The organism is Pseudomonas iridis (assembly GCF_017980685.1).
Classification (GTDB): domain Bacteria; phylum Pseudomonadota; class Gammaproteobacteria; order Pseudomonadales; family Pseudomonadaceae; genus Aquipseudomonas; species Aquipseudomonas iridis.
This window is the reverse complement of record NZ_JACXXO010000013.1, coordinates 1-55,727: the sequence shown is the minus strand read 5'-3', so window position 1 is coordinate 55,727 and position 55,727 is coordinate 1. Positions and strand designations below refer to the sequence as shown.

Sequence of the window (55,727 nt, the reverse complement as noted above, 5' to 3'; positions counted from 1 at the left end):
CGCACTGACCGCCAAATCCACTGCCGATGATCAACACTTGATAAGTCTGCATGGGCCTCCTTCTTATAGTCGTTTTTCCGTTTTGCTCCCTTCATGTATAGCCAAAGATTTGCACTGTGGGAGCCCAAATCCATGGAAAGCATGCGTCTTTCGGGCCGCTGACCGGTGATGGCTATTTAACGTTACCCTGTTAGACTTTGAGCACATCTGTCCTGCACTTTGCAGGTTCCGTCGTGGTCGAGGCCCTTATGGGAAATACGGGACGAAAGGGACTTTCATTGGCAAGGAGGCTGTACACCTCGAGAGTCCTCGGGGTGCTGCTTGGGCTTTTGTGTGTGTCTGTGTCGATGTACTCGCTCGATCCGCCGTTATGGGTCTGGGTTCTGATGTTGTCCAATGGCCTGGTCTGGCCCCATCTGGCCTATCAGCTGGCGCGCCGCGCTCGGGTGCCTTTTCATGCCGAACATCGCAACCTGTTGGTTGACGCCTTTTTCGGCGGCTTCTGGGTTGCTGCCATGCATTTCAATCCATTACCCGCTGCCACGACCATCTCGATGATGGCAATGAACAACGTCGCCATCGGTGGGGCGCGTTTTCTGCTGGCCGGCTCTGCGGCGCAGTTGCTTGGGGTTGGCGTAGGGTTGGTGGTGTTTGCCCCGGCGTTCATTCCGCAAACCACGCCGGCGCAGATGTACGCCTGTTTCCCGCTACTGCTGTTGTACCCGCTGGCGTTGGGCTGGATCTGCTTTCGGCAGGCCTACACGCTGGGCGTGCATAAACGTGAATTGCTGGCGCTGAGCCGCACCGACAGCCTCACTGGCCTGCTCAATCACGGTGCGTGGAAGGATCAACTGGAAATCGCCTTTCAGCGTTGCATACGGCAGAAGCAGGGCGCGGCCATTGCGTTGATCGACATCGACCATTTCAAGGCAATCAACGACACCTACGGACATGTGGCCGGCGATATCGTGTTGCGACAATTGAGCAAGATGCTCAAGCAGAATCTGCGTGCGACCCACGTTGCCGGGCGTTATGGCGGCGATGAGTTCTGCGTGATTCTCCCGGAGTTGCCGCTGTTCAATGCCGCCCAGGCCATGGAAGCGTTGCGCGAGCGTTTCGCGACATTGGGTTATGAGCAGAATCCGGCGTTGAAGGTCAGTTTGAGTATTGGCCTGGCGGCGTACGATCCGGCGCACCCCGATGCGACCCGTTGGCTCAGTGATGCGGATCAGGCGCTGTATGAGGCCAAGGCGAGTGGACGGAACCGGGTGATCTGCCATTGCGACAGTTTGCCCAAGCAGCCGTTGCTGGACTCGGTCTGAGATAAATCCCCCCGCGGGTACCACAGCGGATTTGCGGTGTGGCCGCCCCTCACCCTAACCCTCTCCCGGAGGGAGAGGGGACTGATCGCGTTGTTTGTGGCTAATGCGCCAAGGTGCAAGATCTACTTGAATTCAATAGCCCAACCCACAAAGAACTCAGCGACATGGCGGCCTGCGCGATGCATCGGTTTGTGGTCGTGCGCGATTTGGCGGACATCTTGTCCAGCCTCAACCTCAAAGGTATTTCAGACTTTGACCTGACGCGGGTCACCAGCGCGGTGCATCTGTTGATGCGCGAGGGGTGTGCCATTCTGGATGTGATTCAGGCGCGGGCGGCGCAGCGGGAGGAGGCTTACAAAACCCCGGTTTAGCGGTGTAGCGGCAGATGCCTTCGCGAGCAGGCTCGCTCCCACAGTGGATTTGTAGTGAGCACAAAATTTGTGTTCGACACAGATCAAATGTGGGAGCGAGCCTGCTCGCGAAGAGGCCAGTGCGGCCAGCGCATCACTCCTTGACGCTCATATATTCCTTGGCCCAGAGAATGTATTCCTCCGGCTGGGTATAGGTGTGCGTCAGCTCGGTGGCGCTCAAGTCCGAAGCCTGGGTAAAGATCTGCCGCTGTTCACGCAAGCTGTCGTAAGTCGCCTTGATCGCCGCGAAGTAGGCGCCGTGGCCGTCGATGGTCACGCGCACACCCAGTTCGGCCAGACGCTTGTCGTCGCGCAGCGCCGGGTTGCCGTAGGTGACCAGCATCAGTGGCACGGTCAGGTGTTCGGCTATCTGTTCAAGCTGATCAAAATCCTGCACCCCGACCATGCAGATGCCATCGGCGCCCGCGCCCTGGTACTGGCGGGTGCGGCTGATGATTTCCTGAATCGGCAGGATCCCGGCGTTGGTGCGGGCGATGATTGCCATTTCTGTATCAACACGGGCTTCAAGCGCCGCGCGAATTTTGCCAACGCCTTCGGCCACGGTAATCAGGTCGGTGGATTTGCGCCCGAATTGCGCGGGCAGCAAGGTGTCTTCGATGGTCAGGGCGGCGACGCCGGCACGTTCCAGTTCGACGATGGTGCGCATTACGTTGAGGGCGTTGCCATAGCCGTGGTCGGCATCGGCAATCACCGGTAATTGGGCGACGCGACCGATGCGGGTGGCTTGTTCGGCGAACTCGCTGAGGGTGATAAGGGCAAAGTCCGGTGCGCCCAGCACCTGCAACGAGGCCACGGAGCCACCGAGAATCCCCACTTCAAAACCCAGGTCAGCGGCAATCCGGGCGGACATCGGGTCGAACACCGAAGCCGTGTGGTAGCAGGTGTCGGAGGCCAGCAGCTGACGGAAATTACGACGCAAATCTTGATGAGAAAGCCGGGTCATACGAGTTCCACCAATACCAAAGGAATGGAACGGCTTGAGCAAAGGTGTCAACGCCGAAGAATGAAAAGGCTATCACGCGAATGCGTCAAGGATCATGACGAATTTTCGGGGTTGCTGCTAACAGTGGTTCCAGTGCTGAAAGGATTCACTTCGGTGACGGGGTTTGTCGGTGGCTTTTGCGGGCATTGGCAAGCCTTCAGGCCGCAGCGGCCTGCTGCTGTTGGTTGGGCAGCATCACCGCTCGCACCGAATTCCCCGGCTGCAGTTGCAGGCGTTTGGCCGTGAGACGGTCGATGACCAGGCTGCTGCCGACCCGGCGCGCCCGAGCAACGGTGATACGACAGTTTTCCAGGCGCCGGTTGTGGATCAGCCACAGCGGTGCCTGTTCGTCCGGGCTGCCAAGGCTCAAGGACAACTCCAGGCTGTCGCGTACCGTGCGGATGTTGCGGATCGGCGCTTCAATCACCGGCCCACCGTCGAAAATATCGATGTAGCCCTTATGGGCGAAACCCTCGGCCTGAAGGATTTTCAGCGCCGGCTCAGTGTTCGGGTGCGCCTGGCCGATGGCCGCTTGCGCCTGTTCGGTGAGCAGGCAGGTGTACAGCGGTTGGCGCGGCATCAGCTCGGCGATGAACGACTTGTTGCCCAGCCCCGACAGGTGATCGGCATGGCAGAAATCCATCTGGAAGAAGTGCCGGCCAAGGCTGTCCCAGAACGGCGAGCAACCCGTTTCATCGGCGCTGCCCCGTAGTTCGGCGATCATCTTCTCGCCAAACAGATGCGGAAACTCGGCAACGAACAACAGGCGCCCCAGTGACAGCAAGCGGCCGTTGCTGCCGTGACGATGGTCATGGCTCAGGAACAACGAGCACAGTTCCGATTGCCCGGTCAGTTCGTTGTTGAGGAACAATGTCGGGATCTGCCGTTGAATGCCCAGATTCGGCGCCGAGCTCACGGTCAACCCGACCCGATAGTTGTACCAGGGTTCGCGCAGGCCGACCGCCCCGGCCAATGCGCTGACACCGACCACACGCATGTCATCGTCTTCGAGCACGAACAGATAATCGGCGTCGGCACGCTCGACCTGCTCGGCGAACGCGCGTTGCGCCCAGCGCACCCGGTGGGACAGGCGATCTTCATTGACCGGCAGGGTGGTGAACCCCGGGCCGGCCTGTTCTACCAGCGTCATCAAGGCTCGCAGGTCGCTGACTTTAACCGGGCGGACAATCATGCTGTAACTCCTTCTGCGCGCCTGCTCGGGCACTGTCGTTGGGTGCAGAACCGGGCGTGGTTCACAGGGCAATCAGCCGAATCGGGCTGCCATTGGTCACGTTCAGCGCCGCACACATTGCAGGGGTGAGGGACAGGGGTTGATCGGGTTGGTAATCCAGTTCGGCGACGATGGCGCGGAAACCGTGCAGCGCGTCATTGCTCAACAGGTAACGGCCACGGGCATCAATGTGTGGATGTTGCTGCACCGGCGCGATCTGGCTGCGGACGATCGAGTGGATGTTCGTCGTGCGCGCATACAGCGTCGGGCCGGCGTCGAACAGGTCGATGTAGCTGTTGGTTTCAAAGCCTTCACGCTCAAGAATGTCGAAGGCTTCCTGGCCGTCCGGATGAACACGGCCAATGCAGTCCTGAGCGGCTTGCGGCAGCATCGGTACATAGATCGGGTATTGCGGAAACAATTCGGCGAGAAACGCGCGGCTCTGCATTCCGCACAGCCGCTCGGCTTCGACGTAAGGCAGGTCGAAGAAATGCTTGCCCAGGGCGTCCCAGAACGGCGACTGCCCGTTTTCGTCGCTGTAGCCGACGATTTCGGTGATCACTGCTTCGGCGAAGCGTTGCGCGTGAGCGGCGATGAACAGCAATCGTGCCCGCGAGAGCAATTCGGAAAATGGCGTTCGCACCAGCGCGGCGTCGATATGGAAACCGCGCAGCAGCGTGTGGTCGTTCAGGTCGTGACACAACGACAGCGCCGGCACGCCGTGCTCGATGTTCAATTCCCGCGAGGCACTGGTGAAGTGACGGTTGCGCAGGCTGTAGAAGGGTTCGTCGAAGCCGGCGGTGGCGAGAATCTCCGAGCAGCCGACCAGACGATGACTGTCGAGGTCTTCCAGCACGAAGAAGTAGTTCTCTGGGCCGTGGGCCTTGGCGTCACTGGCAAACGAGGCACAAGAGCCGGCGATTTTCTCGCGCAATCGCTCACTGTCGTCCGGCAGGGAGGTTACCCCCACCAGACTGTCACGGGCCAATTGTTGGAGCTGGGTCAGGTCAGTCTGCTCGACTGGGCGTAAGACCAGCATGGATGTACTCCTGTATCAAAAGGTTCGGCAAATTTGCCGAACCTGACTATCACTGTCGGTTTCCACGCGTTAAATCGGCAGTCGCCTGATTTGTTGTCAGACGCCGCTCTTTTTTTTGTCAGCCGTTGCTCGGGTCAGGCAGCGCGGTCGTGGCGCTGAACTTGTTGAGGAAGAACAGGTACACCAGGCCCAGAGCGATCCAGATCAGGCCGAGTTTCTGCGCATCGACACCCATGTTGACCATGATCGCCGCGACGATGATGAAGCCGATCATCGGGCAGATCAGGTGGCGCACAACCTGACCGGACTTTTGCCGACGCCAGTAGTAGTTGATCACTGTCAGGTGCAGCAGCATGAAACCGCTGAGCGCGCCGAAGTTGACCAGCGAGGTCAGGGTGTCGACCGAGTTGATGAACAGGTAGCAGATCAGCAGCGACAGCACCGCCACCAGATAAATGCTCATGTACGGCGTGTTGTGTTTCGGGTGAACCCTGGCCAGTATTTTTGGCAGCTTGCCGTCACGGGCCATGCCGAACAGCAGGCGCGACACCGCAGATTGCGAAGTGACCGCCACAGCGATACCCCAGGACAGCGCCGTGGTGACAGCCGTGAGGGTCGCCAGCCAGCTACCGGCGGCGAGTTCGGCGATTTCATAGAACGCGGTGTCGGCGGACTTGAAGCCCAGACCGGCGGCCAGATCGGTAGCGATCCAGGTTTGAACGACGAAAATCGTACCCATCACCACCAGCGTTATCAACGCAGCTTTGCCAACACTGCGACCCGGATCGCCCTTGATTTCTTCGGCGAGGGTGGAAATCGCATCGAAGCCCAGGAACGACAGCACGGCAATCGACACGGCTTGCATCAGCAGGGCGAAGTTAAAGGTTTGCGGGTTGTACAGCGGCGCCAACGTCAGCTCGCCGTTGCCGCCACCGTTGTGCAGGGCGGTCCAGGCGTAGAACAGGAAGATGCCCAGCACGACCAGTTGCGCCAGCAGGAAGACGATGTTCATCCGTGCGGTAAACGTGATACCGCGCAAGTTGACGAAGGTAGCGCTGACAAGGAATGCCAGAATGAAGCCGACTTTCGGAATGTCCGGGTACAAGTGGTTGAGCGCCATCGCCGCGTACACGTACAGCAGCGGTGGGATCAGCAGGTAGTCAAGCAGCATCAGCCACCCGGCGATGAAGCCGACGTGTTGATTGAGGCCGCGTTGTGCGTAGGAATACACCGAGCCTGCAACCGGGAAAGCGCGGGCCATGCTGCCGTAGCTCAACGCGGTAAACACCATGGCCACCATGCCGATGATGTACGCCAGCGGCACCATCCCCGGTGCCTCGGCGTTGACGTAGCCATACACGCCGAACGGGGCGATGGGGATCATGAAGATCATCCCGTATACCACCAGGTCGGTGAGCGTCAGGCTACGTTTCAACTCTTGCTTGTAGCCGAATTCTTCAATTTCCATGAAGCGCAACTCCTTGTAAGCCAATCAGTCGTTTTTTAGTTGTTATATCGGTCCATCGTTTACAGCTTCAGCAGTGCTTTCGTTACAGCAACGGCGCGAGGTATCCGGCCCAGCGCGAAACCGCTTCGGGGCTGCGCAGCAAGTCGTTGCGCACCTCGATCAACACCGAATCCAGGCCGCGGGCATCTCCGTGTACCGGTACTGTCATGTCGCCCAGCGGGTCAATCCTGTACGGCTGATTGCCTGCAACTGTCAGCGGATGTTTTTCCAGGTCGTCGAGCAGGCGCTGGGCATAGGCCCTGGCCTGGCCAAACAGCACACCAACTTCCATGGCGCGCGGCTGGCCGTAATACACCGGCGTAAAGCTGTGAATCCCGACTATGCGCACCGGTTGACCCTTGGCAATGCGCGCGTCGATCAGTGTTTGCAAGCGCGTGTGAAACGGCTTGAACAGCGTCTGCCGGCGGTACTCGCGCGTGGCTTCGTCCAGCTCACGATTGCCCGGCACCTGATAGATCTCGCTCTGCACCGGAATGCTGTCGGGGGCATGCCGTGGCCGATTGAGGTCGATCAGTAGCCGCGAATAGTTAGCGCTCAACAGCGTCGCGCCGAGTGTTGCCGACAATTGCTCGGCCAGTTCCAGCGCGCCAATGTCCCAGGCGATGTGCTCGCGGGCGGCTGCATCGTCCAGGCCCAGATTATTCAGGGCCTCGGGGATGTAGCGACTGGCGTGCTCGCACACCAGAATCAATGGATGCGTCGAGTCGGCGCGGCTCAGGTTGTAGACCGGTCTGGTAAACAACCCCAGCTCGGCGGATTCAGTACACGCGTGCATAGTGCTCACAAAGTTCAGCGATCGAGAGCTGTTCCGTCAGCGCCAGTTCCTCGGTTTTAAGGGCGTAATAACTGTCGAGCAACGGTTTGGGCAGCCATTCGTTGAGGGCTGCACTGTCGCGCAGGCAATCCAGTGCCTGAGCCAGCGAGGCAGGCAGGGCGACGATGCCCCGCGCCTGACGTTGCTCGTCATTGAGTGAATCGGGGATTTCATTGGTGATTGCGTTCAGCGCCAGACGCTGTTCGATGCCCAGCCGTCCCGCGATCAGCAGCGCGGCCATCGCCAGATGCGGCGAGGCGGTGGCGTCCATGGCGCGAAATTCCAGGTTGAACTGCTTCGCCACGGCTTTGCTGCCCAGCGTCGAGGTCGGGCAGATGCGCAACGCCGCTTCGCGGTTCTGTTGTCCCAGGCAGGCGTAAGAGGCGCTCCAGTGATTTGGCTGCAAGCGCTCGTACGAGAGCGGTGTCGGTGCGGTGATTGCACACAGCGCCGGCAAGTAATGCAGGATGCCCGCCGCCCAATGCTGGCCGAGGCTCGACAGACCATTGCTGGTGCCTGCGTCGTAGAGCATCGGCTGGCCGTCCAGATCAAGCAGGCTGACGTGCAGGTGCACACCGTTGCACATCGCATCAGCGGCGGTCTTCGGTGCGAAGCTCAGGTCCAGGCCCATTTGCCGGGCGATCTCACGGGCAATTTCGCGTACGTTCACCGCGCGGTCTGCGGCCGCGACCCCCAGCGCCGGTCGGCAAGTGATTTCGAATTGATGCTTGCCGTATTCGGGCAGAAACATCTCCGGCTCGACGCCGCCGGCACGCAGAGCGCTGAGCAGCCAGCCGCCAAATTCAGCGCCCTGACGCTGGGCTTCAAGCGAAAACGCCGGGGGTTCAGCCGGATCTGCATGCAGGTTGAATTCATGCTCGAACGCGGCGTTGACCTGCAAGCCCAACTCGTCGCGGTAACGCTCGATCTCATCGCGCAGCAGCGTGCGTGGGCAGGCGCCGAATGGTCGACCGTCGGTTTCGCGAAGATCGCCGTGGATGAAGTCCAGCGGCGGGGCGTTCACATCCGGCCCGTTGCTCACGGTAACGCGGCTGCCCAGATCCGGGATCAAACGCAGATCGCCATAAGCGCCCCACGGGCTGGTCGAAGCAATGGAGTCCTGCGGGGTCAGGGCGCTGTTGGCCGGCACCCAGCCACAACCGGGGGCCTGATAATGCTCAAGTTCGTCGGTGGGGAATGAGCGTCCACGGGTAATGCCGATCAGGTCAGTGGTGACGATAGTGGTCATCGGCAACGGCGTCAGACGGGCGCTCATGGCTGCATCTCCTGCAACCGGCCGAGCACGGTGTCGGTGTCGGTGATCCAGCAGTAACCCTTGATCGCGTTCAGGCACGCCTGATGGCGTTCGGCAGTGTGGGTGGCGCAGGCGTCCTCGACCAGAGTCACCAGATAGCCACGGTCGGCAGCGTCGCGCACGGCCATGTCCACGCACTGGTCGGTAACGATGCCGGCGATGATCAAATGGCGGGTTGCGAGGTTGCGCAGCACATAATCGATGTTGGTCGAGTTGAAGACCCCGGACGAGGTTTTCGGCAAATAGATTTCGTTTTCTGCGGGCGTCAGTTCGGCGATGATCTGTGCCTGCGGGCTGCCTTTGGGTACGTTCAGATTCGACAGTTTGTGGTCCAGCGAGCGGTCGCGGCCATCGGCGGTAAGACTCTCGATGACGGTGTGCAGCACGTTCTGTTGCGCCGCGCGAAAGCCATTCAGCAGACGTTGTTGATTGGGCACGACCTGCGTACGCACACGGCTGCGAAAATACTCGCCATCCGGCTCAGTGAGGTGCGGGTCGAACTGCGGATCGAGCCAGGCACGCTGCATGTCCACCAGCAACAAGGCCGTGTGGTCGGTGACAAAGGGCAGGTCTCGCGGCGAGCGGTGTGGAAGGGTGAACATCCTTATTTATCCTCCAGAAGGTGCGTATTGAAGTCGTTGCGCAGGGCGTCGATGCCTTCCAGGCGATCGGCCAGATTCGTGGTGCGCAGGGTCAGGCTGGCGATCAGTGCTTCGACTTGCGCCAGCGCCGGCACCATGGTGTCGAACGGCGAGGCTGACTCTACGGGCGCGCTGATAATCAGGTCGGCCAGTTCGCGCAGTGGCGAGGCGTAGATGTCGGTGAAGAGCACCACGCGTGCGTTGTTGTTTTTCGCCGCGCTGGCCACGCGCAGGGCCTGGGACTGGTAACGGCGATAGTCAAACAGCAACACCACATCCTGGCGTTGCAGATCGAACAGGCGATCAGGCAGTTGCGCGTTGTCTTCCAATGCAAAGCAGCCGGTGCGCAACAGGCGCAAGTGATTGAGCAGGTAGCTCGCCAGCAGGCTGCTGAAGCGTCCGCCGAAGCAGTGCACCTGATGCCGGGTATCGAGCAGCCAGTCCGTGAGGATGCGTACGTCTTCAGGCTGAGTCAGCGATTGCGTTTCAATCAGCAGGCGATGGCTGTCGGCCAGATAATGACCCCAGGCGTCGTCCTTGTTTTGCTGGGCACGGGGTTGCAGCAGGGTGCGTGGTGAGCGCAGGCGATGATCCATGTCGCTCAGGAGCGCATCCTGGAACTCGGCGTAACCGCCGAAACCGAGTTTTTTCACCAGTCGCACGATGGTCGGGTCGCTGACGCCGGCGTGTTCGGCCAGTCGTGCCATCGGTCCCAGACCGTTGCGTGGGTATTGATCAAGCAGGGCGCGAACGACTTTGCGTTCTGACGGTGTCAGATCGAGGCCGGGATCGGTGATCAGGTCTCTGAGAGGGGGCATCCTGGCTCCTGCTGGATGAGTGTGTCGAATTCGCTTCACAATCCGTTAAAACAGTATTTATGTAACTGATGTTACATGTCTAGTGAATTTTTCAGTGTGTTGAAAAGGCTCCGGAATGGGGCAAGATGCCCGTGTAACAAGGGCTACACGGAAGGCGACAGGCTTTGTAGTCCATTGCTCATGAAGATGTGAGACATTGCCGATTTTTTGGCATACCCGAGTGATAGGGCGATGCACCGGACAGCCCTGAGGCCCTTGATGTACGGCACAATTGCCCACTGATCGGCCTTGCGCCGTTGTTTCTCATGACTCTCGACAGAGTGATTGATCGTGCAGACCACCCGTTTAACCCTGATTTGCCATGCGCGAACCGTCGCACAAAAACTGGCGCGATTTCCTACGAATGAGCCTGTTGAAAATATCGGCCTGGCTTCTGACGTGTTGGCTGCGCGACTCGACGTCCCGCGGCGCCTGATCTGTGCGCCTGAACTGCGTACACGTCAGACCGCCGCGTGGTTAGGTGCCGACGCACATATCGATCAAGCGCTGCGCGATTGCGATTGGGGGTTGTGGCGCGGGCAGGCGATCAAGGATCTGCAACATTCGCAAACCGCGGCGCTACAGGCATGGCTGGAAGATCCAGACGCCACGCCCCATGGCGGTGAATCGATCGCGCAAGTGTGCGAGCGAGTGTCGAAGTGGCTGGTCAGTCTGCAAACCACGCCGGGCCATGTGGTGGCGGTTACGCATCCGTTCATCATCCGTGCTGCGTTGATCCAGACCCTGCGCGGCACGGCTTTTCATGACATTGATGTCGAGCCATTGTCAGTGGTCGAACTGCGCTTCACCGGGCGCTGGCGGCTACGCTTGCCTGGTCTCGACATTGAAGGAGCACGCTGATGAAGCAGCTGCTGGTGATCGGCATCGGCGCCGGTAATCCGGACTACATCACGATGCAAGCGGTGAAAGCGCTGAATCGGGTGGGTGTGTTCTTTTTGCTGGATAAGGGCCAGAGCAAGGACAAACTGATCGATCTGCGTCGCGAGATTTGTGAGCGCTATATCACCGATCGTGCGTATCGCTTCGCCGAGGCCGACAGCCCGGAACGCGAGCGCGGCGACGTGGACTATACCGCCAGCGTCGATGATCTGAACCGCGCCAAGCAGCAAACCTTCGAACGGCTGATCAACGACGAATTGTCTGACGGCGAGTGCGGAGGTTTTCTGGTGTGGGGCGATCCGGCGTTGTACGACAGCACCGTTCGCATCCTGCAGGCGATTCTGGCGTCGGGTCGCTGTGCCTTCGAGTTTGAAGTGATTCCCGGGATTACCAGCGTTCAGGCTTTGGCCGCGCAACACAAAGTGCCGTTGAACACGATAGGCCGCTCCATTGAAATCACCACGGGCCGGCGCCTGGCAGCAGGGCAGGTGAGTGATGCCGACAGTCTGGTCGTGATGCTCGATGCCGAAGATTCCTACCACCACGTGGCTGATCCGCAGACAGAGATTTACTGGGGGGCTTACCTGGGCACGCCGGATGAGATCTTGATCAGCGGCAAACTCGGCGATGTGGCGGATGAAATCGAGCGCGTGCGCAAGGCTGCGCGGTTGGAGCATGGGTGGATCATGGATACGTATTTGCTGCGCAAGCCTTAGATTTTTGCGGCTGGACCGGTCTCATCGCGAGCAGGCTCGCTCCCACAGGGTTTTATGTTGGGGAGACAGCGAGCGGATGTCGTGGATCCGCCCGCTGTCAGTAGTGCTCTTTTACGCGCGTTCCAGCGCCAGGGCCACGCCCTGTCCGCCGCCGATGCACAGGGTCGCGAGACCTTTTTTCGCATCACGCTTGATCATTTCATGCAGCAGGGTCACCAGCACCCGGCAACCCGACGCACCGATCGGGTGACCCAGCGCGATGGCGCCGCCGTTGACGTTGACCTTGTCCAGATCCCATTGCAGATCCTTGGCCACGGCCAGCGATTGTGCGGCGAAGGCTTCGTTGGCTTCGATCAGGTCAAGTTGCTCGATTGACCAGCCTGCCTTGTCCAGGCAGCGACGGGTGGCCGACACCGGGCCGATGCCCATGATCGCCGGGTCAACGCCCGCGTTGGCGTATGCCGCGATGGTCGCCAGTACTGGCAGGCCCAGGGCTTTGGCTTTCTCGGCGCTCATCAGGATCACCGCCGCGGCGCCGTCGTTGAGCGACGATGCGTTGCCAGCAGTGACGCTGCCGTCCTTTTTGAACGCCGGGCGCAGTTTGGCCAGCGATTCAGCGGTGGTCTCGCCACGCGGTTGTTCGTCGACCTTGAAGGCGACCGGATCGCCTTTGCGCTGCGGAATCAGGATCGGTGTGATTTCATCGACAAAACGCCCGGCCTCGATGGCGGCAGCGGCTTTGTGCTGGGAGGCGGCAGCGAAGGCGTCCTGCTGTTCGCGGCTGATCTCATATTTGTCGACGAGGTTTTCCGCGGTGATGCCCATGTGGTAATCGTTGAACGCATCCCACAGGCCATCGCTGATCATGGTGTCGACGATTTGCGCGTGACCCATGCGCAGACCGGTGCGTGCGCCCGGCATTACGTAGTTGGACAGGCTCATGTTTTCCTGGCCGCCGGCGATAATCACGTCGGCGTCACCGCAACGGATGGCTTGCGCGCCAAGGTGCAAAGCCTTGAGACCCGAGCCGCAGACCTTGTTCAGGGTCATGGCCGGCACCGCGTGGGGCAGGCCAGCCTTGATGGCGGCCTGACGCGCCGGGTTCTGGCCGGCGCCGGCGGTCAGTACCTGGCCCATGATCACTTCATCGACCTGCGCACCGTCCAGACCGGTCTGTTCGAGCAACTGGCGAATCACCGCTGCGCCCAGATCAACCGCGGATACGCTGGCCAGGGAACCCTGGAAACTGCCGATCGCGGTACGCGTAGCGGCAACAATGACGACGTCTTGCATTTTCAAATTCCTCACTGGGCAGCGAACTGCATTTCCGGTACGTGATCAGGCACGATCAGTTTACCGGCGGTTTTGGCCACGATCTCTTCTACACTGACACCCGGCGCGCGCTCTTTGAGAATGAACGCACCGTTCTCGATTTCCAGATAGGCCAGGTCGGTCAGCACACGCTTGATGCACCCGGCGCCGGTCAGCGGCAGGCTGCACCGGGCTAACAGTTTGGACTCACCGTCCTTGGACGCGTGGGTCATGATCACGATGATGTTTTCTGCGCCGGCTACCAGGTCCATGGCACCGCCCATGCCCTTGACCAGTTTGCCGGGGATCATCCACGAGGCGATATTGCCTTCGACGTCCACCTCAAATGCACCCAGCACGGTGAGGTCGACATGGCCGCCGCGGATCATCGCGAAAGACTCGGCCGAGGAAAAAATCGAAGCGCCGATACGTGCGGTCACGGTTTGCTTGCCGGCATTGATCATGTCGGCATCGATGGTTTCTTCGGTAGGAAAAGGACCCATGCCGAGCAGGCCGTTTTCCGATTGCAGCATGACTTCCATGCCTTCGGGGATGTAGTTGGCGACCAGGGTCGGAATGCCGATGCCGAGGTTGACGTAGTAGCCGTCCTGCATTTCGCGGGCGACGCGCTGAGCCATTTGTTCGCGGGTAAGTGCCATGTTGTTGTTCTCCGTAGGCCTGAATTATTTGCGGATGGTGCGCTGTTCGATGCGTTTTTCGAACGTGCCGCAAATGACCCGGTCGACGTAGATGCCGGGAGTGTGGATGTGCGCCGGGTCCAGTTCGCCGGGCTCGACGATCTCTTCGACTTCAACCACGGTGATCTTGCCGGCGGTGGCGGCCAGCGGGTTGAAGTTCTGCGCGGTGTGGCGGTAGATGACATTACCGAAGTGGTCGGCTTTCCAGCCTTTGACGATGGCGAAGTCGCCGGTGATGGACTCTTCCATCAGGTACTTGCGACCGTTGAATTCGCGCACTTCCTTGCCATCGGCCACCGGAGTGCCGACGCCAGTAGCGGTGAAGAAGGCTGGAATGCCAGCCCCGCCTGCACGCATTTTCTCGGCAAGGGTGCCTTGCGGGGTCAGGATGACTTCGATTTCGCCTTTGAGCAGCTGCTCTTCGAACAGCTTGTTTTCGCCGACGTACGAGGCGACGACTTTGCTGATCTGGCGATCGGTCAGCAGCACGCCGAGGCCAAAACCGTCGACGCCACAGTTGTTGGACACGACGGTGAGGTCGCGGGTGCCCTTGCGCTTGATCTCGGCGATCAGGTTTTCCGGAATCCCACACAGACCGAAGCCGCCAGCGATAACGGTCATGCCGTCTTCAAGCCCGGCGAGGGCTTCCTCGTAGGAACTCACGCGCTTGTCGAAACCTGCCATATGCACCTCTTTTATTATTTGCGGGCGGCTGGCTAGCCGAATGGTTGGAGTGTCTCGCTGAAGGATATATTTGTTAAGTTGATTTTTAGGGTTGATTGATAGATAAAACTCAATAATAGCCAAATTCACTGAATCGACGATTTGCCTGATGACCGAAATAGCCGAATCGACGAAATCCTGTAGGAGCTGCCGAAGGCTGCGATCTTTTGATTTTATTTTTCAAGATCAAAAGATCGCAGCCTTCGGCAGCTCCTACATTAAGGACGTACAGCGCCCATGACCATCAAACAAATCCGTGCCTTTCTTGCTGTGGCCCAGAGCCTGAGTTTCGCCGTGGCCTGCGAGCGGTTGCACCTGTCGCAATCAGCGCTGAGCCTGACCATCAAAGCGCTGGAAGAGGGCTTGGGCGGACGGCTGTTCAGCCGCAACACGCGCAATGTGGCACTGACCGCAGAAGGTGAATCCCTGCTGCCGCTGGCCCGACGCCTGATCGCCGACTGGGATAACGCCGAAGACGAAATGCGCCAGCGCTTCAGCCTGCAACGCGGGCGGGTGACGCTGGCGGCGATGCCGTCGTTTGCCGGCAACCTGCTGCCGCCGATCCTCAAGACCTTTCGTGCGCGCTATCCCAACGTCAACGTGACGGTCAACGATGTGATCAACGAGCAAGTGCTGGAGATGGTGCGCGACCGCCAGGTGGAACTGGGGGTGGCATTCGAACCGATGCAGAACACCTCGATGACATTCACACCGCTTTATATGGACCGGTTCGTCGCGGTGGTGCCACAGGATTCACCGCTGGCCGCGCGCACCGAGATCGACTGGAAAACGTTGTTACAGGAGCCTTTCATCACGCTACAGCGGCCGTCCACGGTGCGGGTGATGCTCGAAGAGCACTTGCAGGCGCGGGGCATGAAGTTGCCGGTGGAATTTGAAAGCCATCAATTGGCGACCGTGGGGCGGATGGTTGCCAGTGGACTGGGCGTGAGCGCTGTGCCGGCGCTGTGTGCCGAGCAGATGCAGGAATTGGGTGCGCGGTGCCTGACGTTGAATGACTCGGTGGAGCGGGCTATTGGCGTGTTGACTGAACCGGGCAATGAACTGTCCGCGGCGGCGCAGGCGCTCTTCGACATCCTCAGGGCTGAGCACTCTGTCATCGGTCAGCCCATTTGCAATGCACGCTGACCGCTAAACGAATGACCGGGATGGTTGATGGGCAAATATAAACACCTGTCTCAAATGTTAATTGCACCCCGCTCACAACTCACCGAAGCTATCCTCCATCAGCTTTCCCGCCGTCGAGATGGACCTCTATTCAATGCAGACCCCCAGCGTCACCAAACCCCTCTGGCAAACCTACTTGCTGTTTCTGGCGCCGATGGTGCTGTCCAATTTCCTGCAGTCCATGTCGGGCACGGTCAACAGCATTTACATCGGCCAGATGCTTGGCACTCAGGCGCTGGCGGCGGTGTCGGGGATGTTTCCTGTGGTGTTCTTCTTTATCGCGTTGGTGATCGGCCTCGGCGCGGGTGCGGGAGTGTTGATCGGCCAGGCCTGGGGGGCGCGTGAGCCGCACATGGTCAAGGCGATTGCCGGGGCGACGCTGTTGCTGGGTTTATTGATTGGTTTGCTTGCGGCGGTGTTGGGCAGTGTGTTTGCGCGGCAGGCGTTGACGGGTTTGGGGACGCCCGCGGATGTCCTGGACGATGCGGTGGCGTACGCCCACGTGATGATGTGGATTCTGCCGTCGCTGCTGGTGTTTGTGCTGTTCACGCAGTTGCTGCGCGGGGTCAGCGATACGGTGTCGCCGTTGCTGGCACTGGTGGTGTCGACCTGTGTCGGGCTGGCGCTGACGCCGGCATTCATTCGTGGCTGGTTCGGCTTGCCGCAACTGGGTATTCAGAGTGCAGCGTATGCGGGGCTTGCGGGTAACCTGGCGGCGATGGCGTGGCTGGCGTGGCGGCTGATTCGCAAGAACCACCCACTGGCGCCGGATCGGGAGTTTTTTGCGGCGTTGCGGCTCGACAGGGTGATCCTTGGCAAAGTCCTGCGTATCGGTTTGCCGACCGGCGTGCAGATGATTGTGTTGTCGCTATCGGAGTTGGTGATCCTGGCCTTGGTCAACCAGCACGGCTCGCAAGCGACGGCGGCGTACGGCGCGGTGACGCAGATCGTCAACTATGTGCAGTTCCCGGCGTTGTCGATTGCGATCACCGCTTCGATCCTCGGCGCACAGGCCATCGGCGCGGGGCAACTGGAACGGATGGGGCCGATCTTGCGCACCGGTCTGTTGATCAACGTGTGTTTAACCGGCGGCTTGATCGTGCTGGGTTATCTGTTGTCGCACTGGTTGCTCGGCTTGTTCCTGACCGAGGACCCGACTCGGGCAATGGCCGAGCATCTGTTGCACATCATGCTCTGGAGCCTGTTGTTGTTCGGCTTCCAGGCGATCATCGGCGGCATCATGCGCGCCAGTGGCACGGTGCTGGTGCCGGTGGTGATCGCCATTGTCTGCGTGGTGGGCGTGCAGTTGCCGGCGGCCTATTGGCTGGACGGGCAGTTTGGTTTGCAAGGTGTCTGGATGGCGTTCCCGGTGGCTTATCTGGGAATGCTGGTGTTGCAGACGCTGTATTACAAACTGGTCTGGCAGCATCAGAAAATCGAACGCCTTGTTTAGCCCGTGTAGGAGCTGCCGCAGGCTTCTACAGGGTAGGCAGATCAGCTGGCGCAACTGCCTGATGTTTGCCTAAGTCAATCGAGGCCCTCGACGGCGAGCGTTGTCTGGAGAAGCCCATGTCAATCCGATTGCTGCTCGCTGCCGCGTTTTACCTGTGGGCCATCCCCGCGGACACCGTGGTGTCCAAAGACATCGCCATCAAGTTCAAAGTGGTGGCGCCACAGCAGTGACGCCAGCCCGACACCTCAATGACTGCCGAACAACTGACGGATCAGGTTCGGGGTGCTGCCGGTCCAGCGTTTGAACGAACGTCGAAAGTTGGCGGCATCGGTAAAGCTCAGGTATTCGGCGACTTCGTCGTTGCTCATGCCCTTGACCTGATACAGGTACAGCGCCACGTGTTTGCGCACCAGATCCACCTGTTGCTGGAACCCGCTGTCGTGTTTTTGCAGCTTGCGCTTAAGGGTCGCCGGGCTCATGGCAAACGCCTGCGCAGCCTGTTCCAGGCTCGGTGGCTGACGGACGTGGTCCTGCAGATGACGGTAAAGGCAATCGGTGAAGCTGGCGGCAAACCCTAATTGCTCAATCTGCCGCGTGGCTTCCTGGCGGGCGACCTGACCGGCCGTGGCGGAGGCGCCGGGCCACGGTCGGGCGAGAAATTCGCGCGGGATGCGCATCAGGTCCAGCGGTCGCTTGAACTGTGTGTGCTCGCCCAGATGCACCCAGTACTGCTCGACATAACGCGGCTCGGCGTGGCTGAAGCTGCACTCCCACGGCAGGCGCTGGCCGCTGAGCCACTGACTCATGGCGATCAGCGAAGTCATGCCGGCTTCCAGCAGAAAACGCCATTGCTCGCCAGCGCCGCAACTGTCCAGCCAGTAAACGTAGGCAAAACTGTCATCGAGCAGCAGACGCGGTGTCATCAACGGGCTGAGCAAGGCCTGTTGCTGCACCAGCGTGTCGAGCGCCTGATGCAGATTTTGAGCGTGACGCAAGGCATGGCTGGCCGCGCCGTAATGGCCGGGCAGCAAGCGTTGGCCGAAAAGGAAACTGCTGTCATCGGCGTCGAGCAAGCGCCGACTGTTGCCGATCAGAGCGAGAAACTGCTGCGGACTGAGGCGAGTCTGGCCGGCCAGAATGTCTTCATGAAACAACCCGGTGCCGCGCAGGAGTCGGTGGCTGTCGATGTCACGCGACAGCGCCAGGTCGATCAGCGTCGCCGGTTGGTAATGCCCAGGGATGAAACGGCTGTCGCTTTCGTACCAGTTGGTTTTGACGGTCATGGTCGGCCTCAGGCGCTTTTGGCCAAGGGCGACTTGGCGCGTGCCAGTGCCAGGTTCAAGCGTTTAAGCAGCGCTTCTGGCGTCTCATCGAGGGCCATGACAGCCGCGGTACTGGCCGCCAGTTGCAGGCGCTCGCCGTGTTGACGGGTTTTGTGCGCAAGCGCTTGCACGGCGACCTGCAGTTCATGCGCGAGCAGTTGCGCCTGACGTTCGCCCGTATTGGGCAGCAGCACCACAAAGCGGTCGCCGGCCAGGCGACAGAGCAGATCCTGACGGCGCAGATTGAGCAGCAGCAAATGGCTGAGGGCCTGCAACACGGCATCGCCTTCGGCATGCCCGTAGGCCTGATTGATCGCGGCGAAGTTATCCAGATCCAGCACCAGCAAGGACAGCGGTTGTTGCTGGGCGATGCTCTCGCCGAGGCTGGCGGCCAGTTGCCGTTTCAGATAATCGGCGCCGCCCAGCGGGGTGAGTTTGTCGAACAGCCGGTGCTCGCGGAACAATCGCTCGCGTTTCTCCATCTGCGCGCTGATCGCCAGTTGTTCGCGGTGCCAGTGATAGATGCCGATGGTCAGCAGCACCATGCCCACCGGCATCGGTCCCGACTCCAGCCAGTGATCCCAGGTGATGCTGTCGGGCAGGCGGATGAATTCGTCGAGGCTGTCGATCCACCAGGAAAAGAAGATGCAACTCAGCCCCAGCGCCAGGTAATTGGTGACCCGCCCGGCCGGGCGGCTTTTCAGCACCAGGCCCAACCAGACCAGCGCCAGCAGCGCCGAGCCACCTTCGCCGATGATGTCCAGCCAGACCCATTCGCTGACCGCTTTAAGCTCGCCGCACGCCAGGTGCAAGAGCAAACCGAAGTTCGCCGCCAGCAGCAGTGCGACGAGTTTCCAACGATGGGGTTTGAGCACTGAGAACATGGCCGCGATCCTTTGGCGAAGAAGCAATGCGCGCCAGCACAGCAGATGTTTGTGACAGCCGGGTGACGGCCGGGGGAGGTCGAATCAGCTCACCGGCCAGTGCAATATTTCTTCAAGAACACCACGTCCCCTGTAGGAGTGAGCCTGCTCGCGGTAGCGTCAAGTCAGCCAATATTAATGGTGACTGGAAAAACGCGATCGCGAGCAGGCTCACTCCTACAAGTGCCGTGGTGGGTGGAAGAGGTCATTTCAGCTCATTTGCACATACAAACCGCAGCGAATGCCCGGTTTACACGGCTCGCCGTCAACCCTGTCACAGAAGCGTCATCCGCCGCCCCTAGCTTGCCCTTCCAGTTGCCGGGTCACTTGCCTGGCCTGACCGGATTCTTTGGGGGAGGACACACATGTACCAGCGCAGCAGTTATCCGCGCAGCGGCACCGTCGGGCTCTTCAGTTTCACCCTGACCGCTTTGGCCATGGCGGTGGCCAGTGAGCCGCTGCACGCGGCCGATGCCAGTGCCAATGTCGAACACGTCGAAGTGGTTGGTCAGGCGGCGAGTATCGACTCGGCGCTCAAGGAGCAGCGTCGATCCGACAGCATCAAAAGCGTGGTACACGCCGACGGCATGGCGCAGTTGCCCGATGAAAACGTCGCCGAAGCGGCGCAGCGCATGCCGGGTGTCAGCGTCGAACGCGATCAGGGCGAGGGGCGTTTTGTCAGCGTGCGCGGCCTCGGGCCGGATCTGAACAGCGTGACCATCAACGGTACGCTGGTGCCGTCGCCGGAAAGCGAACGCCGTGCCGTGGCGCTCGACGTGTTGCCTTCGGAGCTGGTGCAGTCGCTGTCGGTCATCAAGACCCTGACCCCAGACATGGATGCCAACTCGCTGGGCGGTACGGTCGATGTCAAAAGCCTGTCGGCGTTCGATCACAAAGGGCTGTTCTACACCGGCGGCACCGAGGCCAGTTACGACAAGAACTCCCATCAGACCAGTCCCAAGTTCTCTGGTGCGGTCAGCGACCGGTTCAGCCTGGGTGATGGCATCGATAACTTCGGTGTTGCGGCCGCGTTGAGTTGGCAGAAACGTGATTTCGGTTCGGACAACGTCGAAACCGGTGGCGCCTGGGATTTCGCCCGTGGCGCGCAACTGGAAGAGTTCGAACAGCGTGACTACGACATCAGTCGCGAACGCACGGGCGGCGGTCTGAACTTCGATTACAAGCCCGACGACCTCAGCAGCTATTACCTGCGCACCCTCTACAGCCGTTACAAGGACAGCGAAACGCGCAACGCCACCAGCATCGAATTTGCCGATCCACAGGCCGGCGGCGTATTGGGCGACGCTGAAGGCAAACGCAAACTCAAGCAGCGCGAAGAAACCCAGGAAATCCAGTCGTACGTGTTCGGTGGCGAACGCATGATCGGTCTGTGGACGCTCAGCGGTCAGGCCGGCTACAGCCGCTCCAGCGAAGACAGTCCCGGGCACATCGCCAACGCGCAGTTCGCTGGCAATGACGATTTCGCCGACAGCGGTTTTTACAGCAACGACAAGCCGCGGCCGATCATTGGCCAGGGTTTCTACGACGCCAATAACTTCAGCCTCGACAAGGTCGACTGGGAAAAGCAGAACACCCAGGACACCGAGAAAAACCTGCGCCTGGATCTGGCCCGTGACTATGACTTGAGTGGCTACGCGTCGCAGGTCAAGTTCGGCGGCAAAGTCAGCCGCCGCAACAAGGACAACGACCTCGAGGCCTGGGCTTATGAAGACTTCGATGACCTCGGTTTCAGCGACGATCAACTCAACCTCAGCCGCTTCGCCAAGGGCTCGGTGGATTATCGACTGGGCCGGTTCGGGCCGGGAATCAGCGGCAGTGCGATCAAGAACCTGATCGGCGGGCTGAACCGCGACGACTTCTATGACCCGGTCGAATCCACCGTCAACGACTTCAAGATGAGCGAGGACATCAACGCCGGTTACCTGATGAACACCGTCGATATCGATGACTGGCGTTTCATTGCCGGCCTGCGTTACGAGGGCACCGAGTTCGAAGCCAAAGGCACCGGCGCTACCGACGGCGACTTCGAGCCCACCGAGACCAAGCGCAGTTATCACCACTGGCTGCCGGGCCTGCATGCGCGCTATCAACTGGACAAAAACACCCAGGTGCGTGCGGCGTGGACCAAGTCCGTGGTGCGTCCGACCTTCGGCCAACTGGCGCCGGGGTTTGTCATCGACGGTGATGAGGCGACGTTCGGCAACCCCGAGCTGAAACCGCTGGAGTCGAGCAACCTCGATCTCGGGATCGAGCACTTCATGGGCCATGCCGGCACGGTGTCGGCGTTTGTGTTCTACAAAGACATCCAGAACTTCGTCTACAACACCGACGTGGCCGGCACCGGATCCTGGACCGACTTCTCCGAAGCGCACACCTTTGCCAACGGCGACAGCGCGAAACTCTACGGCCTGGAGCTGGCGTACTCGCAAAAATTCGACTGGTTGCCGGCTCCATGGAACGGTCTGTTGCTGGGGGCGAACACCACGTTCAGTCGCTCCGACGCCGAAATAAAAGGCTTCGATGCCGCCACTGGCACTAACCGCAAACGCAGCATCGATCTGCCCAGCCAGTCCGATACCGTCGGCAACGTGATGCTCGGCTGGGAAAACGACAAGGTCAGCCTGCGGCTGTCGGCCAATTACAAATCCGACTACCTCTACGAACTGGCTTCGATCAGCGACAAGGCCCACGACCTGCACGTCGATGCGCAGACCTTCGTCGATTTCAGCGCGCGTTACTCGCTGACGAAAAACCTGCAACTGAGCTTCGAGGCGCAAAACCTCACCGACGAGTCGTACTTCGTTTACACCGGCCACCGCGCCTACAACGGCCAATACGAAGAATACGGCCCGACCTACAAGCTCGGTCTGACCTTCACTCATTTCTAAGCCTCGGAGGGCGGCCGGGTGCCGCCGTCGATCCACGCACGACAAGGATTCTGCCGGTTCATGAGTATTTCTTTGCGACACAAACACTGGCTGTTCGGCGCCCTGATCGCCCTGACCGCCAGCCAGACGCTGGCCGATACGCCGAGCCTGGCGCTCACGCCGTGGGCACCCAAGTTGAAATTTGACGCACTGGTTTTTTTACCCGGTGATGCGCGCCTTGGCATCAGTGCCGCTGAAGGCTTGCTGTTGCTTGATGGCCAGGGCGCGCAACTGGCGCGTTTGCCCGGTTCCTTCAGCGGGCTCGACAGTCGCACTGACGAGCGTCACGTGTGGGTTGCCAGCCTGGACAACGCCAGTCAGCGAGCGCTGGTCGTCGGCCTCGATCCGGCGCAGCGGCAGTGGGGTGTGCCGCTGTATCTGCCGACGCGAGACTTCGCAGTAAACGACGTGTGCCTGTTCCGCGACAGCGCCGATAACCTGTTCGTGTTTCTCGTCGGTGAAGAGGGCAAGGGTGAACAATGGCTGGTGGGCAACGGCGTCACGCTCAATGCCCAGGCGCAACGGGTGCGGGGTTTGCCACTGCCGCCATCGGCGCAGTTTTGCCAGGTCGACGATGCCGCCGAGCAACTGGTGGTCAACGAAGAGAACGTCGGTTGGTGGGCGTACCCCGCGGCGGCTGAAGCCGAGGTAAAACGCTCGCCGGTGGCGCTGCGCGAGCCGTTCGGTCAGATCAAGGACGAGGCCGGTGCCATGGTGCTGGTGCCTGGCGGCGTCATTGGGCTCGATCCGAAAGCGGCACAGTTGCACCTCTACCAGCAACAGGGCGAGGGCTGGACGGCGCAAGCGACGTTGTCATTGGCAGATTTGAAAGAGCCGGAAAATCTGGCCGTGCGCCAAACCGCCAAAGGCCTGCAAGTGGTGATCCGCGACGATGACAATGGCCGCGTCTACCAAGGCCATCTCGACTGGCAAGCCACGCCGGTGGCGTTGCCGCCGAAGCTGCCAAATATCGCGGCGCAAGCGCAGAGCGATCCGGTCGCGCGGCAGGGCGATGCGGCGGACGACCCGGCGATCTGGGTGCATCCGCAGCAGCCATCCCTCAGCCGAGTGCTCGGCACCAATAAAAAACAGGGCCTGATGGTGTATGACCTGCAAGGCAAACAAGTGCAGGAGTTGCCAGTTGGTCGCCTGAACAACGTCGATGTGCGGCCCAACTTCAAACTGGGCGCGCAGACGGTCGACCTCGCGGTGGCCAGCCATCGCGATCACAACAGCCTCAGCCTGTTCGCCATCGACCGCAACAGCGGCGAGTTGCGCGACATTGGCGAAGTGCCGACGCCATTGAAAGACATCTATGGCCTGTGCCTCTTTCAACCGGCCAGCGGCGAGATTTACGCCATTGCCAACGACAAGGACGGCACCTTTCTGCAATACCGCCTCGGCGCCCCGAACGGCAAGGTGCAGGGCGAGTTGGTGCGCCGCTTCAAGGTCGACAGCCAGCCCGAGGGCTGCGTCGCCGACGATCAGCGTCAGCGTCTGTTCATCGGTGAAGAGGACGTCGGGGTCTGGGCGGTGGACGCCCGCGCCGAGCAGCCGGCGACCCTTACCAGCGTGATCAAGGTGGGTGGGCCGTTACACGCCGACGTCGAGGGGTTGGCGCTCTATCAGAGCCAGGCGCGGGACTATCTGGTGGTGTCCAGCCAAGGCAATGACAGTTATCTGGTGCTGGACGCCGAGCCGCCATTTGCCGTTCACGGCGCATTCCGGGTTGGGCTCAACGCGGCGGCGGGGATTGACGGGGCGTCGGAAACCGATGGCCTGGAGGTGACCTCGGTCAACCTCGGCGGGCCCTGGAACCAAGGCCTGTTGGTGGTGCAAGACGGCCGCAAACGCATGCCCGAGCAAAGCCAGAACTTCAAGTTCGTGCCGTGGGCCGAGGTGACCAAAGCCCTGAAGTTGCCCTGATCCGTCATCAATCGGTCATCACTTTTTCATCGAATAGCGGCACGGTCGTTGCCTCGGCAACGCCGGCCATTGCCCACAAGGAGTTTCACCATGCAGGCCTCGCTCGAACACATGACAATCTGGGGGCTGATCAGCGACGCCAGCCTGTTGGTCAAAGCCGTGATGCTGACCCTGTTGCTGGCATCGGTACTCAGTTGGTACTTGATCATCCAGCGCAGCCGCGTGCTGCAACGGCGCGACCGCCAGTTGAACGGGTTTATCCAGCGCTTTCGCCTGGCGCCCGAGCTGTTGCCGCTGTACCGCGAAACCGCCCAGGTGCAAGAGCCCGAGGCCGGTATCGAACCGATCTTCAACGCCGGATTCGCCGAGTTTCGGCATCTCAATCAGCACCCCGGCAACCAGGCCGACGCGGTGCAGGAAGGTGTCGAGCGGGCGCTGCATGTCGCCATCAGCGAACAGGAGTTGCAACTGGAAAAGGGTTTGCAGTTTCTTGCCACTGTTGGCTCGGTCAGCCCTTACATCGGTTTGTTCGGCACTGTGTGGGGGATCATGAATTCATTCCTCGGCTTGTCTCAGGTGCAGCAGGCGACACTGTCGACCGTCGCCCCGGGCATCGCCGAAGCACTTATTGCCACGGCCATCGGCCTGTTTGCGGCGATCCCGGCAGTCATCGCCTACAACCGCTTTGCAGCGCGTAGCCAGATGCTGCTGACGCGTTACTACGCCTTCGGCAACGAGCTGCAAGTGCGGCTGCATCGCCAGTTGCACGGCACGCCGATGAACCTCGCCGCTGCGGCCTGAACAGGAGAACCACGATGCTAGTCAGGCCACAACGCAAGCATGGGCCCAAGGCTGAAATGAACGTGGTGCCTTACATCGATGTGATGTTGGTGCTGCTGGTGATTTTCATGGTGACCGCGCCGATGCTGACCCAAGGGGTGAAAGTCGAGCTGCCGAAGATCGCCAGCGAAGCCTTGGCCACTGACACCCGTCAGCAGATTCTGACGCTGTCGGTAAAGGCCGGCGGCGGCTATTTCTGGAATCTGGGCGGCGAGCTCGATACGCAGCATCAGACCGACAGTGCTGTGGCGCTCGAGGAAATGCGCGCCAAGATCGAGCAGATTGTCGCGCAGCGCCCGGACACGCAGGTGTATATCCGCGCCGACAAGGACGCCGGTTACGGCAGCGTCGTTGCCGCCATGGCCGCGTTGCAGCAGGGCGGCGTCAGTCATCTCGGGCTGGTGACCGAGGCCCCGCAATGACGGCGATGATCATGAATAGTCCTGCAACGCTTTGCGCACCGATGCCGCGCCGCGACTTCTGGCAACACAGCCTCGCGGCGACGCTGGCGCTGGGGTTGCATGCCGGGGTGCTTGTGCTGTTGATCAACGCCTGGTCGCCGTCGGAACCCGAGGTCAAGCCCGCGCGGGTCTTGACCACGCAACTGGTGATGGTCGCGCCCGCGAGCCAGCCGCCAGCGCCAGCGCCTGAACCGACGCCGGCGGCGATTGCCGAGCCGGTTGTCGCACCGCCGGTCGAAGCGGTGAGACCGCTGGCCGAGCCGAAACCTCAGGCGCCAAAAGTCGAACAAGCGGCACTCGCACGCAAGCGAGTGGAGGCGCGCAAACGCGAGCAACAGGCTGAGCAACAGCGCCAGCAAACCGAGGCGCGCAAGCGTGCAGATGCCGCCGCGCAGCAACGCCTTGCACAACAGCAAGCCGCACAGCAACAGGCGAATCAGGCCCGGCAACAGGCACAACAGGCAGAGCGGGGACGCCAGCAGGCACTCGCCGACAGCCGCCAGTATTTACCGCTGAGCAAAGAGGCGCCGGCGTATCCGGAGCGGGCGCTGGACAAAAACATCGAGGGTGATTGCTCCGTGGAATACACGGTCAACCCGCAAGGCCGCGTCGAGCATCCCAAGGTGCTGGACGGCTGCCATCCACTGTTCATCCGCCCGTCATTGGCGGCAGCGCAGACCTTCCGTTATCAGCCGCGGATCGTCGAGGGTGTCGCGGTGTCGGTGCCAGCGGTGCGCAATACCTTCCATTACCGGATCAAGTGAGCAAGGTATGATGTCGCGGTTTTCCGCCGGAGTTCAGCCGCCATGTACCGCATCACCCACTACAAAACCCCATGCCCCGAGGCCGTCAACAGCCAGATTCTGCAGATGGTCGTCGACTACCTGACCGACATCAGCGCGGTCGGCCTCGGCCCGAGCAACCTGCTGTACAACGTCTATCAGTACGCGGTTGGCTACGAGGTGCATTTGTATCTGGAAGCGTTGAATGGCGAGAAGGGCACCGAGGTGGAGTTGCTGGTGGCAACCGATGAGGAAGATCCGGAGCAGGTGATCGGCTTCCTGTTGTACCTGCCGGTGCAGGGCGATTGGGAAGCGTGCAGCGTCGCCTACATGGCGGTGCGTGAAGGGCATCGGCGCCAGGGTGTGGCGCGTGCGATGATCGGCGAGATGGTCGGGCGCTATCCCCACGCCGAGCTGGCGTGCACCGTCGGCAAGGTCCCGTATTTCGAGGCGCTAGGCTTTGAAGTGATCGGTCAACGCGAGACGCAAGTGCTGATGAGTACACGGCATTACCGCAGCAACGGCCTGCGCGGATATATCGACACCACGCCCATCTACCGCTCGCTGGAGGTGCAGCAGATTCATACTTATCTGCTGAACAAGAACAGCAAGCGCGCCATGCTCGATGCCGAGAAGCAGCGCGATCGGCATTTGGACCAGACCACGCGTCATACCGAAGAGTTTGTCCGTCAGCGCCTGACCGTGCACTGATCAGTCATCGGCATTCCAGGCTGAGTTCAGAACACTCACGCCTGAGCACCTCTGGTTGAACAAAGCCGCTGTGTAATTCCATCGGGGGAACCTGCGCGGGCGCTCTCAAGTACCACCAGTCCCTCGCACGACGGCTCGTTCGACCATCGCCATGATGGTCGCATACAGCTCGTCACTCGCTTGTTCAGCGCTGATTTCGCCATTGGCGGCAGCGTTGGACAGCGCTTCAGCGGCGCCAAGCATTGCGCGTAAACCGGCTTGAGTGATTTGCCCGCCGTTGGCATAAAGCGACAGGACGCTGCGACACTTTTCCAAGAAGATCGCCTCGTACTCGCGCTTGATCCTCTCCAGTTCCGGTGTGCTGGCCAGTGCAGCAATCACCCCGGGAATCTCCTTGCCTTGCAGCAGAACGCAATCGACGTACGCCGTGGCGATCACCGTTGCGGTGCCAGTCAATGTCGGTTCGCAATCGGCGATGGCGGCGTCCATGACCAGCGTCTGCCGCGTATCGAAATCCCGATACAACGCAGCGAGCAAACCTGCGCGGGTGACGAAGTGGTCATAGACAACGGGTTTGGTCACACCGGCCTGCTCGGCGAGATAGCCCAGGGTGAGGGCGTCGGTGCCTTCGGCGCGGATGATCTGCCAGGCGACGTCGAGCAACTGGCGCAGACGGTCTTCGCGGGACAGGCGTCGGCGTGGTTGGGCGGGGGAATCGGGCTCGGGAATTTCTGCGGTTGACATGGCTATATACCAAACGTAACTTACGGAGCTTAACTTACCAAGAGTATATAAGCCTTGGTCAACAATCACCAATTGGAGATTTCCCATGCACACATTGATCGTTGTCGCTCATCACGATCCTCGTTCATTGACTCATGGCGTGGCGACACAGATTGCCGAAGGTCTGACGCTGGCTGATCCGCAGAGCACCTTTGAAATCGCCGATCTCTACGCCGAAGGTTTTGAACCGCGCTTCGGCGCAGCGGATTTCGCCGTGCATCACCGCGAGGCCAGGCCGCCCGCTGATGTCCTGGCGGAACAGGCCCGCATCGATCGCGCCGACACCTTGGTGCTGGTGTACCCGGTGTACTGGTGGTCGATGCCGGCCCTGCTCAAAGGGTGGATCGACCGAGTGTTCAGCAACGGCTGGGCATTCGATTTCAGTGGCGATCTGAAGCATGTGAAGCTGCTTCAGCGCATGCGCGTGCATCTGGTTCAGCTCGCCGGGGCGGATGCGCACACTTATGAATGCCATGGTTACGGCGCAGCGATGAAGGTGCAGATCGAACACGGGATCTTCGATTACAGCGGCGCAACAGTGCTGAGTTCGACGTTGTTGCCTGAGTCTGAGCTGCGCGATCCACAGCAGCAGTTGGAAGTAGCCCGCGAACTCGGCAGCCAAATGCACACATAAACCCGTGCAGGAGCTGCCGCAGGCTGCGATCTTCAAGATCAAGAGGTCGCAGCCTTCGGCAGCTCCTATGGAGGGAGGGTGTAGAAGCAGTGGGTTAGCGGGCGCCGGGCCAGCCGGCCTTGTCGAGGGCGGCGAGCAGGGTCGCGGCGTCCAGCCCCGGCACCGAATGCCCGTTGCCATCGGTGCTTTCGCTGGCGAGCAGGGCGTTGATGATCGCTTCTTCCACCGCCTCGGTCGCCGCCAGGAACAGCTCGCTGATGTGGTCGTTGTTGACCATGCGCAAGCCGTCGCAGGTTGGCGCGCCTTTGCCTTCGTAGGCGGCGGGCGGCACGTGAGCGTTGCCGGTGGCGAAGGCGATAAAGATGTCGCCGCTGTGGTCTTCATTACCGCCGCCGGTGCGCGCCAGACCGAGGCTGGCTCGCTGCGCCAGGCGTGTGCATTGATGCGGCAACAACGGCGCATCGGTGGCCAGGCAGACCACAATCGAACCCATGCCCGGATGCGGTAGCGAGGCTCGCAAAAACGGCGAATCGACCTGCTCCATATAGCGCCCGACCGGGTAGCCGTCGACCCGCAATTCATTGCGAATGCCGTGGTTGGCCTGAACGATCGCGCCCACCGTCCAGCCGCCTTGAGCGCTGCTCAACCGGCGCGACGCGTTGCCGATGCCGCCCTTGAATTCATGGCAGATCATGCCGCTGCCCCCGCCCACGGCACCCTCCTGTAATGCCCCTCCCGCGGCGTTTTGCATGGCTTGAGCGACGTGCTCGGGCTGGACGTGGAAACCGTTGATGTCGTTGATCAGGCCGTCATAGGTTTCCAGTACCACCGGCATGTTCCAGTAGAGACGTCCGTCGTTCGGCTGATGCTGTCGATCCAGCGCAATCAGCGCATCACGCACCACGCCGAGGCTGTGGGTGTTGGTGAAGGCAATCGGGCTGGTCAGCAAACCCGCCTCACGAATCCACTCAAGCCCGGTGGCGTCGCCATTGCCGTTGAGCACATGCACCCCGGCGAAACACGGTTGCTGGTTGGTCGAGCCCTGGCGTGGTTCGATCAGGGTAACGCCGGTGCAGATGTCGCGACCGGCGCTGGTGCGACCGCGCACGTTGCTATGACCGACGCGCACACCGGGCACATCGGTGATGGCATTGAGCGGGCCGGGGGTGAGTTGGCCGATGCGGATGTTGAGGTCTCGGGCGCGTGGTTTCATGGATTTCGTCTCTTTCTGGCAGAAATAAGGAAGGCAGGCTGATCACAAACCCTGTGGGAGCCGGGCAAGCCCGCTCCCACAGGTTCTTCTGGTGTTTTCAGGTAGGGTTACTGGCCGTTCTTGACCTTGCTCCACACCCGCGTACGCACGCGTTCGAGGGTTTTGGGCAGCGGTTCAAGGGTGTAGAGGGTCGCCATGGCAGCGGCAGACGGATAAACCGCCGGGTTGTCGCGTGTGGCTTCAGCCACCAGCGGCGTGGCCGCGCGATTGCCGTTCGGGTAGGAGAGGTGGCCACTGACCGGTGCAATCACCTCCGGGCGCAGCAGGTAATCGATAAAGGCCAGACCTTGTGCCCGGTTCTGCGCGTCCTTGAGCAACACCAGCGTGTCAAACCAGACCGGCGCGCCTTCCTTGGGCAGGCTGTAGGCGATCTTCACTCCGTTACCTGCCTGCTCGGCGTTGGTCTTGGCTTCAAGCATCGCCCCCGACCAGCCGACGGCCACGCAAATGTTGCCGTTGGACAGGTCGCTGATGAATTTCGACGAGTTGAAATAGGCAATGTGCGGGCGCAGTCTCAGCAACAGCGCCTCGGCTTTTTTATAGTCTTCGAGGTTCGTGCTATTGGGCGGCAAACCCAGATAGTGGAGCGCCACTGGAAGCATTTCCGACGGTGAATCAAGCATCGCCACGCCACACTGGCCGAGTTTGGCGAGGTTCTCTTCCTTGAACACCAGATCCCACGAATCCAGCGGCGCCTTGTCACCTAAAGCGGCGCGGACTTTGTCGACGTTGTAGCCGAATCCATTGGTGCCCCACAGGTACGGCACCGCGTATTGGTTGCCTGGATCGTTGTTCGCCAGTTTCGCCAGCAGATCGGTGTCGAGGTTCTTCCACCCCGGCAGTTGATCGCGCGGCAACGGGGCGAGGGCGCCGGCCTTGATCAGTGTCGGCAAGCTGAAGTTGCTCGCCACCACCACGTCGTAGCCGCTGCGGCTGGTCATCAATTTGCCTTCGAGCACTTCGGCACTGTCGAAGGTGTCGTAAACCGGCTGGATACCGCTGTCGCGCTGGAAATCGTGCAGTGTGTTCGGGCCGATGTAGTCGTACCAGTTGTAGACGTGCACGCTCGGTGCATCGGCGGCGTTGGCGGCTGATACGACGCCAAGGCAGGCGAGCAGGCCCAAGTTGATATAGCCACGATGACGAAGCATGATGCGGCACTCCTGGCCTGTGCAGGCCGGTGATAAACAGGAGTGGTCAGCCTATCGGCCGGATCACGCCTGACCCATTCCCATCATGGGTTACTCAAAAGGGGTAGAGCGTGGACGCGTTGTTGCAGGAGTTGCCGGTGCATCAAAGTCTGGCGCGGGTGTTTGCCGGGGTCGGCCAGGACGGTTTCTGGCGCGCGGTGGTGGATACCTTGCGTCTGCTGGTGCCGCTGGATAACGCGCTGGTCGCGGTCATGAAGGCCGGCCAGGCGCCGCAACTATTGATCGACTTCGACAGCAAGGGCCGCGCCGACGAGCAGGAAGAACTGGCGGATTACACTTCGGGCATGTACCTGCTCGATCCGTTTTACCAAGCCGCCGCGACCGGCATAACCGACGGTTTGCACAGCCTGGCCTCGGTGGCACCGGACCAGTTTCTGCACAGCGAGTATTACCAGAGCTACTTTCGCTCGGTGGTGGGCGAGGACGAGTTGCAGTTCATGATCAACGTCGAGGGCGGCGTGCTCGGCTTGTCACTGGGGCGTTCGACGACGTTTGATCTGGCGGAGCAGGGCAGTCTGCTGTGCGTGCGCGATTGGGTGCTGGCGGCGATGCGCCGGCATGTGCAGTTGTTGCCGCCGCAGGGGGCGGTGGCTGAAGTGGTCGCCGGGGATCTTGCGACGTTGCTTGATCGGTTTGATGCGCGGTTGACGGCGCGTGAGGTCGATACCGCGCGGCTGATTCTGCAGGGTTTCTCCAGCAAGGCGATGGCCCAGCAGATGGGGATTTCGCCGGAGACCGTCAAAGTCCATCGGCGCAATCTTTATCACAAGCTCAATGTGACCGGGCATGGCGAACTGTTTGCGCTGGTGCTGAAACCAATGCAAACCCTGTAGGAGCTGCCGAAGGCTGCGATCTTTTGATCTTGTTTTAAGGGGCAAGATCAGAAAATCGCAGACTTCGGCAGCTCCTACAGGGGATTTTTTGTGGTTCAGGAGATGCGTTGGAAGATGAGGGCTTTGAGGCCGCTTTCGGCGTCGATGTCCGGAAATTCCGGTGGATTCTTCAGGCGCTGCTCGAAGCGCAAACTCGGCGCCTCCTGCGTCACGCCATCAATCAAAAAGTCCGGGCCGAACGCCGGATCATTCATGCACGCCAGCACAGTGCCCTGCGCGGTCAGCAGTTCCGGCAGGCGGCGCAGCACGCGCTGGTAATCCTTGGTCAGCAGAAAACTGCCTTTCTGGAACGATGGCGGGTCGATGATCACCAGATCGTACGGGCCGCTGTTGATCACCTTGCCCCAGGACTTGAACAGATCGTGGCCCAGGAAAGTGACTTTGCTCAGGTCATGCCCGTTCAACCGATGGTTGTCGCGGCCGCGGCTCAAGGCTGCGCGGGACATGTCCAGGTTGACCACATGGCTGGCGCCGCCTTCGATGGCCGCCACGGAAAAGCCGCAGGTGTAGGCGAACAGGTTCAACACGCGTTTGCCGTTGGCTTGCTCGCGCACCCAATCGCGCCCATAACGCATGTCGAGAAACAGCCCGGCGTTTTGCTTGCGGCCAAGATCAACGCGGTATTGCAGGCCGCCCTCGACGATGGTCATTTCGTCGATCTCATCCCCCTGCAGCCATTCGGCAGTGCTTTGAGGCAGATAGCGATGCTGGATCAGCAGGGTGTGCGCGCCGGATTGCTGCCACTCGGTTGAACCGCTGACGTCCATCAGCAAACGCTTGAGGTCGTCAAGCTGCTCGGGCGCAGGCTCTTTGAACAGCGACACCAGCACCACGCCTTGCAACCAGTCCACGGTCAGCTGTTCCAGTCCCGGCCAGCAACGCCCGCGCCCGTGGAACAGACGACGGGTTTCGCTCGGCGCCGCCGCGAGCGCGGGCAGCAAATGGGCGTGGAGGGTGGCGAAGGCTTCAGGGTTCATCGGTCACGGTCGGCAAACAAAAGGGTTGGCATTTTAACCACAATCAGGGCATCACGAACGGTTGTCGCGGGCAGACCGGCAAGAGCTTTTGGAAAAGACCTGTATCAAAAATGAATTTCTGCAAAAGCCGCTGCTCATACCAGTTAGCAGCGGATTTAAACCGCTAAATCGTTAATGCAATTCAGGGAGTGCAGTTCCATGTGCCCAACACCGATGGCGGACACGCACCTTCCTGACGGATTGATTCTGGTGGTTGAGGATGATCCGTTGATTCTGGAGTTTCTTTGCGAAATTCTTCAGGAGGAAGGTTTCAAGGTCGAGCCGCATACCAGTGCCGATGCGGCATCGATCTATCTGGAGCAGCATGCGCAGCAAGTGGCGTTATTGCTGACCGATATCACCATGCCCGGCACCATGAATGGTGCGGATCTGGCCAATCTGGTCGGCGAACGCTGGCCAGAAAAACCGGTCATGGTGATGTCTGGCTATGAAACGCCGGAGTCGTCCGGAGTCAAGCGCGAGGTGGAATTCATCAAAAAGCCTTGGGCCATAGGTCAGTTACTGGACTGTGTGGACAGCGCGTTGAAGCCGAAGGCGCCGCAGTTGCATTGACAGGCTGGGTGCAACGGCCAGGCAAGTGCTACATTGCCCGGCCAACCTGCCAGCCCTTGCCAGAGGATGCGATCCTTTTGTCTGCTCACGATTCTGTTTTCGACCGCGCGTTCGGCGCGTTCCTCTTCGACATGGACGGCACCGTCCTCAATTCCATCGCCGCTGCCGAGCGTGTCTGGGCAGCGTGGGCGGAGCGTCATGGGGTGGACGTCGCGACGTTTTTGCCGACCATTCATGGCGCACGTGCCATCGACACCATCCGGCGTCTGAACCTGCCGGGTGTGGACGCCGAGGCGCAAGCGGCGTTCATCGCGCAAGCGGAAATCGAAGACGTTAAAGGTGTTGTCGAGATTCCCGGCGCAAGGGCGTTTCTCAATAGTCTGCCCGCCGAACGCTGGGCGATGGTGACGTCGGCCCCCCGGGATCTGGCCTTGCGCCGGATGGCAGCGGCTGGCATCGACGCGCCTGCATTGTTGATCACCGCCGAGGATGTACAGGCCGGCAAGCCCGACCCCGCCGGTTACCTGCTGGCGGCTAGCCGCCTGGGAATTGAGCCCGGCGACTGTCTGATCTTCGAAGACGCGATCGTCGGCATTCAGGCCGCCGAAGCCGCAGGTGCGCCGCTGATGATCATCACTACAACGCATCAGCACCCGCTTGAAACTTCGCACGCGACCCTGGCCAGTTACGACGCAATCAGTGCCAGCTTCGACAGCGACGGCCAACTTCGACTGCAAAAAAACTGACACCCCGCAAAACGTGTGGGCGCTGGCCTGCCAGCGATGGCAGAAGCTCAGGCAATTAACGTACAAGCTCGGCGGGCCTCATCGCTGGCAAGCCAGCTCCCACAGAATCGGGTGTGCTGTTCGACCGGTGATCAGCCGCCACGCCAGTGCGGCAAACTCGGACTATCCTAGGCGGAGCATTTTTTTGCGCTTATGGGGTACTCGCGATGATCAACCTGGCCACTGCCCATCTGTTCGCCAATTACAAAACCTGGGCCAACCGACGCTTGTTTGACAGCCTCGAAGCATTGCCGCCGGGGGAAACCACCCGGGAACGCAAAACCATCTTCAAGAACATGATCGGCACCCTGAACCACATCTACGTGGTTGATCGCATCTGGCAGGCGCATCTCGAAGGTCGCGAGCATGGTTTCCAGTCTTCCCACGATCTGGTGCACGCTGACCTCGGGGAATTGCGCCAGGCCCAGCAGGAAGTCGACAGTTGGTACCGCAGCTGGAGCGCGCAACAGACCGAGGCGTCGCTGAGTCGCGAGATCGACTTCAAATTTGTCTCCGGCGATGGCGGAACCATGAACGCCGGGGCGATTCTGCTGCATGTGATCACCCACAACAGCTATCACCGTGGCTGGGTGATCCAGATGTTTTTCGAGATTCCACAGATGCCACCGATGACCGACCTGCCGGTGTATCTGCGCGAGGTTGACCCTCATTTCAATGCACTTATTGCGCCTGCAGCGGCAGCGGAGCCGACATATGTCGGGCAATCAACGAACGCAGCCAGCGCTCCGCCGGGTCGTTGTCGTTAACCCCGTTCCAGACCATCGACAGCTCCGAGGGCACGATGTCGAACGGTGGGTCGTCGGCGCGCAAACCATTGCTGCCTTCGACCAACGCGCACGCGGCGAAATCCGGCACCGTGGCGAGCATGTCGGTGCCGGCCAGAATCGCCCGCAACCCGGCGAACTGCGGCACCGCCAGCACCACGCGACGGCAACGATTGACTCGAGCCAAATCGTTGTCGATAGCTCCGCCCAAATCCCCGGAAAATGACACTAGCGCGTGGGGGCGCTCACAGTAATCGTCCAGGGTCAGCGCGCCGGGGCGGTCGTCGGCGCGCAGAATCTTGCAACGCAGGTCGCGCAGTTTTTTCCGTTTGGCGTTGGCCGGCAGCTCGGTGGTGTAGCTCACGCCCACGGAAATTTCGCCGGTGGCGAGCATTGATGACATCAGCAGGAAATTCACCCGGCGGATTACCACCACGACATTGGGGGCTTCTTCGCGCAGTTGTTGGAGCAGCGGCGGCAGCAGGCCGAACTCGGCGTCGTCGGACAAACCGATGCGGAACACCTCGTGGCTGGCCAACGGGTCGAAGTCCTTGGCCCGGCTGACCGCGCCTGAGATGGTGTCCATCGCCGGTTGCAGTTCTTTTAGGATTGCCAGCGCGCGTTGGGTCGGCTCGAGGGTACGGCCGTTGCGCACCAGCAGCGGATCGTCGAACAGATCACGAAGGCGAGCGAGGGAAGCGCTGACCGCCGGTTGGCCGAGGAACAGTTTCTCCCCGGCGCGGGTCAGGTTCTTTTCGAACATCAGGGTTTCGAAAATCACCAGCAGGTTCATGTCGACGCGACGCAGGTCGTTGCGGTTCATGCTGGAAGGCTCGTTTGGGGCGGAGTCTTTTCATTAAAGCAGCAATGACTGCAAGCGCTGGTTATTGAGCGGGTTGCGGATCGGTGTCTGGCTCTGGATTTGTCCCTGACTGTAACCCTCTACCAGAGGGAGAGGGGACTGATTCGGGAATATTGAAGAAGTGCGCCGACCTGGGAGATTGGCTTTGAATCCATAATCGACTGGATCTTTCAGGTCGGCGCTTTAAGCCGCACAATGCGGTCAGTCCCCTCTCCCTTGGGAGAGGGCTAGGGTGAGGGGCTGCGGACGGTCAGTCGCCAGGGCTGTTGGAGTCCGTCAGGACTTCGCGGAACGTCTCCACCAACGGTCGCAAATTGATCCGGTGCCACGCCGCCCATAGCGGTGTGGTAAACGCCAGCCACGGCACTTCGCGCAGCACCACACCCGGTGGCGCGTTGTGGCTCAGCCCCTTCTGAATCATCGCGATCCCCAGCCCCGACGCCACTAGCCCCAGCGCGGTAAAGGGCTCGGTGGCCTGCATGCGCACATCCGGGGTGAAGCCTGCGCGGATGCACGCGCTGACAAACTCGTCGTTTGCACCCTGGCGCGGCTGCACGCCGATCCATTCCTGATCGGCCAGATCCTCCGGTTTCAGCAAGGGCTTTTGGGCCAGCGGATGCTGTTCCGGCAATGCCAGCAGCATCGGATCATCCAGCACCTGAAAGCCGAGCAGATCCGGATCGTCATCGGTCGGCGGCTCGCTCACCAAGGCAATATCGAGACTACGCTGACGCAGGCCTTCCAATTGCTCGGCGGAGCTCAAGTTGTACAGCGCGACATGCACATTGGGCCGGTCCACCCGCAACACGCGCAAGGCGTTGGGCAGGACGCCGGCGTGCATGGCGTTCTCGATGTAGCCGATGCACAAGCCGCCTTCTTCGCCACGGCCCAGACGCTTGCCGAGAGATTCCAGGCGATTGGCATGAGTCAGCAGAGCACGGGTTTCAGCGAGGAAAGTCTGGCCATCGCGGGTCAGGCGAATGCGCTGCTGGCTGCGCTCGAACAGCGTCAGGCCCAGGCGCTCTTCGAGTTGGGCAATTTGCCGGCTCAGCGGCGACTGGGAAATATGCAGGCGTTCCGCTGCGCGGCCGACGTGCTCTTCCTCGGCGACGGCGACGAAGTAGCGCAATTGGCGAATGTCGATCATGTCAGACCTCTGGGGACTCAAGTGCTGCGAATTATGTCTTGGACGGTCTAGTCGTCGCAATCTAGGATTTGCTCAACGGTCACGCAGACCCCGAACGAATGAGGACAATCCAATGAGCTTGAAAGACAAACTGCCCGGCCAGCTGGGCTTTGGCACCGCCCCGTTGGGCAACATGTTCCGCGCCATCGCGGAAGAAGAAGCGCAAGCCACCGTGCATGCCGCATGGGAGGCCGGCGTGCGTTACTTCGACACCGCGCCATTTTACGGCTCGGGTCTGTCGGAGATTCGTTTGGGTGAAGCACTCAAACAGTACAACCGCAATGACTACGTGCTCAGCACCAAAGTCGGCCGGATCATTCTCGATGAAATCGAAGACGCTGCCGCCCGTGATCTGGGTGAGAAGAGCGGGGTGTTCGAACACGGTCGTCCGAACAAGATCATCAACGACTACAGCGCCGACGCGACCCTGCGCTCGATTGAAGGCAGTCTCAAACGTCTGCAAACCGATCGGCTCGATATCGTCTGGGTCCACGACATCGCTCAAGACTTCTACGGCGATCAATGGCTGGAATACTTCAATCAGGCCCGCACTGGCGCCTTCAAAGTGCTGACCCGTTTGCGCGAAGAAGGCGTGATCAAGGGTTGGGGGCTGGGCGTGAACAAGGTCGAGCCGTGTGAACTGACGCTGGACCTGACTGAAGCGCAGCCGGATGGCTTCCTGTTGGCCGGGCGCTACACGCTGCTCGACCACGAACGTCCGCTGCAACGCTTGATGGATTCTGCGCTGGCGCAAAACGTTGAAATTGTCGTCGGCGGGCCTTACAGCTCGGGCATTCTGGCGGGCGGTGCGCACTTCGAATACCAGAAGGCCAGCCCTCAAGTCATCGCCAAGGTCGAGCAGATCAAACGCATTGCTGCCGCTTATAACGTTGATGTGAAAGCCGCGGCCCTGCAATTCTCCCTCGCCAATCCAGCGGTCGCCGCAGTGATTCCCGGGGCGAGCAAACCGGGGCGGATTGCTGAAGATGTCGCGGCACTGTCAGTGGTAATTCCTGCGGGGTTCTGGCAGGCCATGCGTGAAGCGAAACTGGTCTCCGAACGTGCACCATTGCCAATCGATGAGGTGAAAGCATGAAGATTGATCTGAGCGGGAAACTGGCAATTGTCAGCGGCAGCACCGCAGGCATTGGCCTGGGCATCAGCCAGTCGCTGGCCGAATCCGGCGCCACGGTGGTGGTGATCGGCCGCGACACGGCCAAGGTCGAACAGGCGCTGGCGAGCATTCGGCAGAAAGTGCCGGGCGCACAATTGCGCGGTCTGACGGCGGATCTGGGCACGGCGCAAGGCGCAGAGAAACTTTTCGCTGCGGAACCGAAAGCCGACATTCTGGTGAACAACCTCGGCATCTTCAATGACGTCGATTTTTTCGACGCACCGGACAGCGAGTGGACGCGCTTCTATGAAGTCAACGTCATCTCCGGGGTGCGCCTGGCGCGGCATTATGTGCCGGCGATGATCGAACAGGGCTGGGGGCGAGTGATCTTCCTGTCTTCAGAATCCGGGGTGGCGACGCCGGCCGACATGATCAACTATGGCGTGACCAAAAGCGCCAATCTGGCGGTCTCCCACGGCTTGGCCAAACGTCTGGCTGGCACCGGCGTGACGGTCAATGCGATCCTGCCGGGGCCAACCTTCACCGATGGCCTGGAGGAGATGCTCAAGGATGCCGCCGCCGAGTCCGGCCGCAGCCTGCGCGATGAAGCCGACGCCTTTGTGCGCAAGGCCCGTCCGACCTCGATCATCCAGCGGGTGGCCGATGTCGAAGAGGTCGCGCATCTGGTGACGTACATCGCCTCGCCGCTGTCCTCGGCCACCACCGGCGCCGCCCTGCGGGTTGATGGCGGTGTGGTCGACAGCCTGACTATCTGAATTTCTTAAGAGAGACGTTTTTATGGCAACTGCATCAGCAACAATCGATATTCCGGCTTCGGCCGATGAGGTCTGGCAATTGATCGGCGGCTTCAACACGCTGCCGGACTGGCTGCCGTTTATTCCAAGTAGCGAACTGAGCGATGGCGGGCGTGTGCGCAGCTTGAAAACCGCCGATGGCGCGGTGGTGGTCGAACGTCTGCAAACGTTCGATAACGCGGCGAAGACCTACAGCTACTCGATTGAACAGGCACCGTTCCCGGCCACCGACTATCTGGCGACAATCAAGGTCGAGGCCCAAGGGCAGGGCGCGCGAGTCACCTGGTCGGGCCGCTTCACCGCCAAAGGCGTGAGTGATGAGGAAGTGGTGGCGCTGTTCACCGGCATCTATCAAGGCGGCCTGGAGGCGCTGCGCGCGAACTTCCCGGCCTGATAGCCCCAACATAAAAACCTGTGGGAGCTGGCAAGCCAGCTCCCACAGGTTTTTTGTGCTGTTCGCAGAGTCTGCTGGCAACCCAAAGCCCTGTGGGAGTGAGCCCAATGATCAAGTCTGTGGAATCAGACTTTGCCGACAATCCAGCACCAGTTTCGCCCCACCGACATCACTGCTGCCCACCGCCAGATTGAAGCCATGCAAGCTGACAATCGCCGCCACAATCGACAACCCCAGACCAAACCCGCCTTGCGGTTGCCCAGCCTCGGCGCGATAGAAACGCTGGAACACCGCTTCACGCTCGGCCTCCGGAATACCCGGCCCTGAGTCGTGCACTTCGATTCGCGTGTGCCCGGCATCATTCACCCCGCGCAATATGACCGTGCCACCGGGTGGCGTGAATTTTATCGAATTGCTCAGCAGGTTCGCCAAAGCCTCGAACAGCAATGCCCGATCGCCATTGAGCGGTGGCAAGGTTTCCGGCATGTTCAGTTCAAAGCGCAGTTCACCTTCCTCGGCCAGTGGCAGATAAAACGCGTGCAGTTCTTCCAGCAACGACACCGGGTCGAGTTCGACAAAACCGGATCGCCGCTGACGATCCTCCAGTTCGGAAATCCGCAACAACCCACGAAACCGCGCCATCAGGGTGTCCGCTTCGGCCAACACCAGATCCAGTTGCGCCGCTTCTTGCGAGCCTTCGCCCGCCTGCTGTTGCATGCGATACAGCTGCGCGCGCAAGCGGGTCAGCGGCGTGCGCAAATCATGGGCGATGTTGTCGCAGACGCCTTTGACTTCGTTCATCAAGCGCTCGATGCGCTCAAGCATGGCGTTGACGATGGCGGCGAGCATGTCCAGTTCATCGCGGCGATTGGACAGCGGCAAACGGTGGGTCAGGTCCCCGGCCACGATGGACTGCGCACTCGCCTGAATCGCCCGGATGCGCCGCAACGGCCGCCGTCGCAGCAAATGCCAACCGGCAATCCCCGGCAGAATCGTCAGCGACACGCCCCAGAACAACGCATGCAAAATGATCTTCGTCACCGCGAACAGCGAACCGTTGTCACGCAGCAACACCAGCCAGCGGCCATCGCGGGTCTGGGTCGCGACGGCGTCGCAGCTGTCGCTGGGCAAGGTCGGATCATCGGAGTCGGCGCATTCGGCGAGCATGTGAATCTTGCCATCGAGCGGCAGGCCTTCGGGGATCTGCTGCAAGGCGCCACTGAGGTAAACGCCTTGGGCATCGAACAGGCCGTAGGCATCGATGCCGCGAATATCGAAGGTCATGCTGGCGGCGAGGGCGCCTTCCAGTTGCTCACCGCGAAAGTGCGAGAACAGATGCTGACGTTGCATCAGCGAATGTTTGGCGAGGTTGTCGAGGTAGCCGGAAACCTCGTAATACATGACCCCCATGAGGATCGCGCTCCAGGCCACGAACAGCGAACTGTACAGCGCCAGCAAGCGGCTGCTGGAAGAACGCCAGCCGTCAGACGGGTTCGGCAATGACATAACCGGAGCCTCGTACCGTGCGGATCAGCGGCACATTGCCCGCCGCGTCAATCTTCTTGCGCAAACGGCCGATGTGCACGTCGATCAGGTTGGTGCCGGGATCGAAGTGATAGCCCCAGACCTCTTCGAAAATCATCATCCGCGAGAGGATCTGGCCGCTGTTGCGCATCAGGAACTCCAGCAACTTGTACTCGGTCGGCAGCAGCGTCAGCACTTGTTCGGCGCGGCGTGCCTCGTGGCTGATCAGGTCCAGTTGCAAATCGGCGACCTGCAAAGTAGTGGCCTGGGTGGCGCCGCTGTTCTGCCGGCGCAGCAAGACTTCGACTCGCGCCGCCATCTCGTCGGTGGCGAACGGTTTGGTCAGGTAGTCATCGCCACCAGCGCGCAAGCCGCGCACGCGCTCGTCGACATCGGAGAGGGCGCTGATCATCAGAATCGGCGTAGCGACGCCCATCGTGCGCAAGGTGGTGACGATGGCCAGACCGTCGAGCTCCGGCAGCATGCGATCGAGAGTGATCAAGTCGTAGTTGCCGCTCACGGCACGGTCGAGGCCCTCGCGGCCATTGTCGACCCAATCCACATCGAGGCCGTGGCTGCTCAATTCGGCGACGATTTCCCGGGCAGTCACGGCATCGTCTTCGATGGTCAAAATACGTGTCATAGGGCTCGCCTTGATCGGTTCAAACGGAATAGCAGCATTTTGCCAAGAATTTTCCGTGGCGCTTTAAATTAACTTTCATGTTGTAGCCACCATTGGGCGGGGTCGAGGATTAATTTTCCGGAACATTGATATCATCTGGCCATAATCTCAACAGGGAGTGGTTCCGTGCGCATGTTCAATCGCTTTGGCTGGATGCCTTTTTTCGCTGTGCTGCTGGCCTTGCTCAGCGCTTCGGCAGTCGCCGCCAATACCCCGTGCTCGGGCAAGAAAGGTGGAATTGATCGCTGCGACGGCGACCTGTTTCTGTGCAATGACGGCTCTATCAGTGGCTCGAAGAAAAGCTGTACGGCGATGTACGGCAACCAGGGCCAGAGCCGACCGCAAACGCTGCTGCAAAGCGACGATGGATGCGCCTGTGGCACGGGTTCGTTTTGCACCGGGCCACGGGGCGGGGTGTACTGTCTTACCCCCAGTGGCAACAAGAGTTACAAGCGTAAGTGATCGTCTTTTGGCCAATGCATAAAACCCGCTGAATTCAGCCACTTGTTGCAATTTGCAACGTCCTCAGAAGTTCAGATTTTCTAACGTCTTGAAATAAAAGGATTTATTAAATTCGCGCAACTGGCACGGTCGCTGCAATTCCTCACCCGACGAGTTGTAACGACATTTTTCATGCCTGGAGCACTACAACAATGAATAGATCCTCTGATGGTTTTTATGCTGCCTACGAAGGAGAGTCGAGCAACGTTTCAGGGGTATCCTGGGGCGCGATCTTCGCAGGTGCCGCGGCGGCCGCTGCACTGTCGATGATTCTGGTGCTGCTGGGCTTCGGGTTGGGTTTCTCTGCCGTTTCACCTTGGGCCGGGGAGGGCGTCAGCGCCAAGGGCCTGGGTATTTCAACGATCGTCTGGCTGGCGGCGACGCAAATCATCGCTTCCGGGCTGGGTGGCTACATCGCCGGCCGCCTGCGGGTGAAGTGGGCGAACATGCACGGTGACGAGGTGTATTTCCGCGACACCGCCCATGGCTTCCTTGCCTGGTGTGTGGCGACCTTGGTGACGGCGGTGCTGGTCGTTGGCTCGGTCAGCAGTGTCATCAGCGGCGGCGTTCAGGCCGGTGCCAGTGTTGCCGGTGGTGCAGCGAGCGCCATGACCCAGGCGGCCGGCACGGCTGCAGCCAATACCGACAGCAACCAGTATGGTTACTACATCGACAACCTGTTCCGCGATGACCGTCCAGCGTCCGTCAGTGATGACGCGGCACACGGCGCAGTGGCCCGGATCTTCACTGAGAGTCTGGCCAATGGTCAGCTCAGCGCCGAAGACCGCACTTACCTCGCGCAACTGGTTGCACAGCGGACCAACCTGAGTCAGGCCGACGCCGAACGTCGTGTCGATGAAGTGTATGCCCGCACTCAGAAAGCCATTGCCGACGCCAAGCTGAAAGCTCAGCAAGCCGCCGATACCGCCGCGAAAGTCGCTGCCATGACCTCGCTGTGGATGTTCGTTGCGCTGTTGGCCGGTGCGTTCTTCGCAAGCTTTGCAGCCATCTTCGGCGGTCGTCGTCGGGATGCGGTCGAGTACGTTGAAGTCGACACCTACACCACTACCTCCACACTGCCTCCAGTTCGTTAAACAGGGAGAATCACCATGCGCTCACTACTGCTGTTTTTCCTCGGTATTCCGATCCCGATCATCATCCTGATTGCGCTGTTCGTACACTAATTGCTCTATTGAGGCTCATGCCTCGGCCGCTTCTGCCTTCGGGTAGAAGCGGCTTTTTACATTTCAGACATCATGAAACCCCTGTGGGAGCTGGCTTGCCAGCGATGACGGTTTATCTGCTGGCATATTTGCTAACTGGATGAACGCCATCGCTGGCAAGCCAGCTCCCACAGGGACTGTAGCGGTTTCAAATGACAGTGCTTTTCCCCGACCTGGATCAATATTTCAGCTGGCGATATCGCCTAACGTAAATGATCCAGGCCTTTGCTAAAACATGAACTACATTGTTCTCGCGCGCACCTCGTTGCGCTGACGGAGTACCTCGCGAGCCCGCCCGAGCCAAGAATCAAACGGGACGCAAGGTGTAGTGCAGCAAGGAGCTGACACAACCTCAACCGAACCTTTTCACGGATGAACATCGCAATGCACTGCCTAGAAAGAACCTTCGATATCCAGCCCTTGGCGCAGGCGGATATGACCGTGCACATCAACGGTCAACCGGTCACTGCCGCCATCGGCGAAACCGTCCTCAGCGTTATCCAGTCCCTCGGCGTGCGCCAGATTGCGCGCAACGATCATGATCAGATCAGCGGCGCGTACTGCGGCATGGGCGTGTGCCAGTGCTGCCTGGTGAAAATCAATGGCCGGCATAAACGCCGTGCCTGCCAGACCGTCGTGCGTGATGGCATGCAGATCGAAACCCAAGTCAACCGCATCGCCGGGCAGGAGGTCGTATGAGTCTGCAACCGGTGATCGTCGGCGGTGGTCCGGCGGGGATGGCGGCGGCCATCGAACTGGCGCGACATGGCGTGCGCTGCACTTTGCTGGAAGAGGCCTCGCGCCTCGGCGGTGTGGTCTATCGCGGGCCGCTGCGTGACGGCGTGCAGCTGGACTATCTCGGGCCACGTTACTCCGAATCGCTGGGCAAACTGCATGGTGAATTCCAGGAGCAATCGGGGTTGATCGACGTGCGCCTCAATCACCGCGTGGTCGGCGCCGAAGGCACCCGCGCGCTGGTAGTGCTGGACGCTGACGAGCAGCTTCACGAGATCGAGTATCCACAGTTGTTGCTGTCGGCCGGCTGCCATGAGCGCAGCGTGCCGTTTCCCGGCTGGACCCTGCCAGGGGTGATTCTGCTCGGCGGCCTGCAACTGCAAATCAAAAGTGGCGTGGTCAAACCGCGAGGCCCGGTGATTATCGCGGGGACCGGCCCACTGCTGCCGTTGGTGGCGACGCAACTGCATGCGTCGGGCGTCAAAGTCGCGGGCGTGTATGAGGCCTGCGCGTTCGGCAAGATCGCCCGCGAAAGCCTGGCGTTGCTGAACAAGCCGCAATTGTTCCTCGACGGCTTGAGCATGCTCGCCTACCTGAAACTGCACGGCATCGCGATGAATTACGGCTGGGGTGTGGTCGAAGCCCACGGCGAAGGCGAACTGAAAAGCGTCAGTGTCGCGCCGTACTCGCAGAGCTGGACGCCGGACATGTCCCGTGTCGAGCGCTTCGAGGCGCAGACCCTGGCGGTCGGTTACGGGTTTATTCCGCGCACCCAACTCAGTCAGCAAATGGGCCTGGATCACGGCTTCAGCGACGACGGTTATCTGCGCGCCCATTCAAATGTCTGGCAGCAAAGCAACCAGCCTCACATCCATCTGGCCGGCGACATGGGCGGGATTCGCGGTGGTGAAGCGGCGATGCTGGCCGGCAAGATCGCGGCGACGTCTATCCTGCTGCAACGCGGTGTGCTCGACGCGGATCTGGCGCAGGTTCGCCGCGACCGCTATCTGGGCAAACTCAAATCCATCGTGCGTTTTCGCGCGGCGGTGGATCGTTACACCGAACGCGGTGTTGGCCAGACCGCATTGCCGAACGCCGACACAGTGATTTGCCGCTGCGAACACGCGACCCGCGCCGACATCGATCTGGCGCTGGAGCAGGGCGTGCAAGACATTGCCAGCCTGAAAATGCGCACCCGCGTGAGCATGGGCGACTGTCAGGGGCGGATGTGCGTTGGCTACTGCAGCGACCGCTTGCGCCAGTCCACCGGACGCCAGGATGTCGGCTGGCTGCGCCCGCGCTTTCCGATCGATCCGATTCCATTTTCCGCATTCCAGTCTGTCGGCACGGAGGCCGCTTCCCATGAGTAAGTTCTACGACGTGGTCATCGCCGGCGGCGGTGTGATCGGGGCGTCCTGCGCCTATCAATTGTCCAAACGCAAAAACCTCAAGGTGGCCTTGATCGACGCCAAGCGTCCGGGCAATGCGACCCGCGCGTCAGCCGGTGGTTTGTGGGCGATCGGCGAGTCGGTGGGCCTGGGGTGCGGGGTGATTTTCTTCCGCATGATGTCGGCCAACCGCAAGCGCGCAACCCAGGGCGCGGCGGTGGCGGTGGACGCCAGCACGCCGCACATCCTGCCAGAGTCGTTCTTTGATTTTGCCTTGCAGTCCAACGCGCTGTACCCGGCGCTGCACCGTGAACTGAAAGACAATCACGGCATGGATTTCAAGTTCGAAAAGACCGGGCTCAAATTCGTGATTTATGACGATGAAGACCGGCTCTACGCCGAACATATCGTCGGCTGCATTCCGCATTTGGCCGATCAGGTGCGCTGGCTCGATCAAGCCGCACTGCGCGAAGCCGAGCCCAGCGTCAGTCATGAAGCACGCGGGGCGCTGGAGTTTCTCTGCGACCATCAGGTCAGCCCGTTCCGCCTCGCCGATGCCTACATGGAAGGCGCGCGGCAGAATGGTGTCGATATCTTCGTCAACACCAACGTCACAGGCGTGTTGCACCACGGTACACGGGTCACCGGCGTACAAACGGCTGAGGAGGGCGTGTTCCACTGCAAGACGCTGATCAATGCCGGCGGTGCCTGGGCGGCGGACTTGAGCGAATGGGCGACCGGCATCCGCATTCCGGTGAAACCGGTGAAAGGGCAGATTCTGCTGACCGAGCGCATGCCGAAAATCCTCAACGGCTGCCTGACCACCAGCGACTGCTACGTGGCGCAAAAGGACAACGGCGAGATCCTCATCGGCAGCACCACCGAAGACAAAGGCTTCGACGTCACCACCACCTACCCGGAAATCGCCGGGCTGGTGCAGGGGGCGGTGCGCTGCCTGCCGGAGCTTGCGCACGTCAACCTCAAACGCACCTGGGCGGGACTGCGTCCAGGTTCGCCGGATGAGTTGCCGATTCTTGGGCCAATGCGTGGAGTGGAGGGATATCTGAATGCGTGCGGGCACTTCCGTACCGGGATTCTGACCTCAGCCATTACCGGTGTGCTGCTGGATAAAATGGTCAACGACGAGCCGCTGCCTTTGGACATCACGCCGTTTCTGGCGGATCGCTTCGAGACAGCGCCGGTCAAGCAGACGCTCGAGTTAGAACCTGCCTGACCTGAGCAAGATTGATGTTGAACAGGCCGGCCTCTTCGCTGGCAAGCCAGCTCCCACAGTGGCCGAGTCGTATCGAAATTTTGTATACGACGCTGAATCCTGTGGGAGCTGGCTTGCCAGCGATGGCGGTCTGCGCGGCGCCTAATCTCTCAGGTTTTGCGCGATTCTTCTTCAAGTTGATCCGACTCAAACAAACGCGCCAGTTCCGCCCGGGCTTCCTGGGCGGTTTGCAGGACTTTGGCTGCGTCGTCATACACTGCGTGTTGCGCCTCCAGCACCTGTTCGTCGTGGTGCTTGAAGCGTTTGATCCGCGCATCGGCCTGGGCCTGGGTCAGCCCGAGGCCAACCAGCGTGCGCCGGCTCATTTCCAGACTTGAGTAGTACGTCTCACGAATCGCCTCGGCGCCAACATCCACCAAGCGGTGAACGTGCTGACGGTTACGGGCCCGAGCGATGATCTTCATGTGCGGGTAGAGCTTGCGCACCACCTCGGCGGTCTTGATATTCGTCTCCGGATCATCCGTGGCGATCACAAAATATTCCGCTTCACCGACCTTTGCAGCATGCAGAATTTCCGCGCGCATCGGGTCGCCATAAAACACCGGCACACCACCGAAACTGCGCGACAGTTCGATGGTTTCCACCGAGGTGTCGAGGGCGACAAACTTGATGTTCTGCGCCCGCAGAATCCGCGCAACGATCTGCCCCATCCGGCCCATGCCGGCGATCACCACGCGCGGCGTGTCCGTATCGATTTCGCGGAATTTCTCGGGTACTTCCACCGGTTGCACTTTTGGGCTGACCAGCCTTGCGCAAAGCAACAGCAACAACGGCGTCACGGCCATCGACAGGGTGATGGTCAGCACCAGCAGGTCATACAGACGCGGCTCGAACAGACCCTGATCGCGCCCGATCTTGAACACCACAAACGCGAACTCACCCCCCGCCGCGAGCACGATGCCGAGGCGAATCGCACTGACCTTGTTCAAGCCACCGGCCAGACGTCCCACCACAAACAGCAACGGCAGTTTCAAGCCGATCAACAATAGCGTCAGCCCCAGCACGGTAATCGGTGCGCTGAGCAACAGACTCAGATTGGCACCCATGCCGACGCTGATGAAAAACAGCCCCAGCAGCAGGCCTTTGAACGGTTCGATCTGCGCTTCCAGTTCATGGCGATATTCAGAATCGGCCAGCAGCAAACCGGCAAGAAATGCCCCCAGCGCCATCGACACACCGACCAGATCCATCAGCCACGCGGTGCCGATCACCACCAGTAGCGCGGTCGCAGTCGACACTTCCGGCAGACCGGTTTTCGCCACCACGCGAAACACCGGCCGCAACAGATAGCGCCCGCCGATCACCACCACAGCAATACCACCGAGCACCTGCAGGCTGTGCCGTACATCGTCGGCAGTGCTGGTGTGATGATCGACACCGGCCAGCATCGGCACCAGCGCGATCAACGGGATCGCAGCGATGTCCTGAAACAGCAGAATGGCAAACGCCAGGCGCCCGTGGGGGCTGGTCAGCTCCTTGCGCTCGGCAAGGCTTTGCAGGCCGAACGCGGTGGACGACAGCGCCAGACCGAGGCCCAGCACAATCGCGCTGTTCAGCGGCTGGCCGAACACGGCCAACGCCAGCACGCCAATCACCGACGCGGTCAGCAGCACCTGCGCCAGACCCACACCGAACACCGATCTGCGCATCACCCACAAGCGTCGCGGCGACAGCTCAAGGCCAATGATGAACAGCAGCAACACCACGCCCAGCTCCGAGATGTGCGCCACGCTCTGCGGATTGCCGATCAGGCCCAGCACCGACGGGCCGATGATCACCCCGGCAAACAGATAACCAAGCACCGCGCCCAATTGCAGACGTTTGGCCAAGGGTACGGTGAGCACCGCCGCGAGCAGAAAAACAACGGCGGCTTGCAACAAATTGCCTTCATGGGGCATGGGTTTACTCCTGACAACGGCACGGCGGGGGGCGACAAGGATAAAGGCTGAAACCTCGTCAAACCAAATCCCCCTGATTCGGATGATCAACACAATCCCCCTACACGGGGTAATTCAGATCTGTAACATATTGCATCAATTGGTTACATTTATAACCCAAGCGAATCAATCCCCGAGTCCCGCCATGGCCATCAACTTCGACCTCAACGATCTGCAAGCCTTTCGCGCCGTGGTCGAGCAGGGCAGTTTCCGCAAAGCCGCCGACACCGTGCGACTCTCGCAACCGGCCTTGAGTCGACGCATCGAGAAGCTTGAAGACGCCCTTGGCGTGAAACTGTTCGAGCGCACCACGCGCAAAGTCAGCCTGACCCAGGCCGGTCGCGGTTTCATGCCGAGTGTCGAACGTTTGCTGGACGATCTGGACGTTGCACTGCTGGGCATCAGCGAAGTTGCCTCGACCCGACTGGGCCACGTCACCGTCGCTTGCGTGCCCTCTGCCGCGTACTACTTCATGCCGCGTGTGGTTGCGCGCTATCACCAGCAATTCCCGCGCATCAAGGTCAAAGTCCTCGACGCCAGCGCCCACGACGTATTGAGCGCCGTGGTCAATGGCGAGGCCGATTTCGGTTTGAGTTTTATGGGCACGCAGGATGCCAAAGTCGACTTCGAGCCGCTTGTGCAGGAGTGCTATGTCGTGGCGTGTCGTCGCGATCACCCGTTGGCCGGGCGCAACAGCGTGACGTGGGACGAGTTCTACCAGCAGGATTACATCTCGCTGGACAAGACTTCCGGCAACCGTTTTTTACTCGATCAGGCCTTGAGCAGCGTGGTGCCGCAGCGTCAGAGCATCTGCGAAACCCGGCATGTGACAACGATGATTGGCCTGGTGGAGGCAGGGTTGGGCGTAGCGGCGGTGCCGCTGATGGCGATGCCGGGGCCGGATCATCCGATCCTGACGCGGATACCGCTGACGGATCCGCAAGTGATGCGCAGCGTTGGCATTATCAAGCGCCGGGATCGTACGCTGACCCCGGCGGCACTGGAACTGGAGCGGCTGGTGGAGGAAATGAAAGTCCAGCCGCCGATTATCAACGCTTGACCGAATCCAGCCCGGTCGCCTGCACGTCAGCTTGTGCGGCCGGCGCAGCGAGGTAGGCGAGTAACGCTTTGGCCTCGGCGGGATGTTGCGCGTTGACCGGAATACCCGCAGCGAAGCGCGTCACCGATTGCACCGACTCTGGAATCTTCGCCACAAAACTCACGCCTGGCACCGGCAGCAATTCGCTGACCTGCTGGAAGCCCAGTTGATAATCACCCGTGGCAACCACCGAGCCCACGGGGATTTTCGCGATCATCTTCGCCTTCGGTTTCAACTGATCTTCGATGCCGAGTTTCTTGAACAACTGCTGCTCGATGTACACGCCGCTGGCGCTGTCGGAGTACGCCACCGATTGCGCGTCAAGCAGGGTTTTCTTCAGGCTCTCGACGTTGCTGATGTCCGGTTTCGGCGCGCCAGCGCGTACCACCAGACCGATCCGCGAGTCCGCCAGTTCTACCCGCGACGCCGGGTCGACCTTGCCTTGTTTGATCAATTCGTCGAGGGCGTAGCCGACCATGATCACTACGTCGGCGTGCTCGCCACGCGCGAGGCGATTGGGGATCGCCTCTGGCGCCTTGCCCATCGACGGGCCGAACTGGGTGTCGAGGGTGTTGCCCGTGGCCGCGGCGAATTTCGGGCCGAGGATTTTATAGGCCGCGGTGAAGCCGCCCGAGGTCATCACGTTTACTTGTTCGGCGTGCGCCAGGGCGCTGAAAGCGAGGAGGGCGAGGGCGCCCAGATTCAACAGTTTTTTCATGGTCGTGGTTCCTTATGCAGTAGCCGGTTGCAGACGGCCGCCTGCGCGGCGATAGAGGTAAAGCGTCGCGAGCAATGCGCACAGCGCGCCGATGCTCATCCAGTAACCCGGCGCGGCTTTGTCGCCGGTGTACTGAATCAGGAAGGTCGACATCGCCGGCGTGAAACCGCCGAAAATCGCTGTGGCCAGGCTGTAGGCGAGGGAGAAACCGGCGACGCGTACTTCCACCGGCATGATCTCGGTGAGCGCCGGAATCATCGCGCCGTTGTACAAACCGTAAATAAACGACAGCCACAACAGCGACAGCAGCATGTGGCTGAAACTCGGTGCCTGCACCAGGTACGACAGCGCCGGATAGGTCGTGGCCAAGGCCAGCAGCGACATCGCGATCAGCACCGGACGACGACCGATGCGGTCGGACAACATGCCGCCGATCGGCAGCCAGAAGAAGTTCGACACACCCACCAACAGTGTTACCAGCAACGCGTCGGAAGTGCTCAGGTGCAGCACGGTTTTGCCGAAGGTCGGCGCGTACACGGTGATCAGGTAAAACGCGGTGGTGGTCAGGGCGACCATCAGCATCCCGCCGAGCACCACGCTCCAGTTCTGGCCGAGGGTACGGAACACTTCGCCCATGCTCGGGCGGTGCTTGCGTGCGGCGAACTCTTCGGTTTCCGCCAGATTACGGCGCAGGAAAAAGATGAACGGGACGATCATGCAGCCGATGAAAAACGGAATCCGCCAGCCCCAATCGGCAACCACGTCCGGCGCCATCCACGCGTTCAGCGCGTAACCCAAGGCAGCCGCGACGATGATCGCCACTTGCTGACTCGCTGATTGCCACGCGGTGAAAAAACCTTTGCGGCCCGGCGTGGCGATCTCGGAGAGATACACCGACACGCCACCCAGTTCCGCACCGGCCGAGAAACCCTGCAACAGCCGCCCGATCAATACCAGCGCCGGGGCGAACAGGCCGATGGTTTCGTAACCGGGCACCAATACAATCAATATCGTGCCGCTGGCCATGATCGACAGGGTGACGATCAACCCTTTGCGCCGACCGACATCATCGATGTAGGCGCCAAGCACAATCGCCCCCAGCGGACGCATCAGGAAACCTGCGCCAAACACTGCAAAGGTCATCATCAGGGAGGCGAATTCACTGCTCGCCGGAAAGAACACCGCCGCGATCTGCGTGGCGTAGAAGCCGAACAGAAAGAAGTCGAACTGTTCGAGGAAGTTACCCGAGGTCACTCGGAAAATGGCACCGGCCCGCGAGCCGCCGTGTGGGATTGAGGCTGTCATAGAAAAGAACTCCACCGCTTTTATGACGTGCGCTACGGGGAGGCGGCGCACGGTTTTTATTGAGGCGGATGGTGGCGCAGTTGTAACAATCTGTTAATTGCATTGTTGGCATGGATTGATGCCGAAAGTGAATCAATGGCCTGGCATTGCGATCAACGGTGGGAGCGAGCCTGCTCGCGAAGGCGTGCGTTCAGGCGATGGAGATGTTGCCTGTACCGGCCTCATCGCTGGCAAGCCAGCTCCCACAGGTTTTTGAGGTGTGCACAACTGTTGAATGCATTACCCATCCTTTGGTGCTGGCGTTCCAGCCCTCAGGTATTTGCAATGTGCACAAATAGTGAGTTCACCGTGGATCCCTGTGGGAGCTGGCAAGCCAGCTCCCACAGGTTTTTGAGGTGTGCACAACTGTTGAATGCATTACCCATCCTTTGGGGCTGGCGTTCCAGCCCTCAGGTATTTGCAATGTGCACAAATAGTGAGCTCACCTTGGATCCCTGTGGGAGCTGGCTTGCCAGCGATGGCGGTGGGTCAGGCGACGCTGACTTCGTCACGAGCAGGCTCGCTACCGCTGTCATCCGCCAAGGCCTGCGCAGTCAGCAATGGCGGTAGCGGGCAATCGAGCAAATCCGCCACCGCGCGAAACACCTCTGTCTCTGCCACGGTAATCACGCCGTCGTGCATCACGCATCGGGTCATGGCGTTGAGCAGGGCGGGCCGCTCCTCTGGCATGAGGTGGCGCAGACGCTTGATCGCCGCTTCCAGCCCCGTCAGTTCCTCCAGCTCGACGCGCATTTCCTGCGGCCGTTCGAACGTCAGGCCTTGCCAGGCAAATTGCAATGCCTGCGATGCTGCCGGCATGTTCTGCTGCCCGGCGCGGGCGAGTGCGGTGAGCAGCGCCATGAGCTCTTCGGCGCACTGGAACAAACCAAACTTGAATTGCACTGGTGCGGCGCCCTCTACATTGCGCTCGACAATCCGTAACAACGTCCACTCCAGCAGCTCGGTTTCGTTGTCGGCTTCGATCAACCGATTCAGATTGTGCTTGACCTTGGCGAAGGGTTTTTTGCCAAGTTGTTGCAGGCTTGGAATGGCCAGGTCCAGCAATGGCAGACGCAGGCCAGGATTGAGCGACGACAAAGGTTCGCGCAGCAGGTTCAGGGTGCTGAACATACTGTCGTCGATTGCCTCGCGCAGTATCTCCAGTTGCACGCCCAGCAAGGAAACCGAGCGCGACAGCAGCAGTCCATAGACGATGGCCTCCGCACCGTCGACAGTGCGTGCCGCCGCTTTGAGCGATTGCGGAATGTCTTCCAGCATGCGCCGCGCTTCGATCAGATGTTCGGCTTGCGGCGCGCCGATGGCGGCAACGGAAGCCTGAATCGAGTTCATGTCGTAAAGCACCGCCATGGCCGCAGCAGGCACGCCGCCGAACGCATCGGGTACGGGCAGAACGACAGTGGGCCGGGTCTCGGTCAGCGGTGCTGCGATCTTGCTGAAGCTGCCATCCCATTGCGCGTCGACCCGGCGGATTCGCTCATTCAGATCCGGATGCGATGCCAACGAGTCAGAGCTTGTGGCGCCCGGGCCGAAATACAGGTGGCTGTATTCCTCGGCCCGGGGGGATTTGATGGCCGAGCCGAGTTCATAACCGCCAATTTTCTTCAACGCACCGGCGATGCCTTGCGGATTGCGGGTGTATTGCACCGCGGTGGCATCGGCCAGAAACTCGCGCTCCCGACTGATTGCAGCTTTGATCCGATTGCCAAATATCGTCCCCGTGATACCGACAATCAACAGTGCAAAGCCGATCAACATCGGGATGGCCACGAACTTGTTGCGACTCACTGGCGTTTTACCGACGTGCTCCGTGCCCTGGAGGATATAGGAGCCGGTCAACCCCAGTACCATGATCCCGTGGACGATGGCGACCAGCCGCGTATTGAGGCGCATGTCGCCGTTATAGATATGGCTGAACTCATGGGCGATCACCCCTTGCAGCTCTTCGCGGGTCAGCAGATTGATCGCGCCCTGGGTGACGCCGATGACCGCATTCTGTGGCGTGAGTCCCGCAGCGAAAGCGTTTATGCCCAGATCGGGCAGCAAGTACACCGAGGGCACGGCGGTGCCGGATGCGATGGCCATTTCTTCCACCACGTTGAGCAAACGCTGCTCTTCGAGCGTCTGCGCGCTGTGGTTGATCAGCCGGCCGTCGAGACGCCGCGCAACCACTTTGCCGCCCTCGGACAACTCCCAGTGTTTCGACAGACTGCCCATCAACACAATGCTGATGATCACCGCCGACACGGTGCCGACCAGTTGCCGATTCAGCTCCAGATCGATAATGACGTTTCCGTCACCATCCTCGACCGGAATGACCATGAGCAGGCAAGACATCGCGATCAGGCTGAGTACCGCGAGCATCATCAAAAAAATCAGCAGCAGGGTGCGTCGCTTGGCTTGACGCTGTTGTTCAAAAAAATTCATTTCGCCATCCGTTGGCCAGGGGTCAGAACGAAACCTTTGGAGCTTCCTGAATGGCCGCGCTGTCGGCAAACGTCAGCGGCGATGCATCAGCACCGTGGCCCAACAGCGGGGCGAACAAGGCGGCGGGGAAACTTTGCTTGAGTGTGTTGTAGGTCATCACCGCATCGTTGTAGGCCTGGCGGGAGAAACTGACTTTGTTTTCGGTGCTGCTCAGCTCTTCGCTCAGTTGCTGCATGTTTTGTGAGGCTTTGAGATCCGGGTAGGCTTCGACCGTGACATTCAGCCGGCCCATGGCACTGCTCAATGCGCCGTCGGCCTGACCCAGTTGTGCCATGTTCTGCGCATTGCCCGGCTGCGCCTGAGCTGCCTGCAATCCGGCCAGCGCAGTGTTGCGCGCAGCGATCACGGCCTCCAGGGTTTCACGCTCATGAGCCATGTAACCCTTGGCGGTGGCCACCAGGTTGGGGATCAGGTCGTAGCGGCGCTTGAGTTGTACTTCCAGTTGCGCAAAGGCGTTTTTGATCTGGTTACGTCGGGCGACGAGATCGTTGAAGAGTTTGATGGCATAGAGGGCGAGGAGCCCGGCAACGACCAGAATGATAATGAGGGTGCTGTTCACGGTGATGTCCTTGTTCACGCGGCAGAAAGGGGCGCGGCATGTTAGCGCAAACGCCTGCTCGCGGCAGCCGCGTTTTCGGGCATTGCAAAGTATTGGAAGTGCCGTCCCCATCGTTGGCAAGCCAGCTCCCACACAGATCTGTAGGCAGTTCAAGTTTTGTAACCGACATCGAAACCTGTGGGAGCTGGCTTGCCGGCGATGACGGCCTGTCTAACGAAAGAAATCCCCCTGCCAGTCCAAACAAAAAACAAGGAATGATTTCGGCGCTGTGCAGTCGGAGTTCAGGTAACACATATCTCTGGAGGTTCACCGATGAACAGCAAAACCCTATTCGCCAGCCTGGCCCTGGTCGCCGGCATTGCCGGGATCAGCCCGATTGTTCAAGCGGCGCAAACCTCGAATGACCCCTCCGTCCAGTCCCCCGTCAGCGATCGCGAACTAAAGATCAACGACCGCGCGCCAGACGTTTATCAGCGCAGTGACAAAGCCTTGAAAAACTGGAAAGCGAAAGGTTTGAAAGCACCGGTTGAGCAAGCGCAGTGGGTGCAGATCAATGATCAGTACGTGATGGTGATGATCACCAACGGGACCATTGTCGAGATGCAGCCGGTAGAGCGGTAGTCCATCAGGTAACAATTGGCCAGGGAGGGCGAATTGCAATACGACGCCGTGCGAAGTAACCCGATGTGTTTTTGCTGCCGAGTTCATTAAGGAAGGTCTGAAGTACCCACCGATTTTTGAGGCCCTCGCTGCTTGAGGTTCAAAAAATCCAAGTCGGCCGAAAAACAGACCCTTCTTGTCTTTAATTCACGGCTCTTTCCTCTGATCGTGCTGT

General features: G+C 60.4%; 54 protein-coding genes (1 of these 54 running past the window's edge). 27 read left to right on the top strand and 27 right to left on the bottom strand.

Going from position 1 to position 55,727, the window contains the following annotated elements; all coding sequences use genetic code 11:
- A protein-coding gene (locus IEQ42_RS19910) for a flavin-containing monooxygenase (protein ID WP_210704840.1) crosses the window boundary here: on the bottom strand, window positions 1-52 show its 5' end (the start). The gene continues 1,400 nt to the left of window position 1, outside the view; only the first 52 of its 1,452 coding nucleotides appear in the window; its start codon is at window positions 50-52; its stop codon lies beyond the left edge, outside the window.
- A 196-nt stretch (window positions 53-248) separates the two neighbouring features.
- On the opposite strand from IEQ42_RS19910, the gene IEQ42_RS19905 reads away from it, so the two are divergent.
- A complete protein-coding gene (locus tag IEQ42_RS19905) occupies window positions 249-1,322 on the top strand; it encodes a diguanylate cyclase (protein WP_210704839.1) in 1,074 nt (357 codons plus the stop codon).
- Between the two features lie 164 nt (window positions 1,323-1,486).
- A complete protein-coding gene (locus IEQ42_RS19900) occupies window positions 1,487-1,693 on the top strand; it encodes a hypothetical protein (RefSeq protein ID WP_228732011.1) in 207 nt (68 codons plus the stop codon).
- Window positions 1,694-1,826: 133 nt separating this feature from the next.
- Here IEQ42_RS19900 and IEQ42_RS19895 read toward each other — a convergent pair whose 3' ends face one another.
- The 8 genes from IEQ42_RS19895 to IEQ42_RS19860 form a co-directional block, all read right to left on the bottom strand.
- Window positions 1,827-2,696: an isocitrate lyase/PEP mutase family protein gene (locus tag IEQ42_RS19895; protein WP_042559747.1), complete on the bottom strand. Its 870-nt coding sequence runs from the start codon at window positions 2,694-2,696 to the stop codon at window positions 1,827-1,829.
- Window positions 2,697-2,892: 196 nt separating this feature from the next.
- Window positions 2,893-3,927: an arginine N-succinyltransferase gene (astA, locus tag IEQ42_RS19890; protein WP_210704837.1), complete on the bottom strand. Its 1,035-nt coding sequence runs from the start codon at window positions 3,925-3,927 to the stop codon at window positions 2,893-2,895.
- Between the two features lie 61 nt (window positions 3,928-3,988).
- A complete protein-coding gene (locus tag IEQ42_RS19885) occupies window positions 3,989-5,005 on the bottom strand; it encodes an arginine N-succinyltransferase (RefSeq protein ID WP_210704835.1) in 1,017 nt (338 codons plus the stop codon).
- Between the two features lie 118 nt (window positions 5,006-5,123).
- A complete protein-coding gene (locus tag IEQ42_RS19880; RefSeq protein ID WP_210704833.1) occupies window positions 5,124-6,473 on the bottom strand; it encodes an APC family permease in 1,350 nt (449 codons plus the stop codon).
- A gap of 82 nt (window positions 6,474-6,555) precedes the next feature.
- Window positions 6,556-7,308, bottom strand: coding sequence for an N-formylglutamate amidohydrolase (locus IEQ42_RS19875; protein WP_210704832.1), 753 nt, complete (start codon window positions 7,306-7,308; stop codon window positions 6,556-6,558).
- Window positions 7,292-8,623 (bottom strand): type I glutamate--ammonia ligase, encoded by a 1,332-nt coding sequence (locus IEQ42_RS19870; RefSeq protein WP_210704831.1) that lies wholly within the window; start codon window positions 8,621-8,623, stop codon window positions 7,292-7,294. Before IEQ42_RS19870 ends, IEQ42_RS19875 begins: the two co-directional genes overlap by 17 nt.
- Window positions 8,620-9,264, bottom strand: a complete 645-nt coding sequence (locus tag IEQ42_RS19865; protein ID WP_210704830.1) for a cysteine hydrolase family protein — start codon at window positions 9,262-9,264, stop codon at window positions 8,620-8,622. The genes IEQ42_RS19870 and IEQ42_RS19865 overlap by 4 nt, the downstream gene beginning before the upstream one ends.
- Window positions 9,265-9,266: 2 nt before the next feature.
- The gene (locus IEQ42_RS19860) at window positions 9,267-10,121 is read right to left on the bottom strand and encodes a MurR/RpiR family transcriptional regulator (protein WP_210704829.1); all 855 of its coding nucleotides are present in this window, start codon (window positions 10,119-10,121) and stop codon (window positions 9,267-9,269) included.
- 330 nt (window positions 10,122-10,451) lie between these two features.
- On the opposite strand from IEQ42_RS19860, the gene IEQ42_RS19855 reads away from it, so the two are divergent.
- Together IEQ42_RS19855 and cobF are read left to right on the top strand one after the other, a co-directional pair.
- On the top strand, window positions 10,452-11,021 hold the full coding sequence (locus IEQ42_RS19855) for a histidine phosphatase family protein (protein ID WP_210704828.1): 570 nt from the start codon (window positions 10,452-10,454) through the stop codon (window positions 11,019-11,021).
- A complete protein-coding gene (cobF, locus tag IEQ42_RS19850; RefSeq protein ID WP_210704827.1) occupies window positions 11,021-11,776 on the top strand; it encodes a precorrin-6A synthase (deacetylating) in 756 nt (251 codons plus the stop codon). Before IEQ42_RS19855 ends, cobF begins: the two co-directional genes overlap by 1 nt.
- Window positions 11,777-11,887: 111 nt before the next feature.
- Here cobF and IEQ42_RS19845 read toward each other — a convergent pair whose 3' ends face one another.
- The 3 genes from IEQ42_RS19845 to IEQ42_RS19835 are packed head-to-tail and all read right to left on the bottom strand — an operon-like array spanning window position 11,888 to window position 14,469.
- Window positions 11,888-13,069: an acetyl-CoA C-acetyltransferase gene (locus IEQ42_RS19845; RefSeq protein WP_210704826.1), complete on the bottom strand. Its 1,182-nt coding sequence runs from the start codon at window positions 13,067-13,069 to the stop codon at window positions 11,888-11,890.
- 11 nt (window positions 13,070-13,080) lie between these two features.
- Window positions 13,081-13,746, bottom strand: coding sequence for a CoA transferase subunit B (locus IEQ42_RS19840; RefSeq protein WP_210704823.1), 666 nt, complete (start codon window positions 13,744-13,746; stop codon window positions 13,081-13,083).
- Between the two features lie 24 nt (window positions 13,747-13,770).
- Entirely contained in the window at window positions 13,771-14,469 is a 699-nt protein-coding gene (locus IEQ42_RS19835) for a CoA transferase subunit A (protein WP_047300578.1), read from the bottom strand.
- A 276-nt stretch (window positions 14,470-14,745) separates the two neighbouring features.
- Between IEQ42_RS19835 and IEQ42_RS19830 the strand changes: the two genes are divergently transcribed.
- Both IEQ42_RS19830 and IEQ42_RS19825 read left to right on the top strand, forming a co-directional pair.
- Window positions 14,746-15,654, top strand: a complete 909-nt coding sequence (locus IEQ42_RS19830; RefSeq protein ID WP_210704821.1) for a LysR family transcriptional regulator — start codon at window positions 14,746-14,748, stop codon at window positions 15,652-15,654.
- 133 nt (window positions 15,655-15,787) lie between these two features.
- Complete coding sequence (locus IEQ42_RS19825) at window positions 15,788-17,146, top strand: MATE family efflux transporter (protein ID WP_210704819.1); 1,359 nt, start codon at window positions 15,788-15,790, stop codon at window positions 17,144-17,146.
- A 245-nt stretch (window positions 17,147-17,391) separates the two neighbouring features.
- Here the strand turns inward: IEQ42_RS19825 and IEQ42_RS19820 are convergent, their stop codons facing one another.
- Window positions 17,392-18,429 carry an AraC family transcriptional regulator gene (locus IEQ42_RS19820; protein WP_210704818.1) on the bottom strand — a complete coding sequence of 346 codons (1,038 nt, stop codon included), beginning with the start codon at window positions 18,427-18,429 and terminating at the stop codon, window positions 17,392-17,394.
- Between the two features lie 8 nt (window positions 18,430-18,437).
- Window positions 18,438-19,352 carry a GGDEF domain-containing protein gene (locus IEQ42_RS19815; RefSeq protein ID WP_210704817.1) on the bottom strand — a complete coding sequence of 305 codons (915 nt, stop codon included), beginning with the start codon at window positions 19,350-19,352 and terminating at the stop codon, window positions 18,438-18,440.
- A gap of 404 nt (window positions 19,353-19,756) precedes the next feature.
- On the opposite strand from IEQ42_RS19815, the gene IEQ42_RS19810 reads away from it, so the two are divergent.
- The 6 genes from IEQ42_RS19810 to IEQ42_RS19785 all read left to right on the top strand — a co-directional run bounded on the left by IEQ42_RS19810 (window position 19,757) and on the right by IEQ42_RS19785 (window position 27,059).
- A complete protein-coding gene (locus IEQ42_RS19810) occupies window positions 19,757-22,300 on the top strand; it encodes a TonB-dependent receptor (protein ID WP_210704816.1) in 2,544 nt (847 codons plus the stop codon).
- Between the two features lie 60 nt (window positions 22,301-22,360).
- A complete protein-coding gene (locus tag IEQ42_RS19805) occupies window positions 22,361-24,265 on the top strand; it encodes a phytase (RefSeq protein WP_210704815.1) in 1,905 nt (634 codons plus the stop codon).
- 90 nt (window positions 24,266-24,355) lie between these two features.
- Window positions 24,356-25,066 (top strand): protein TolQ, encoded by a 711-nt coding sequence (gene tolQ / locus IEQ42_RS19800; RefSeq protein WP_210704814.1) that lies wholly within the window; start codon window positions 24,356-24,358, stop codon window positions 25,064-25,066.
- Window positions 25,067-25,080: 14 nt separating this feature from the next.
- Window positions 25,081-25,527 (top strand): protein TolR, encoded by a 447-nt coding sequence (gene tolR / locus IEQ42_RS19795; protein WP_210704813.1) that lies wholly within the window; start codon window positions 25,081-25,083, stop codon window positions 25,525-25,527.
- Window positions 25,524-26,330 (top strand): energy transducer TonB, encoded by an 807-nt coding sequence (locus tag IEQ42_RS19790; protein ID WP_210704812.1) that lies wholly within the window; start codon window positions 25,524-25,526, stop codon window positions 26,328-26,330. Before tolR ends, IEQ42_RS19790 begins: the two co-directional genes overlap by 4 nt.
- Before the next feature lie 42 nt (window positions 26,331-26,372).
- Complete coding sequence (locus IEQ42_RS19785) at window positions 26,373-27,059, top strand: GNAT family N-acetyltransferase (protein ID WP_210704811.1); 687 nt, start codon at window positions 26,373-26,375, stop codon at window positions 27,057-27,059.
- Between the two features lie 105 nt (window positions 27,060-27,164).
- Here the strand turns inward: IEQ42_RS19785 and IEQ42_RS19780 are convergent, their stop codons facing one another.
- Window positions 27,165-27,803, bottom strand: a complete 639-nt coding sequence (locus IEQ42_RS19780) for a TetR/AcrR family transcriptional regulator (RefSeq protein WP_210704809.1) — start codon at window positions 27,801-27,803, stop codon at window positions 27,165-27,167.
- An 85-nt stretch (window positions 27,804-27,888) separates the two neighbouring features.
- Between IEQ42_RS19780 and IEQ42_RS19775 the strand changes: the two genes are divergently transcribed.
- A complete protein-coding gene (locus tag IEQ42_RS19775; RefSeq protein ID WP_210704807.1) occupies window positions 27,889-28,476 on the top strand; it encodes an NAD(P)H-dependent oxidoreductase in 588 nt (195 codons plus the stop codon).
- Window positions 28,477-28,570: 94 nt separating this feature from the next.
- On the opposite strand, the gene IEQ42_RS19770 is transcribed toward IEQ42_RS19775, so the two are convergent.
- Complete coding sequence (locus tag IEQ42_RS19770) at window positions 28,571-29,689, bottom strand: DmpA family aminopeptidase (protein ID WP_210704805.1); 1,119 nt, start codon at window positions 29,687-29,689, stop codon at window positions 28,571-28,573.
- Between the two features lie 107 nt (window positions 29,690-29,796).
- Window positions 29,797-30,900, bottom strand: a complete 1,104-nt coding sequence (locus IEQ42_RS19765) for an extracellular solute-binding protein (RefSeq protein WP_210704803.1) — start codon at window positions 30,898-30,900, stop codon at window positions 29,797-29,799.
- Window positions 30,901-31,010: 110 nt separating this feature from the next.
- Between IEQ42_RS19765 and IEQ42_RS19760 the strand changes: the two genes are divergently transcribed.
- The gene (locus IEQ42_RS19760; protein WP_210704801.1) at window positions 31,011-31,793 is read left to right on the top strand and encodes a helix-turn-helix transcriptional regulator; all 783 of its coding nucleotides are present in this window, start codon (window positions 31,011-31,013) and stop codon (window positions 31,791-31,793) included.
- Window positions 31,794-31,888: 95 nt separating this feature from the next.
- Here the strand turns inward: IEQ42_RS19760 and IEQ42_RS19755 are convergent, their stop codons facing one another.
- A complete protein-coding gene (locus tag IEQ42_RS19755) occupies window positions 31,889-32,830 on the bottom strand; it encodes a class I SAM-dependent methyltransferase (RefSeq protein WP_210704799.1) in 942 nt (313 codons plus the stop codon).
- Window positions 32,831-33,028: 198 nt separating this feature from the next.
- Between IEQ42_RS19755 and IEQ42_RS19750 the strand changes: the two genes are divergently transcribed.
- From IEQ42_RS19750 to IEQ42_RS19740, 3 genes are all read left to right on the top strand, one after another.
- A complete protein-coding gene (locus IEQ42_RS19750) occupies window positions 33,029-33,442 on the top strand; it encodes a response regulator (RefSeq protein WP_210704797.1) in 414 nt (137 codons plus the stop codon).
- A 77-nt stretch (window positions 33,443-33,519) separates the two neighbouring features.
- Window positions 33,520-34,188, top strand: coding sequence for an HAD-IA family hydrolase (locus IEQ42_RS19745; protein ID WP_210704795.1), 669 nt, complete (start codon window positions 33,520-33,522; stop codon window positions 34,186-34,188).
- Between the two features lie 206 nt (window positions 34,189-34,394).
- Window positions 34,395-34,994 carry a DinB family protein gene (locus IEQ42_RS19740; protein WP_210704793.1) on the top strand — a complete coding sequence of 200 codons (600 nt, stop codon included), beginning with the start codon at window positions 34,395-34,397 and terminating at the stop codon, window positions 34,992-34,994.
- Here the strand turns inward: IEQ42_RS19740 and IEQ42_RS19735 are convergent.
- A complete protein-coding gene (locus IEQ42_RS19735) occupies window positions 34,909-35,835 on the bottom strand; it encodes a LysR substrate-binding domain-containing protein (protein ID WP_210704790.1) in 927 nt (308 codons plus the stop codon). The genes IEQ42_RS19740 and IEQ42_RS19735 overlap by 86 nt on opposite strands.
- A 289-nt stretch (window positions 35,836-36,124) precedes the next feature.
- Window positions 36,125-37,021 (bottom strand): LysR substrate-binding domain-containing protein, encoded by an 897-nt coding sequence (locus tag IEQ42_RS19730; protein ID WP_210704789.1) that lies wholly within the window; start codon window positions 37,019-37,021, stop codon window positions 36,125-36,127.
- Window positions 37,022-37,133: 112 nt separating this feature from the next.
- On the opposite strand from IEQ42_RS19730, the gene IEQ42_RS19725 reads away from it, so the two are divergent.
- The 3 genes from IEQ42_RS19725 to IEQ42_RS19715 are packed head-to-tail and all read left to right on the top strand — an operon-like array spanning window position 37,134 to window position 39,383.
- Window positions 37,134-38,156, top strand: a complete 1,023-nt coding sequence (locus IEQ42_RS19725) for an aldo/keto reductase (RefSeq protein ID WP_210704787.1) — start codon at window positions 37,134-37,136, stop codon at window positions 38,154-38,156.
- Complete coding sequence (locus IEQ42_RS19720; protein WP_210704784.1) at window positions 38,153-38,950, top strand: SDR family NAD(P)-dependent oxidoreductase; 798 nt, start codon at window positions 38,153-38,155, stop codon at window positions 38,948-38,950. The genes IEQ42_RS19725 and IEQ42_RS19720 overlap by 4 nt, the downstream gene beginning before the upstream one ends.
- Window positions 38,951-38,972: 22 nt before the next feature.
- A complete protein-coding gene (locus IEQ42_RS19715) occupies window positions 38,973-39,383 on the top strand; it encodes an SRPBCC family protein (protein WP_200616915.1) in 411 nt (136 codons plus the stop codon).
- A gap of 111 nt (window positions 39,384-39,494) precedes the next feature.
- On the opposite strand, the gene IEQ42_RS19710 is transcribed toward IEQ42_RS19715, so the two are convergent.
- Both IEQ42_RS19710 and IEQ42_RS19705 read right to left on the bottom strand, forming a co-directional pair.
- A complete protein-coding gene (locus IEQ42_RS19710) occupies window positions 39,495-40,889 on the bottom strand; it encodes a sensor histidine kinase (RefSeq protein WP_210704782.1) in 1,395 nt (464 codons plus the stop codon).
- The gene (locus IEQ42_RS19705) at window positions 40,867-41,550 is read right to left on the bottom strand and encodes a response regulator transcription factor (protein ID WP_042559723.1); all 684 of its coding nucleotides are present in this window, start codon (window positions 41,548-41,550) and stop codon (window positions 40,867-40,869) included. Before IEQ42_RS19705 ends, IEQ42_RS19710 begins: the two co-directional genes overlap by 23 nt.
- 171 nt (window positions 41,551-41,721) lie before the next feature.
- On the opposite strand from IEQ42_RS19705, the gene IEQ42_RS19700 reads away from it, so the two are divergent.
- From IEQ42_RS19700 to hcnC, 5 genes are all read left to right on the top strand, one after another.
- Window positions 41,722-42,051 (top strand): YdcA family protein, encoded by a 330-nt coding sequence (locus IEQ42_RS19700; RefSeq protein WP_210704903.1) that lies wholly within the window; start codon window positions 41,722-41,724, stop codon window positions 42,049-42,051.
- A gap of 191 nt (window positions 42,052-42,242) precedes the next feature.
- Window positions 42,243-43,184, top strand: a complete 942-nt coding sequence (locus tag IEQ42_RS19695; protein WP_150595539.1) for a hypothetical protein — start codon at window positions 42,243-42,245, stop codon at window positions 43,182-43,184.
- Window positions 43,185-43,697: 513 nt separating this feature from the next.
- Window positions 43,698-44,012: a (2Fe-2S)-binding protein gene (locus IEQ42_RS19690; RefSeq protein ID WP_042562120.1), complete on the top strand. Its 315-nt coding sequence runs from the start codon at window positions 43,698-43,700 to the stop codon at window positions 44,010-44,012.
- Window positions 44,009-45,418 carry an FAD/NAD(P)-dependent oxidoreductase gene (hcnB, locus tag IEQ42_RS19685; protein ID WP_210704780.1) on the top strand — a complete coding sequence of 470 codons (1,410 nt, stop codon included), beginning with the start codon at window positions 44,009-44,011 and terminating at the stop codon, window positions 45,416-45,418. Before IEQ42_RS19690 ends, hcnB begins: the two co-directional genes overlap by 4 nt.
- Complete coding sequence (hcnC, locus tag IEQ42_RS19680; protein WP_210704778.1) at window positions 45,411-46,670, top strand: NAD(P)/FAD-dependent oxidoreductase; 1,260 nt, start codon at window positions 45,411-45,413, stop codon at window positions 46,668-46,670. Before hcnB ends, hcnC begins: the two co-directional genes overlap by 8 nt.
- A 149-nt stretch (window positions 46,671-46,819) precedes the next feature.
- Here the strand turns inward: hcnC and IEQ42_RS19675 are convergent, their stop codons facing one another.
- Window positions 46,820-48,628, bottom strand: a complete 1,809-nt coding sequence (locus IEQ42_RS19675; RefSeq protein ID WP_210704776.1) for a monovalent cation:proton antiporter-2 (CPA2) family protein — start codon at window positions 48,626-48,628, stop codon at window positions 46,820-46,822.
- Between the two features lie 184 nt (window positions 48,629-48,812).
- Between IEQ42_RS19675 and IEQ42_RS19670 the strand changes: the two genes are divergently transcribed.
- Window positions 48,813-49,727, top strand: coding sequence for a LysR family transcriptional regulator (locus IEQ42_RS19670; RefSeq protein ID WP_210704774.1), 915 nt, complete (start codon window positions 48,813-48,815; stop codon window positions 49,725-49,727).
- Here the strand turns inward: IEQ42_RS19670 and IEQ42_RS19665 are convergent.
- The 4 genes from IEQ42_RS19665 to IEQ42_RS19650 all read right to left on the bottom strand — a co-directional run bounded on the left by IEQ42_RS19665 (window position 49,717) and on the right by IEQ42_RS19650 (window position 54,892).
- The gene (locus IEQ42_RS19665) at window positions 49,717-50,484 is read right to left on the bottom strand and encodes a substrate-binding domain-containing protein (protein WP_210704773.1); all 768 of its coding nucleotides are present in this window, start codon (window positions 50,482-50,484) and stop codon (window positions 49,717-49,719) included. The genes IEQ42_RS19670 and IEQ42_RS19665 overlap by 11 nt on opposite strands.
- Before the next feature lie 12 nt (window positions 50,485-50,496).
- Window positions 50,497-51,789, bottom strand: coding sequence for an MFS transporter (gene tcuC, locus IEQ42_RS19660; protein WP_210704771.1), 1,293 nt, complete (start codon window positions 51,787-51,789; stop codon window positions 50,497-50,499).
- Between the two features lie 528 nt (window positions 51,790-52,317).
- On the bottom strand, window positions 52,318-54,273 hold the full coding sequence (locus IEQ42_RS19655) for a M48 family metallopeptidase (protein WP_210704769.1): 1,956 nt from the start codon (window positions 54,271-54,273) through the stop codon (window positions 52,318-52,320).
- Between the two features lie 22 nt (window positions 54,274-54,295).
- Complete coding sequence (locus IEQ42_RS19650; RefSeq protein WP_210704766.1) at window positions 54,296-54,892, bottom strand: LemA family protein; 597 nt, start codon at window positions 54,890-54,892, stop codon at window positions 54,296-54,298.
- A 312-nt stretch (window positions 54,893-55,204) separates the two neighbouring features.
- Between IEQ42_RS19650 and IEQ42_RS19645 the strand changes: the two genes are divergently transcribed.
- The gene (locus IEQ42_RS19645) at window positions 55,205-55,513 is read left to right on the top strand and encodes an RcnB family protein (RefSeq protein WP_150595529.1); all 309 of its coding nucleotides are present in this window, start codon (window positions 55,205-55,207) and stop codon (window positions 55,511-55,513) included.
- Window positions 55,514-55,727 lie beyond the last annotated feature (214 nt).

Excerpts from the sequence above, each read along its gene's own strand:
- IEQ42_RS19765 (WP_210704803.1), bottom strand. The coding sequence starts at position 30,900 with ATGCTTCGTCATCGTGGCTATATCAACTTGGGCCTGCTCGCCTGCCTT.
- IEQ42_RS19895 (WP_042559747.1), bottom strand. The coding sequence starts at position 2,696 with ATGACCCGGCTTTCTCATCAAGATTTGCGTCGTAATTTCCGTCAGCTG.
- IEQ42_RS19715 (WP_200616915.1), top strand. The coding sequence starts at position 38,973 with ATGGCAACTGCATCAGCAACAATCGATATTCCGGCTTCGGCCGATGAG.
- IEQ42_RS19690 (WP_042562120.1), top strand. The coding sequence starts at position 43,698 with ATGCACTGCCTAGAAAGAACCTTCGATATCCAGCCCTTGGCGCAGGCG.
- IEQ42_RS19905 (WP_210704839.1), top strand. The coding sequence starts at position 249 with ATGGGAAATACGGGACGAAAGGGACTTTCATTGGCAAGGAGGCTGTAC.
- IEQ42_RS19750 (WP_210704797.1), top strand. The coding sequence starts at position 33,029 with ATGTGCCCAACACCGATGGCGGACACGCACCTTCCTGACGGATTGATT.
- IEQ42_RS19665 (WP_210704773.1), bottom strand. The coding sequence starts at position 50,484 with ATGAAAAAACTGTTGAATCTGGGCGCCCTCGCCCTCCTCGCTTTCAGC.
- IEQ42_RS19675 (WP_210704776.1), bottom strand. The coding sequence starts at position 48,628 with ATGCCCCATGAAGGCAATTTGTTGCAAGCCGCCGTTGTTTTTCTGCTC.
- IEQ42_RS19790 (WP_210704812.1), top strand. The coding sequence starts at position 25,524 with ATGACGGCGATGATCATGAATAGTCCTGCAACGCTTTGCGCACCGATG.
- tcuC (WP_210704771.1), bottom strand. The coding sequence starts at position 51,789 with ATGACAGCCTCAATCCCACACGGCGGCTCGCGGGCCGGTGCCATTTTC.
- IEQ42_RS19865 (WP_210704830.1), bottom strand. The coding sequence starts at position 9,264 with ATGTTCACCCTTCCACACCGCTCGCCGCGAGACCTGCCCTTTGTCACC.
- IEQ42_RS19700 (WP_210704903.1), top strand. The coding sequence starts at position 41,722 with ATGTTCAATCGCTTTGGCTGGATGCCTTTTTTCGCTGTGCTGCTGGCC.
- IEQ42_RS19805 (WP_210704815.1), top strand. The coding sequence starts at position 22,361 with ATGAGTATTTCTTTGCGACACAAACACTGGCTGTTCGGCGCCCTGATC.
- IEQ42_RS19655 (WP_210704769.1), bottom strand. The coding sequence starts at position 54,273 with ATGAATTTTTTTGAACAACAGCGTCAAGCCAAGCGACGCACCCTGCTG.
- IEQ42_RS19845 (WP_210704826.1), bottom strand. The coding sequence starts at position 13,069 with ATGCAAGACGTCGTCATTGTTGCCGCTACGCGTACCGCGATCGGCAGT.
- IEQ42_RS19725 (WP_210704787.1), top strand. The coding sequence starts at position 37,134 with ATGAGCTTGAAAGACAAACTGCCCGGCCAGCTGGGCTTTGGCACCGCC.
- IEQ42_RS19830 (WP_210704821.1), top strand. The coding sequence starts at position 14,746 with ATGACCATCAAACAAATCCGTGCCTTTCTTGCTGTGGCCCAGAGCCTG.
- IEQ42_RS19770 (WP_210704805.1), bottom strand. The coding sequence starts at position 29,689 with ATGAAACCACGCGCCCGAGACCTCAACATCCGCATCGGCCAACTCACC.
- IEQ42_RS19815 (WP_210704817.1), bottom strand. The coding sequence starts at position 19,352 with ATGTTCTCAGTGCTCAAACCCCATCGTTGGAAACTCGTCGCACTGCTG.
- IEQ42_RS19780 (WP_210704809.1), bottom strand. The coding sequence starts at position 27,803 with ATGTCAACCGCAGAAATTCCCGAGCCCGATTCCCCCGCCCAACCACGC.
- tolR (WP_210704813.1), top strand. The coding sequence starts at position 25,081 with ATGCTAGTCAGGCCACAACGCAAGCATGGGCCCAAGGCTGAAATGAAC.
- IEQ42_RS19645 (WP_150595529.1), top strand. The coding sequence starts at position 55,205 with ATGAACAGCAAAACCCTATTCGCCAGCCTGGCCCTGGTCGCCGGCATT.
- IEQ42_RS19730 (WP_210704789.1), bottom strand. The coding sequence starts at position 37,021 with ATGATCGACATTCGCCAATTGCGCTACTTCGTCGCCGTCGCCGAGGAA.
- IEQ42_RS19720 (WP_210704784.1), top strand. The coding sequence starts at position 38,153 with ATGAAGATTGATCTGAGCGGGAAACTGGCAATTGTCAGCGGCAGCACC.
- IEQ42_RS19900 (WP_228732011.1), top strand. The coding sequence starts at position 1,487 with ATGGCGGCCTGCGCGATGCATCGGTTTGTGGTCGTGCGCGATTTGGCG.
- IEQ42_RS19875 (WP_210704832.1), bottom strand. The coding sequence starts at position 7,308 with ATGCACGCGTGTACTGAATCCGCCGAGCTGGGGTTGTTTACCAGACCG.
- IEQ42_RS19755 (WP_210704799.1), bottom strand. The coding sequence starts at position 32,830 with ATGAACCCTGAAGCCTTCGCCACCCTCCACGCCCATTTGCTGCCCGCG.
- IEQ42_RS19870 (WP_210704831.1), bottom strand. The coding sequence starts at position 8,623 with ATGAGCGCCCGTCTGACGCCGTTGCCGATGACCACTATCGTCACCACT.
- IEQ42_RS19695 (WP_150595539.1), top strand. The coding sequence starts at position 42,243 with ATGAATAGATCCTCTGATGGTTTTTATGCTGCCTACGAAGGAGAGTCG.
- IEQ42_RS19670 (WP_210704774.1), top strand. The coding sequence starts at position 48,813 with ATGGCCATCAACTTCGACCTCAACGATCTGCAAGCCTTTCGCGCCGTG.
- IEQ42_RS19775 (WP_210704807.1), top strand. The coding sequence starts at position 27,889 with ATGCACACATTGATCGTTGTCGCTCATCACGATCCTCGTTCATTGACT.
- IEQ42_RS19710 (WP_210704782.1), bottom strand. The coding sequence starts at position 40,889 with ATGTCATTGCCGAACCCGTCTGACGGCTGGCGTTCTTCCAGCAGCCGC.
- tolQ (WP_210704814.1), top strand. The coding sequence starts at position 24,356 with ATGCAGGCCTCGCTCGAACACATGACAATCTGGGGGCTGATCAGCGAC.
- hcnC (WP_210704778.1), top strand. The coding sequence starts at position 45,411 with ATGAGTAAGTTCTACGACGTGGTCATCGCCGGCGGCGGTGTGATCGGG.
- IEQ42_RS19825 (WP_210704819.1), top strand. The coding sequence starts at position 15,788 with ATGCAGACCCCCAGCGTCACCAAACCCCTCTGGCAAACCTACTTGCTG.
- IEQ42_RS19740 (WP_210704793.1), top strand. The coding sequence starts at position 34,395 with ATGATCAACCTGGCCACTGCCCATCTGTTCGCCAATTACAAAACCTGG.
- IEQ42_RS19810 (WP_210704816.1), top strand. The coding sequence starts at position 19,757 with ATGTACCAGCGCAGCAGTTATCCGCGCAGCGGCACCGTCGGGCTCTTC.
- IEQ42_RS19835 (WP_047300578.1), bottom strand. The coding sequence starts at position 14,469 with ATGGCAGGTTTCGACAAGCGCGTGAGTTCCTACGAGGAAGCCCTCGCC.
- cobF (WP_210704827.1), top strand. The coding sequence starts at position 11,021 with ATGAAGCAGCTGCTGGTGATCGGCATCGGCGCCGGTAATCCGGACTAC.
- IEQ42_RS19820 (WP_210704818.1), bottom strand. The coding sequence starts at position 18,429 with ATGACCGTCAAAACCAACTGGTACGAAAGCGACAGCCGTTTCATCCCT.
- IEQ42_RS19735 (WP_210704790.1), bottom strand. The coding sequence starts at position 35,835 with ATGAACCGCAACGACCTGCGTCGCGTCGACATGAACCTGCTGGTGATT.
- IEQ42_RS19860 (WP_210704829.1), bottom strand. The coding sequence starts at position 10,121 with ATGCCCCCTCTCAGAGACCTGATCACCGATCCCGGCCTCGATCTGACA.
- IEQ42_RS19880 (WP_210704833.1), bottom strand. The coding sequence starts at position 6,473 with ATGGAAATTGAAGAATTCGGCTACAAGCAAGAGTTGAAACGTAGCCTG.
- IEQ42_RS19705 (WP_042559723.1), bottom strand. The coding sequence starts at position 41,550 with ATGACACGTATTTTGACCATCGAAGACGATGCCGTGACTGCCCGGGAA.
- hcnB (WP_210704780.1), top strand. The coding sequence starts at position 44,009 with ATGAGTCTGCAACCGGTGATCGTCGGCGGTGGTCCGGCGGGGATGGCG.
- IEQ42_RS19885 (WP_210704835.1), bottom strand. The coding sequence starts at position 5,005 with ATGCTGGTCTTACGCCCAGTCGAGCAGACTGACCTGACCCAGCTCCAA.
- IEQ42_RS19840 (WP_210704823.1), bottom strand. The coding sequence starts at position 13,746 with ATGGCACTTACCCGCGAACAAATGGCTCAGCGCGTCGCCCGCGAAATG.
- astA (WP_210704837.1), bottom strand. The coding sequence starts at position 3,927 with ATGATTGTCCGCCCGGTTAAAGTCAGCGACCTGCGAGCCTTGATGACG.
- IEQ42_RS19785 (WP_210704811.1), top strand. The coding sequence starts at position 26,373 with ATGTACCGCATCACCCACTACAAAACCCCATGCCCCGAGGCCGTCAAC.